General features: G+C 26.2%; 51 protein-coding genes and 2 rRNA genes (1 of these 53 only partly in view). 17 read left to right on the top strand and 36 right to left on the bottom strand.

What is annotated here, in order from left to right; all coding sequences use genetic code 4:
* From F801_RS0100525 to F801_RS0100495, 7 genes are all read right to left on the bottom strand, one after another.
* Positions 1–1,118 carry the 5' portion of a leucyl aminopeptidase family protein gene (locus F801_RS0100525; RefSeq protein ID WP_015083981.1) on the bottom strand. It extends 259 nt beyond the left edge of the window, so 1,118 of the gene's 1,377 nt are visible here — the first part of the coding sequence; the start codon lies at positions 1,116–1,118; its stop codon lies beyond the left edge, outside the window.
* A 62-nt stretch (positions 1,119–1,180) separates the two neighbouring features.
* Entirely contained in the window at positions 1,181–1,786 is a 606-nt protein-coding gene (gene trmB, locus F801_RS0100520) for a tRNA (guanosine(46)-N7)-methyltransferase TrmB (protein ID WP_013301868.1), read from the bottom strand.
* 66 nt (positions 1,787–1,852) lie between these two features.
* Entirely contained in the window at positions 1,853–2,401 is a 549-nt protein-coding gene (locus tag F801_RS0100515) for a hypothetical protein (RefSeq protein WP_020104476.1), read from the bottom strand.
* A gap of 51 nt (positions 2,402–2,452) precedes the next feature.
* Complete coding sequence (locus F801_RS0100510; RefSeq protein ID WP_013301866.1) at positions 2,453–3,385, bottom strand: aromatic motif membrane protein; 933 nt, start codon at positions 3,383–3,385, stop codon at positions 2,453–2,455.
* 54 nt (positions 3,386–3,439) lie between these two features.
* On the bottom strand, positions 3,440–4,624 hold the full coding sequence (locus F801_RS03985) for an aromatic motif membrane protein (RefSeq protein WP_020104475.1): 1,185 nt from the start codon (positions 4,622–4,624) through the stop codon (positions 3,440–3,442).
* On the bottom strand, positions 4,608–5,348 hold the full coding sequence (locus tag F801_RS0100500; protein ID WP_014335326.1) for an ABC transporter ATP-binding protein: 741 nt from the start codon (positions 5,346–5,348) through the stop codon (positions 4,608–4,610). The genes F801_RS03985 and F801_RS0100500 overlap by 17 nt, the downstream gene beginning before the upstream one ends.
* Positions 5,348–7,138: an ABC transporter permease gene (locus F801_RS0100495; protein ID WP_015083976.1), complete on the bottom strand. Its 1,791-nt coding sequence runs from the start codon at positions 7,136–7,138 to the stop codon at positions 5,348–5,350. The genes F801_RS0100500 and F801_RS0100495 overlap by 1 nt, the downstream gene beginning before the upstream one ends.
* Positions 7,139–7,267: 129 nt before the next feature.
* On the opposite strand from F801_RS0100495, the gene F801_RS0100490 reads away from it, so the two are divergent.
* Positions 7,268–8,173, top strand: coding sequence for a lactate/malate family dehydrogenase (locus tag F801_RS0100490; protein ID WP_020104474.1), 906 nt, complete (start codon positions 7,268–7,270; stop codon positions 8,171–8,173).
* A 38-nt stretch (positions 8,174–8,211) separates the two neighbouring features.
* Here the strand turns inward: F801_RS0100490 and F801_RS0100485 are convergent, their stop codons facing one another.
* From F801_RS0100485 to F801_RS0100440, 10 genes are all read right to left on the bottom strand, one after another.
* On the bottom strand, positions 8,212–9,162 hold the full coding sequence (locus F801_RS0100485) for an aromatic motif membrane protein (protein ID WP_013301861.1): 951 nt from the start codon (positions 9,160–9,162) through the stop codon (positions 8,212–8,214).
* On the bottom strand, positions 9,152–11,542 hold the full coding sequence (locus F801_RS0100480) for an aromatic motif membrane protein (protein WP_014582657.1): 2,391 nt from the start codon (positions 11,540–11,542) through the stop codon (positions 9,152–9,154). Before F801_RS0100480 ends, F801_RS0100485 begins: the two co-directional genes overlap by 11 nt.
* A gap of 1 nt (position 11,543) precedes the next feature.
* Complete coding sequence (locus F801_RS0100475; RefSeq protein ID WP_013301859.1) at positions 11,544–12,260, bottom strand: ABC transporter ATP-binding protein; 717 nt, start codon at positions 12,258–12,260, stop codon at positions 11,544–11,546.
* Positions 12,260–14,101 carry an ABC transporter permease gene (locus F801_RS0100470; RefSeq protein ID WP_020104473.1) on the bottom strand — a complete coding sequence of 614 codons (1,842 nt, stop codon included), beginning with the start codon at positions 14,099–14,101 and terminating at the stop codon, positions 12,260–12,262. The genes F801_RS0100475 and F801_RS0100470 overlap by 1 nt, the downstream gene beginning before the upstream one ends.
* A 155-nt stretch (positions 14,102–14,256) precedes the next feature.
* Positions 14,257–14,643: a DUF4231 domain-containing protein gene (locus F801_RS0100465; RefSeq protein ID WP_013301857.1), complete on the bottom strand. Its 387-nt coding sequence runs from the start codon at positions 14,641–14,643 to the stop codon at positions 14,257–14,259.
* Entirely contained in the window at positions 14,636–15,145 is a 510-nt protein-coding gene (locus F801_RS0100460; RefSeq protein ID WP_013301856.1) for a DUF4231 domain-containing protein, read from the bottom strand. Before F801_RS0100460 ends, F801_RS0100465 begins: the two co-directional genes overlap by 8 nt.
* Positions 15,145–15,636 carry a hypothetical protein gene (locus F801_RS0100455; protein WP_013301855.1) on the bottom strand — a complete coding sequence of 164 codons (492 nt, stop codon included), beginning with the start codon at positions 15,634–15,636 and terminating at the stop codon, positions 15,145–15,147. The genes F801_RS0100460 and F801_RS0100455 overlap by 1 nt, the downstream gene beginning before the upstream one ends.
* Before the next feature lie 120 nt (positions 15,637–15,756).
* Positions 15,757–16,731, bottom strand: a complete 975-nt coding sequence (locus tag F801_RS0100450) for a YwaF family protein (RefSeq protein ID WP_014335323.1) — start codon at positions 16,729–16,731, stop codon at positions 15,757–15,759.
* A gap of 169 nt (positions 16,732–16,900) precedes the next feature.
* Positions 16,901–19,792: ribosomal RNA gene (locus F801_RS0100445) — 23S ribosomal RNA — on the bottom strand.
* A 261-nt stretch (positions 19,793–20,053) separates the two neighbouring features.
* Positions 20,054–21,578 (bottom strand): 16S ribosomal RNA (locus F801_RS0100440).
* Together the 16S and 23S rRNA genes form the textbook arrangement of a ribosomal RNA operon.
* Positions 21,579–21,940: 362 nt before the next feature.
* Between F801_RS0100440 and F801_RS0100435 the strand changes: the two genes are divergently transcribed.
* From F801_RS0100435 to F801_RS04195, 7 genes are all read left to right on the top strand, one after another.
* Positions 21,941–22,597 carry a BC85_0335 family putative methyltransferase gene (locus F801_RS0100435; protein ID WP_013301853.1) on the top strand — a complete coding sequence of 219 codons (657 nt, stop codon included), beginning with the start codon at positions 21,941–21,943 and terminating at the stop codon, positions 22,595–22,597.
* Between the two features lie 53 nt (positions 22,598–22,650).
* A complete protein-coding gene (greA, locus tag F801_RS0100430; protein WP_013302494.1) occupies positions 22,651–23,145 on the top strand; it encodes a transcription elongation factor GreA in 495 nt (164 codons plus the stop codon).
* A gap of 2 nt (positions 23,146–23,147) precedes the next feature.
* Complete coding sequence (locus F801_RS0100425) at positions 23,148–24,743, top strand: MATE family efflux transporter (protein ID WP_020104472.1); 1,596 nt, start codon at positions 23,148–23,150, stop codon at positions 24,741–24,743.
* A gap of 118 nt (positions 24,744–24,861) precedes the next feature.
* Positions 24,862–25,797 (top strand): ECF transporter S component, encoded by a 936-nt coding sequence (locus F801_RS0100420; protein ID WP_020104471.1) that lies wholly within the window; start codon positions 24,862–24,864, stop codon positions 25,795–25,797.
* Positions 25,798–25,808: 11 nt separating this feature from the next.
* Positions 25,809–27,995, top strand: a complete 2,187-nt coding sequence (locus F801_RS0100415; RefSeq protein WP_027332457.1) for a hypothetical protein — start codon at positions 25,809–25,811, stop codon at positions 27,993–27,995.
* Positions 27,985–30,459 (top strand): valine--tRNA ligase, encoded by a 2,475-nt coding sequence (locus tag F801_RS0100410; protein WP_027332456.1) that lies wholly within the window; start codon positions 27,985–27,987, stop codon positions 30,457–30,459. The genes F801_RS0100415 and F801_RS0100410 overlap by 11 nt, the downstream gene beginning before the upstream one ends.
* A gap of 50 nt (positions 30,460–30,509) precedes the next feature.
* A complete protein-coding gene (locus F801_RS04195) occupies positions 30,510–30,683 on the top strand; it encodes a DUF2188 domain-containing protein (RefSeq protein WP_014335318.1) in 174 nt (57 codons plus the stop codon).
* A gap of 65 nt (positions 30,684–30,748) precedes the next feature.
* Here F801_RS04195 and F801_RS0100400 read toward each other — a convergent pair whose 3' ends face one another.
* Positions 30,749–32,125: a dihydrolipoyl dehydrogenase gene (locus F801_RS0100400; protein WP_020104470.1), complete on the bottom strand. Its 1,377-nt coding sequence runs from the start codon at positions 32,123–32,125 to the stop codon at positions 30,749–30,751.
* 89 nt (positions 32,126–32,214) lie between these two features.
* Between F801_RS0100400 and F801_RS0100395 the strand changes: the two genes are divergently transcribed.
* Entirely contained in the window at positions 32,215–32,787 is a 573-nt protein-coding gene (locus F801_RS0100395) for a hypothetical protein (RefSeq protein WP_015083970.1), read from the top strand.
* Between the two features lie 70 nt (positions 32,788–32,857).
* Here F801_RS0100395 and F801_RS0100390 read toward each other — a convergent pair whose 3' ends face one another.
* The 7 genes from F801_RS0100390 to dnaA form a co-directional block, all read right to left on the bottom strand.
* Entirely contained in the window at positions 32,858–33,823 is a 966-nt protein-coding gene (locus F801_RS0100390) for a bifunctional oligoribonuclease/PAP phosphatase NrnA (protein WP_013301847.1), read from the bottom strand.
* Positions 33,810–34,787, bottom strand: coding sequence for a bifunctional oligoribonuclease/PAP phosphatase NrnA (locus tag F801_RS0100385; protein ID WP_020104469.1), 978 nt, complete (start codon positions 34,785–34,787; stop codon positions 33,810–33,812). Before F801_RS0100385 ends, F801_RS0100390 begins: the two co-directional genes overlap by 14 nt.
* Positions 34,788–34,798: 11 nt before the next feature.
* Complete coding sequence (locus F801_RS0100380; RefSeq protein ID WP_014335313.1) at positions 34,799–35,251, bottom strand: 23S rRNA (pseudouridine(1915)-N(3))-methyltransferase RlmH; 453 nt, start codon at positions 35,249–35,251, stop codon at positions 34,799–34,801.
* Positions 35,252–35,253: 2 nt separating this feature from the next.
* The gene (mnmG, locus tag F801_RS0100375) at positions 35,254–37,113 is read right to left on the bottom strand and encodes a tRNA uridine-5-carboxymethylaminomethyl(34) synthesis enzyme MnmG (protein ID WP_014335312.1); all 1,860 of its coding nucleotides are present in this window, start codon (positions 37,111–37,113) and stop codon (positions 35,254–35,256) included.
* A gap of 6 nt (positions 37,114–37,119) precedes the next feature.
* Positions 37,120–37,335, bottom strand: coding sequence for an RNA-binding S4 domain-containing protein (locus tag F801_RS0100370; protein WP_013301843.1), 216 nt, complete (start codon positions 37,333–37,335; stop codon positions 37,120–37,122).
* A 12-nt stretch (positions 37,336–37,347) separates the two neighbouring features.
* A complete protein-coding gene (locus F801_RS0100365; RefSeq protein WP_014335311.1) occupies positions 37,348–38,472 on the bottom strand; it encodes a DNA polymerase III subunit beta in 1,125 nt (374 codons plus the stop codon).
* A gap of 151 nt (positions 38,473–38,623) precedes the next feature.
* The gene (gene dnaA, locus F801_RS0100360) at positions 38,624–40,048 is read right to left on the bottom strand and encodes a chromosomal replication initiator protein DnaA (RefSeq protein ID WP_020104468.1); all 1,425 of its coding nucleotides are present in this window, start codon (positions 40,046–40,048) and stop codon (positions 38,624–38,626) included.
* 147 nt (positions 40,049–40,195) lie between these two features.
* Here dnaA and rpmH point away from each other — a divergent pair, with 147 nt between their 5' ends.
* From rpmH to F801_RS0100310, 8 genes are all read left to right on the top strand, one after another.
* Positions 40,196–40,339: a 50S ribosomal protein L34 gene (rpmH, locus tag F801_RS0100355; RefSeq protein ID WP_013302498.1), complete on the top strand. Its 144-nt coding sequence runs from the start codon at positions 40,196–40,198 to the stop codon at positions 40,337–40,339.
* On the top strand, positions 40,339–40,689 hold the full coding sequence (gene rnpA / locus F801_RS0100350; RefSeq protein WP_020104467.1) for a ribonuclease P protein component: 351 nt from the start codon (positions 40,339–40,341) through the stop codon (positions 40,687–40,689). The genes rpmH and rnpA overlap by 1 nt, the downstream gene beginning before the upstream one ends.
* Positions 40,671–42,509 (top strand): membrane protein insertase YidC, encoded by a 1,839-nt coding sequence (gene yidC / locus F801_RS0100345; protein WP_014335785.1) that lies wholly within the window; start codon positions 40,671–40,673, stop codon positions 42,507–42,509. Before rnpA ends, yidC begins: the two co-directional genes overlap by 19 nt.
* Positions 42,510–43,068: 559 nt before the next feature.
* Entirely contained in the window at positions 43,069–43,920 is an 852-nt protein-coding gene (locus F801_RS0100335; protein WP_020104466.1) for an MAG4940 family membrane protein, read from the top strand.
* 14 nt (positions 43,921–43,934) lie between these two features.
* Positions 43,935–46,196, top strand: a complete 2,262-nt coding sequence (locus F801_RS0100330) for an MSC_0775 family lipoprotein (protein ID WP_020104465.1) — start codon at positions 43,935–43,937, stop codon at positions 46,194–46,196.
* A gap of 23 nt (positions 46,197–46,219) precedes the next feature.
* Positions 46,220–47,146 carry a hypothetical protein gene (locus tag F801_RS0100325; RefSeq protein WP_015084342.1) on the top strand — a complete coding sequence of 309 codons (927 nt, stop codon included), beginning with the start codon at positions 46,220–46,222 and terminating at the stop codon, positions 47,144–47,146.
* A 252-nt stretch (positions 47,147–47,398) separates the two neighbouring features.
* Positions 47,399–47,869 carry a hypothetical protein gene (locus F801_RS0100320; RefSeq protein ID WP_020104464.1) on the top strand — a complete coding sequence of 157 codons (471 nt, stop codon included), beginning with the start codon at positions 47,399–47,401 and terminating at the stop codon, positions 47,867–47,869.
* 225 nt (positions 47,870–48,094) lie between these two features.
* Entirely contained in the window at positions 48,095–48,361 is a 267-nt protein-coding gene (locus tag F801_RS0100310; RefSeq protein WP_020104462.1) for a hypothetical protein, read from the top strand.
* A 62-nt stretch (positions 48,362–48,423) separates the two neighbouring features.
* On the opposite strand, the gene F801_RS0100305 is transcribed toward F801_RS0100310, so the two are convergent.
* From F801_RS0100305 to F801_RS0100255, 11 genes are all read right to left on the bottom strand, one after another.
* On the bottom strand, positions 48,424–49,275 hold the full coding sequence (locus tag F801_RS0100305) for an AAA family ATPase (RefSeq protein WP_020104461.1): 852 nt from the start codon (positions 49,273–49,275) through the stop codon (positions 48,424–48,426).
* A 99-nt stretch (positions 49,276–49,374) separates the two neighbouring features.
* Complete coding sequence (locus F801_RS0100300; RefSeq protein ID WP_020104460.1) at positions 49,375–50,373, bottom strand: hypothetical protein; 999 nt, start codon at positions 50,371–50,373, stop codon at positions 49,375–49,377.
* A 3-nt stretch (positions 50,374–50,376) separates the two neighbouring features.
* Positions 50,377–50,538 (bottom strand): hypothetical protein, encoded by a 162-nt coding sequence (locus F801_RS04340; RefSeq protein ID WP_014335778.1) that lies wholly within the window; start codon positions 50,536–50,538, stop codon positions 50,377–50,379.
* A 171-nt stretch (positions 50,539–50,709) separates the two neighbouring features.
* Positions 50,710–51,339 carry a hypothetical protein gene (locus F801_RS0100290; RefSeq protein ID WP_020104459.1) on the bottom strand — a complete coding sequence of 210 codons (630 nt, stop codon included), beginning with the start codon at positions 51,337–51,339 and terminating at the stop codon, positions 50,710–50,712.
* 43 nt (positions 51,340–51,382) lie between these two features.
* The gene (locus F801_RS04190) at positions 51,383–51,844 is read right to left on the bottom strand and encodes a hypothetical protein (protein ID WP_151245172.1); all 462 of its coding nucleotides are present in this window, start codon (positions 51,842–51,844) and stop codon (positions 51,383–51,385) included.
* Positions 51,805–53,436 carry a hypothetical protein gene (locus tag F801_RS04405; protein ID WP_020104457.1) on the bottom strand — a complete coding sequence of 544 codons (1,632 nt, stop codon included), beginning with the start codon at positions 53,434–53,436 and terminating at the stop codon, positions 51,805–51,807. Before F801_RS04405 ends, F801_RS04190 begins: the two co-directional genes overlap by 40 nt.
* A complete protein-coding gene (locus F801_RS04335; protein WP_014335774.1) occupies positions 53,414–53,554 on the bottom strand; it encodes a hypothetical protein in 141 nt (46 codons plus the stop codon). The genes F801_RS04405 and F801_RS04335 overlap by 23 nt, the downstream gene beginning before the upstream one ends.
* Positions 53,541–53,753, bottom strand: a complete 213-nt coding sequence (locus tag F801_RS04520; protein ID WP_111144155.1) for an AAA domain-containing protein — start codon at positions 53,751–53,753, stop codon at positions 53,541–53,543. Before F801_RS04520 ends, F801_RS04335 begins: the two co-directional genes overlap by 14 nt.
* On the bottom strand, positions 53,746–55,776 hold the full coding sequence (locus F801_RS0100270) for an AAA domain-containing protein (RefSeq protein ID WP_020104456.1): 2,031 nt from the start codon (positions 55,774–55,776) through the stop codon (positions 53,746–53,748). Before F801_RS0100270 ends, F801_RS04520 begins: the two co-directional genes overlap by 8 nt.
* A 531-nt stretch (positions 55,777–56,307) precedes the next feature.
* On the bottom strand, positions 56,308–56,451 hold the full coding sequence (locus F801_RS0100260; RefSeq protein WP_014335773.1) for a hypothetical protein: 144 nt from the start codon (positions 56,449–56,451) through the stop codon (positions 56,308–56,310).
* Between the two features lie 261 nt (positions 56,452–56,712).
* A complete protein-coding gene (locus F801_RS0100255; RefSeq protein WP_014335772.1) occupies positions 56,713–57,561 on the bottom strand; it encodes a hypothetical protein in 849 nt (282 codons plus the stop codon).
* Positions 57,562–57,671: the final 110 nt, after the last annotated feature.

Below are 57,671 nucleotides of genomic sequence, written 5' to 3'. Positions count from 1 at the left end.
TCAGCAGCTTTTCTAAATTCTTTTCAGAATGAATCATCTGTAGCAAAAGTGCCTGTAAATGTTGATCCTAAAGCAATGGACATAGCACCTGTTAATGTTGCGATTGTGAATAATTTATTAGCTTTTAATTCTCTAATTGCATATGTTAAAGCATCACCTAAAATTAGTCTTCCCTCAGCATCAGTGTTTGTTATTTCTACTGATTTTCCATTCATAGATTTTCAAACATTATCTGGTAAATTAGCATCTCCATTTACTCTATTATCTGTTAAAGGTAAAACTGCAACTACATTTACTTTTGGTGAAAATTTAACGATTGTGTCAATAGCTGATGCAGCAATAATTGCACCTGACATATCGTATTTCATACCTCTCATAAACATACCTGTTTTAATGTTGTATCCACCTGAGTCAAAAGTGATTCCTTTACCTACGAGTGCAATTTTTTCTTCTGAATCAGGATTTCCATTATACTCAACAGTTACTAATCTTGGTTGATAAACTGAACCTTTGTTAACAGCTAATAATAAATTCATTCCTAAATTTTGAATTTGTGTTTTTCCTAAAACTCTAATTTTTAAATTTGCATTTGTACTTAATTTTTCTACAATTTTATCTGCTAAGAATTCTGAATTACAAATATTTGGAGGTGTATTTTGGAAAAGACGAGCAAAATTTACAGCATTTGCTATTGTTTCTGCTTTATTAATAAAATCTTGAAAATCTTCTAATCTTGAAGAAACTAATGTTAAATCTTTAATTTTTGCTCTTGTTTTTTCTTTATCACTTCTTTGTGAATAAACATCAGCATTTAAATAAATATATCTATCAACTAATTTTTCTACAAATTCTCTTTGTGCTTTTGCTGATAAAAATTCAAAAAATGCATCTAAATCTACTTCTAATTCTCTTGGATACTTAGCTAAAAGTGAAGCAATTTTTTTCATTTCTTCTAGAGAAAGTTCTTTAGCTTCATCTAAATAAAGTAATACTTCTCTTTCTGTTAAAAATTCTGTAGTTGCAAATTTTTCTTTTTGTAAAAATTCTCTTTCATTAGTATTAAAAGCCGGTCTTAATACTAATGAATTTTCTGAAAACATTTGTGAATATTTAATCATTTTCATCCTTCTTTTATGTTGTTAATATTAATTTTAGATAGATCTTTTAATTATAAAACATTTTAAAATTTTGCTTCTAAATAGTTTATATTTTTATCTTTTTGGCTTCATTTTATTTCATAATCAGTAAAGATATTATCTTCATTTTTTGCATCTGCATGAAGATTTGTGGTTTTGTATAAAATTTGTGCACCAAATTCAGTTAATGACTCAAGGGAATACTCAAAAAAACCATCATTATCTGTTTTTAGTTTTAAAATTCCTTCTTTTGAAAGTAAATTTTTATAAATTACTAAAAAATCTTTATATGTTAAACGTCGTTTTAGATGTCGTTTTTTAGGTCATGGATCAGAAAATGTTAATCAAATTAAATCTGTTGTTCCACTTATTTTTTCTAAAATGTCTTTAACATCTGAACAAATAATAAAAAAATTAGTTAAATTATATTTTTTAGCTTTTTTAATCGCTTTAACAGCTGCTGAATCAAATTTTTCAATTCCTAAAAATTTTTTATCAGGATTTAATCTCGCTAGTTCAACTAACATATCTCCTTTTCCCATTCCAATTTCAACTATTCAATTAGCATCTATTTGAAGTGGAAAATTTTCTATTAAAAAATTCGACTGTCTCAATTGTTCTAATGCATCAGGAATTTTTTTAAGTCTCATTTATATCCTCCTTAGTAAAAAAATAAAGCAAATTTTCATCTGCTTTATTTTAATTATTTATTATTTTTATTCCTCTCTTAAATGAGTTGGAGGAAAGTGAACTTTACATTTACTATTGTGAATACGAGTAATTCTATGAGGATCTGTATCTTCTAGTAAATGATCTTCTTCTATTAATAATGCAGGTTGGTCAAATGGTTGGTGAACTGTGTCCTCTGCTGTTTCTTCAACTAATTCTTGAGGTTCAATTTCTTCAACTACTTTTTTTCTAGAAGATCAGAACTTAATTGCTGTACCTTCTGCATCCTTCATAGTACCTCTTCATATTTGAACTAGTAAAAAAAGTCATCAAACTAGTAATAATCCCATGAATACAAGAGCTACTATAATAACAACTCAAAAACCATCAGTTCCTCTTGATAATGCACCACTTTCTTTTACTGCAACTGCAACAATTATCATTAATATTGAAATCCAGAAAAGACCTGCTCTTACAATTCCTAGAAAGAAATTTTTTAAATAAAAATGACTGGCTCCTCAAGTAAAACCAAAAAATAATTCTTGTAAAAAAGTTTTCCTTTGAGTTTTCCCGTCATATCTAATTTTGTTTAACATGTTTGTATAAGTATTTCCTTAGTTTTTATTGATAATAATTATAACAGTTTTTTATCTTTTTTCTTTATTTTTAAAGATTAAATCAGAAAAAACAAAAGCTATAATATCTGTTTTTAGATTGTAATAAAATTTTGCATTATTTTCAATTAATTTTTCATTTTTTCCTTGATTTTCTTCATTAGAAAAAATTTCTTTGGAAAAATTTTCTAAATTTAAATTTCTTTCTTGTCTGGTTCAGTTTTTGTTAGGAATTAAAATATAAGGTGATAAAAAAACAGAAGTATTTTTAATTTTATTTTTTAAATTATTATAAGTGTGTACAACATTAATAGTAAAAACAAAATTGTCTTGATTTTTGATTAAAATTTGATATTTTTTCGAATACTCATTTACTTCTGAAATTGGTTTGTCTAAATTATCTTCAATTTTTTTATAAACAATATCGAAAAAAACATTAGATTGTGGTCTATAAAAACTTGAATTTTCTGAATTTGATTTTCTAATAAAAGCAATTTGACTACTATCTTGATTATTGATATTTGGTATTTTCATAAAATAAATTTTGTTAACATAAAATAAAAATCAAAGTCAATTTTTGGAAAAAAGATTGGTTATTTTTTCCAAAGCAACTGAATAAGCATATGGAATGCCGTCAGAATCCATATTTGAATAATTATAATAATACAAATAACCTTTAATTAGTTTGGAGTACTCTTCTGAATCAAGAAATTTTTGTGAATTAATGTAACCTTCTTTTTCTGTTGTGTGAAGGAACACAAGATCTAACAAGTTTGAAATTACTTGATTATTTAAAAAAGTTTGTCATTCTTTTTCGTGTTGTTGTGCTGGTGTTAATTCTTCACTTTTATTGTGTTCAAGCGCAACCAAAGGTACATCAGATTTTGATTCTTGAGTAGAACAAGAAACTAAAATTAATGAAGGTAAAAATAATAATAAGAAACTTCATTTATTTTTTTTAATCATTGTATCCTCTGCGATTTACTAAAATTGTTCTACTAAAAAACTTCATTTTTGAAGCTAAATTTCTTTTTGAATTTGAAAATTATGATTTTCATATTTTAAAAAACTTTTGTCTTTTGCATCTAGAAAAGAATTAGATTTTGTAGGTAAAGACTTTAAATTTCTATTGGTTTGAAGAATTTCTGAAGAAATATTTCTAAAACTATATTTTTGAAAATCTCATTTGTTTTTTAAAAAATTTAAGCTCGAATTTAAAGAAATGTAATAATTATTTTTAAAAATATTATATTTAGATTCTTCATTAATAGATTGGATATTCAAATATTTATCATTGATTTGATCAACTGCTTGTTGAATTTTTTCTTTATAACTAGCTTGAATTTCTTTAATTTGTTTTTCAATTTCTTCTTCTGATTTTTGTTCTTTTTTTTCTAATTTATTGTTATTTTCTCTTAAAGCTTCAATTTCTTGTGCTTCACTAGCTTGAAAATTTGCATTAATTCTTTTTATTTCTTCTGACTTGCTTTTTAATGAGTAATTTAAAATTTTATTATGAATTTCATCTATAAAACTAACAATAAAATTTGGATTATCTTTATAAACTAAAAGATCAAAATCTAATCTGGCATAAATTTTTTGATCTTTTTCAAATGTTCAAAGTCTTAGAATTTTATTTTTATCAAAAATTAAATAATAAATATTTTGTGAATCTCAATAAGAATTTTCAGAAACAATTTGTTTTTTTATAAATAAAAATTTTTCACTTTCAATTTGTAAAAATGTTTGTGGTTGATTTTCAAAATCTTCTTTTTCTTCAGTATAAGGGGAATAAGAAAAAGAATATGGATTAAAAGCAAATTCAAATTCCTTAATATTGTTTAATATAAACAATCAATTATTTGTGAAATTGTTATAAATTGTATGTTTTGCATAACTTTTTAAATCTTGAGATTGGGTTGTATCAATTTTGAATAAACTTGGATTATAAAAAGAGAAAGAATATTTTAATTCTTCAAGTAGTTGGGTTGTATTTAAATTATTTTCTTGAAAAATATAAGCATCTTTTTGTTTGTCTCTTTCAATGTAAATATTGTTAAGAAGTTGAGTTATTGAACTATTTTCTTTTTTATAAACTTTATTTTCAGGTATATAAAAATTTGAAACCTCTGCACAAGAAATAAGCAAAAAACTAGAAGATAAAACTGGAAAAAACAATAAATAATTTTTAATTTTCTTCATCATTTGCAATTTCCTGCTCATATTTTAAAATATTTTTGTTTATAAAAAAGTGATCTAGTCTTTGTTCTTTCTTACCTGAATAAATGATTTTTCCTTCATTTATGAAGGTAACTGAGTCAACTAGTTCTTCCATTTCTTCTAAATTGTTTGTACTTATTAAAATTGTTTTACCTTGATGTTTTAACTGCTTTAGCATATAAACAACATCTAATTTACTTGTGTAATCCAAACGAGATAATGGTTCATCTAAAATCACAAAACTTGGATTGTGGATCAAAGCTTGAATTAATGAAATCTTTCTTTTTTGTCCTGGTGAAAAATAATAAGGTTTTTGCTGTTTTAAATGCTCTATTTTAAAAATTGCTAAAAACTTATCTATTCTTTTCTCTATAGTTTCTATAGGTAAATTTGAAATTTTTCCTAATAATAGTAAGTATTTATGCGTGCTCATTTCTCTAGGAAAATCAAGCACATCAGGAACATATCCAATGTGTTTTTTTGAGTTTGCAAGACGTGAATTTACATTATTAATAAAAATTTCTCCTGTGTAATTTGTATAAGAATCTACAATTGCTTTAATAATTGAGCTTTTTCCTGATCCATTATCACCAATTAGTGCATGAATTTCGTTATGAGCTACTAAAAAATTAATTTTATTTACTATAGCTTTTTTTAGTTTTAAATTAACTTTCAAATTCTTAACTTTTAACATTCATTTGGATTTCATTATCTATAATCCTTTTTATTGTGTAAAGAATATAAAGAAAATAACATTATCGCACTAATTAAAATTCATTCAAGCACAAATGTATTTTTCTTTACAACATGAGTTTTAACAGTTACTTGATACACTTCTTCAACTGGTTGGAATAAAAAGTTATTGGAATCACTTAAATGATATCTATAAATTGTTTTGTTGTTGATTTCTCTTTGTTCTGCCACATAAGAAGCATAACCACCAATGAAATAATCTTGATTATCTATACTAATTGAAAATTTCTCTGGTTTGTAACTTCCGTCTTCATTTTTTAATAATGTATTAAAAATTGGTGATTGATTATTGTTAAAAAATAGATAATAAATTAAAGCTGTTGCAATATAAATATTTTTTTCTAAATTACTTTTTATTTTAGAAGTGTCTAAAAAAGAATTTAAAACTACAGTGTTATTATCAGTTAAATTTTTAAATTGATTTTCTTCATTTTGCTTTATAAATGAAGATATTTTCTCTAAATATTGTTGTTTACTTAAATGAGTATTTAATGAACTATAAAACAATTTTGCTTGAATTAAAAAGGTCTTAGATTCTAAAATTTGCTTTAAATATTCTCATTTGATTTTACCCACTAAATTATTAGGAACACCAAAAATTTGATCATCTTCTTTAAATGGAAAATTGAAATTAGATGCGTTTTTATTTGCATAAATAATGTCTTTATTTTGTTGATTATCAAAAACAGTGTTATTTTTTAAAGAACCAGGAACTAAATAATATTTTTTAGTTGGATTATCTAATGTTAAATTATAAGTGGGTAATGACACAAAATGGTTGACTTCGTAGCTATTTTCTGCTGATTCTAAACCATGATAATAAATATAACTTCCTAAATCTGAAGTTTCTTTATTTGGTTTTTGTCGTAACAATCCTTGATTACTGTAATTAAAAACATTAATAAATTGATACGGTAGTGATAAATAAGAAATAGCTTGTCAAAGTTGTGAAGAAGATGATGATTTATTTCAAGCATCAGAAAGAAAATTTGCTTGTTTTTGGCTTATTTTTGTATTGGAAACATTTTTTGGAATTAAATAAAAAGTATCTTCATTGTTATTTAAATAAAACTTTTCTAAATCTAAAATTGTTTGTGAATCAGTTTTAGAATCTGGAAGATTTAAGTAATGAGCATAATTTAAATTACTTGGAGTTGCAAACACAGAAGTAGCTGTGCCCAAAAAAAGTAAAGGTGTAAAAAGTGCGATTGGTGTTGTTATTGATAATTTAAAATTAAATCTTGAAGCTAAAAGTCCTGAAATAGAACCAAAAATCAAAAAAGCAAAAAGGGGTGAAAAGAAATCTCAACCTGATCAAGCTTTAATTTGTTCAATATTTACTATATTAAAAACATAAAAAATTCAGTTGCAACCCATAAAAATTAAAGATCACGTGATTGCTAAAAGAATACAAAACAAAATCTTAGTTGCATTAATATGTTTTCTTGAGTATGGTTTTGTAAATAAAATAGTATCTAATCCATCTCTGTATAAATCATAAAAAACATTTAAAAACTTACAAGAACCAAAAACAACTGTAAAAAGAAGATTAATTAAAAAAAATACAAAACTAAAAATTAAAAAATTATCTTGAGTTGCAAAAGAAAACGAAATAAGTGAAAAAATAAAGCTTCACACTATCATTATGGCTGGTAGAATATAAGTTGTTTTTCTAGAAAAAACATATTGAATTAATGAGTTTAAGTATAAATTTTTAAATATTGATAAATTAAATGGAATTTTCATAAGAAAATGGTTAAATTTCGCTTTCTAATTAAACTTTTTTTATTTGTTTCTTTATTATAACAAATAAGAATTTAAAATAATATAGTTTTGATTATAATTATTAATTAATTTAATATAGAAAAGATGAATATGAAAATAGCAATTGTAGGGGCCGACAAGGTTTGTGTAGGTTTAGTAAATAATCTCATTCTTTCAAATGATCATTATGAGATTCTAATTATTGATAAATTTGAAGGGCCAAGAGATGGAAATGTACTTGATTTTGAAGACTTTTCTGGTTTTGCAAGCACTAAATTTAGTATAAAAGCAGCTAGTTATGCAGAGTTAAAAGATGTTGATTTATTAATTATTGGAGCAAAAGCTAGAGCTGTGCCAGGGCAACTAGAACATGAGTTTTATGAAGAAAATTCAAGGATAATTTATGAAATTGCTTATTTTGTAAAACAATCTGGTTTTCTTGGATTAACAATTTTATTAACTCAACCAAATGCTGCATTAGCAAAATTATATGCTGAAGCTACTGAATTTGAAGCTGAAAAAATTATTGGTTTTGGAACTATGCTTGAAAACTTGAGATTGCATAAACTCTTAAAGGATAAAATCGAACATTACGAATTTGATGCATCTGTTTTAGGTGATAAAAGTGATAATTTTGCTAATTTTGATGAAATAAAAGAAAAATACAAAATTTCTGATCAAGATTTTTTAGCTAATTGTTTAAATTCAACAAACAAAAAAGATTTAGATGTTTTTGTTAAAAAAGGGCGAGCACATTTTGCTGCTTCTTTTATTTTATTTAAGCTTATAAACAGTATTTATCATAAAAAAGAATTTTTCTTTACTGCTAATGTTTTTGTTAAAAAATACTATGAATTTGAAGATAATTTTCTTTCCGTACCTGCAGTGATTAATCTTCACGGAGTTAAGAAAGTAAAGAACTTAATTTTATCTAAAGAAGAACAACAACAACAATTAATTTCCTACCAACACAGACTTAATTATTTATATAATAAAATTAAGAAAATTCAGTTTTAAATAATTAAAAAACTCTTCAAAAAAGAAGAGTTTTTTAATTATTTGCTTTTGTCAAAATCAAAGTCGATCATAGAAAAGTCTATTGGATCACCACCTAAGGATTCTTCATAAACTGTTTTATCTAGTGGACCAATTTTAAATGGATTTTGTTCTCCAAAATGAAGCATTATAAAGAAATATTGTTTAAGGTTAAAGTTTGTTTTTTTACCATTTAAATAATCAGGCAAAATTTTCAATCAAGGAGATAAAGTTACCTTTGAATCTATAATTTTGGTTTTTGTTGAATCATATATGTGTTTAATATTTAAATCAAAAACAAAATTGTCTTCATTTGTGAATAAAACTTTATATTCTTTAAAATAAGTTACAGTATTTGTAGTAGTTGAAACTTGATCAAAATTATTATTAACAAGTTCATACAACATATTTGTGAACAAATTGTTTTTTGGTTTGTAAAATTGTGAACTAGATGTATTAGATGCTCTAATATCTTCAGTAAATTCTTCGCCTGTTTTTTGAAATAAATCCAAAGATTTTAAAGACTTAATGAAGTAAATATTGTTTATGTAATATAAAAATCAAAGTCAGTCATTTCTTATTGTTTCAAAAATATCGTTTCTTGATTTAATATAAAAAAGTGGTTTGCTTTCTTCATTATAAGCAGCTGTTTCTGTTCTTATATATGAATAATAAAAGAAGTCGTTTTTGAGTCTTTGGACTTGTTTTTGAGAATCAATTTGTTTTTCAAATTCTATATAACTATTTCTTGCATCTTCATTTGGATAAGCTAATTTTAAAATATTTTGTATCACTGAATTTTCTAGAAAAAGACTTCATGTTGCTTCTTTTTGTTGTTGTAAAGTAGGTTTTTTTTGCTCTTTTTGTATTTGTTTTAAATCAGTCGTTGTATTAAGTTGGGTTGAACAAGAAATCAACAATGATAAAGGAAAAAATGAAGAAAAAATACTTAATATTTTTTTAATTCTCATTTTTATCTCCTTTTAATTCTAGAAGCATTTGTGCCACAAAACCATATCTATGTTTATGAATAAAATCATTTTCAAAAGCATCATAAAATCTTTGGATTTGGTGATAAAGTGCTTGATGGAAAATTTCGGTTAAAATCTTAACTGATAATTTAGTTCTAGCTTTAGGAAAGTAATAAATTAATGGATTAAAAGTTACTGCAGATTTTCCATCATTTAAAACTACTTTAATGTTAATCAGTGCATTATTTTTAACTATATAAAAATCTTTATAAGTTGTTGATTGAACAGAAGCATCTCCAACATGAATACTTTCTAAATTATTATTCACAAAGTAATAATCTCCTGCATCGTCCAAAGAATTTAGTTCATCTAAAAATTTTTGAGAATGATGTACTTTTACTTTTTCTACAGTATTAAATTGTTCAGGAAAATAATATCAATTAGAAAACTTAATTTGGAATTTATCTAAATTTTGAAGAATGAATAATCAATTATCTGAATAAAATTTTTCTAGTTTGTCAAAAATATCTTTATGTTCTTTACTAAAATTTTTGATATTTTTAGGAAGTTGTTTTTGCAGTTCTTTGAGTTCTTTTAGAATTCTTTCTTCATTTTCTTTACCTTCTTGTGTTTTCAAGAAAGTTTCTCAAGCTAAGTTGTTTTGATTATAAGCAGCTTTTTTTATTACTTCATAAACATTTTGTGTTGTTTTTTCTTCAATTGTTTCATTTTTGTTTAGAACATCTTTGTTATGATTAATAAATTTATCAAAATCAGTAGTTTGTTGAATTTGTTCAGTAGTTGGATTTTGTGGTTGATTTACAACATTTCTTTTTAATTGAATTACTGAAGTTACAACATCTCGAAAAGCAAATCTTTTATAAGATCATTTTTGTTCTAAAGAGTCTAAACTTGAAAGTAATGTTAAATAATATGAATCTTTAAAAACATCATATTTAGCTTTTTCTCTTTGGGTTGCTTGTTTATTAAATTCAATTGTTTGTTGTTCTTTAATTTTTTCCAATTTTTCTTCTAAAGTTAATTTGGAATCAGGATTAAAAACGTCATCGTCGTCATCAGTGTTATTTTGATCACTTGAACTTGATTCTTCTTCATTTTCTGTAGAGTTTTGTGAATTATTAGACTTTGTGCTTGAATCAGCTTCACTAGAAATGTCAGTGTCTTGATTGTCTGAATTTGAACCATTTGGATGCTCTTTTTTTCACTTTTTATACAATTCTATTTTTTTCTTTTGCAAATCAGGTGAGTTTAAATTATCTTTATTTTTTGTAAATTCTTCTCATTCTTTACTATCAAAAAAAGCATCATCTATATCTTCATCTTTGATATCTTCTTCGTTGGAATCACTAGAATTTGTATCTTTTTTTGTTGTATCTTTTTGATTAGTTGATCCAGAATTATTATTAGAACTTGATCCAGTGCCTGAGCCGCTATCATTTCCATCGCCACCATCTGAGCCTTTGTTTGTGTTTATGTTATCTCTATCATCAAATAAAACTGGTTTATAAGTTGGATTACTTTCTGATGGGGTTAATAAAGCTTGTTCGGCTTTAATTTTTTTATTTAGATTATTTTGTTCAAAATTTTTAGATTCTTCTTCAAGTTCACTTAAAAATTGACCTAAAGAAGTAATTGGTTTATCAAATACTAAAACTTCAAAATCTAATCTTGCTAAAATAACATTATCTTTTTCAAATGTTCATAATTTAATAATTTTGTTGTTGTCATAAACTAAATAATAAACATATTCATTTGTATAATAATCAGATTTTGGGAATTGTTTAAATTTATAAAATTGAAAATTGTTACTATCAAAAGTTATAAATTTGTTTGTGGTATTATTAAAGTCTTTATCTTCATCTTTAAAAGAAATGTATTTACCTTTGTATGGATTGTAAGCAAAGTAAAATTTATCTATATTTTGAAGAATAAACACTCAATTTTTTGTAAAGTTTCTTAAAATATTATTTTTAGAAAAAACAATTGTTAACTTACTATCATAAAATCTATCATTGACAAAAACTGCGGGATTAACAAAGGAAAAAGAATATTTTAATTCTTCTAAAGTTTTGTTAGTATCTAAGTTTAATTGCTTTAAAATCAAGTCATTTTTTTCAAGAGTTCTTTGACTTTGTTTGGTTTTATAGCTTTGACTTGTTTTGAATTCATTTGCAGTTGGTTCTACTTCATAAACAGAGTCTAACAAGCGAGATAAACTAGGATTTAAGAACTGGCTTTCTGGGTTATTATTTTGAGTTTTTTCTTCATTTTTAAAGGAAACTAGATTAGGTGTAGCACAAGCTACAAATAAATGAGAAATTGCAAAAAAACTAAAAATTAACGGGAGTTTTTTGTTCATATTATTCCTTTATTTGTTCTTCTATGACTTGATTGTAGTAAAGATCATTTAGATTTTGGTTTTTTGCTCCAGTGTAGTAAATTTTTCCTTTATTTATTAAAGTAACTGAATCTACTATGTGATCAATTTCAGAAAGATTATGACTGCTTAAAAAAATAGTTTTTCCTTCTTTTTTAAGATTTTGAATGATTTGGATAAAATCAAATCTACTTGTGGGATCTAGATTAGCTAAGGGTTCATCTAAAATAATTAATTCTGGATCGTGAATTAGAGCTTGAATTAATGCAATTTTTCTTTTTTGACCTGAAGAAAAATCATATGGTTTTGCATTTGCAAGATCTTGAATATTTAATGAAGATAAAAATAAATCAATATCTTTGCTTGCTTTTTGTTTATCCAAATTTGAAAGTGTTGCTAATAAAATTAAATATTCTTTTGTTTTTAATTCTTTAGGAAATAAAGACTTTTCAGGAACATATCCTAAAAATTTTTTAGCATCAGGAGTCTTGTTAGAAAAGCCATTAATCAAAATTTCACCTTGATAGTCTCTATAAGCATCTACTATGGATTTGATAATTGTTGTTTTACCAGCACCGTTTTCACCTATAAAAGCGTGAATTTGCCCTTTGTGAACTTCAAAATTAATATCTTGAACTCCTCTATTAGAATTTTTATAAATTTTATTAAGATTTGATACTTTTAAAACTACTGTGTTCATTATTTATAATCTTTTCTACTATATAAAATATATATTCCTATTAATAAACCACTTGCAATTATGATTCATAAAACTAAAAATACTGGTTTTTGCAAAGCTTTGTTTATTGGGTGAACTTCAACAAGGTCAATAACTGGTTGGAATAAAAAGTTATCACTTGGTGTTAAATCGTAACGATAAACAATTTTTTCTTCTTTTGGACTATTAGTGGTGCTATCTGTAGGTCTTTGTACAATTTTGGATTGTGGAGTATAAGAAGCATATCCTCCTATGTTATAAATTTGATCATTTATCTTGATTTTGAAGGTTTCTGGATCATAATTTTGAAGTTCATTTTTTAATAAAGTATCTAAAATTTGGGATCTTGGATCGTTAAAAAATAAGTAATAAATTAGCGAAGTAGCTATATAAATTTTCTTTTCTGTTATTGATTGAACTTCTTCAATATTGATTTTATTTTTTAAAACTGCTGTTTTCTCATCATGGATTTGAGAATAATTAAAACTTGAACTTTCTTTTAAAAATGAAGATATTTCATTCAAAATTTCTGCTTTAGTTGCATTTGATTTTATCTTAGTGAAGAAAAGTTTAGCTGTTTTTAAAAAAGCTGGTGATTCTAAAACTTCTTTAATATATTTTCATTTTAATCTACCAACTAGAGATGAATTTATTGGTGAAGATTCTTCATCTTCTGGGAATACCACATCTGAATTACTTGCATTTTCATTTGCATAAATAATTTCTCGATTATCTAATTTTCCTTCAAATTGTGTATTGTTTTTTAAAGAACCTGGAATTAAATAAGCTTGTTTGTAAAGTTTATTATTTACAAAAACATCGTATTTTTTAAGTTCTTGTGTTGAATTTTGAATAGAATAATTATTTTCAGCTGTTTGCAAATTAGAGTAATAAATGTAGTTACTTAAAGCATTTTCATTTGTTTGTCCTAGACTTTTAATAGCATCTTCATCTTTGATATTAAAAATGTTGATAAATTGATAAGGAACTAAAATGTAAGAAAAAGCTTGTCATAGTGTTGCAGAGTTTTGTGATTTGTTTTTTGCTTCATTTAAGAAGTTAATTTGTTGTTGATCTAAGAAGAGATTGTCTACTTGTTTTGGAATTAAATAGTAGTTATCTTTATTGTTATTTAAGTAAAATTTTTCTGTTCTTAAAATTGTATTTGAATCAGTATTTGGGTATTTGAGATTAAAATATTGAGCTAATTTTTCGTTAGTTGGTGTTGAATAAAAAGCAGGAACACTACCTAAAAAAAGTAAAGGTGTAAAAACTAAAATTGGTAAACTTAAAGAAACTTTTGAACTAAATTTTAAAACTAACAATCCTGAAAGTGAACCAAAAATTAAAAAAGTAAAAAGTGGTGAAAAGAAAGCTCAAATATAAAACATATTGACTTGATCTATATATTTGATATTAATAAGAAAAAAAATGGTGAAATTTATGTAAAAAAGTAAAGATCATATGCTAGCTAAAAAAATCAAAAATAAAATTTTGGTTACAATGATATATTTTCTAGTATATGGTTTTGTAAAAGTTATAAGATCTATTCCTTGATTATTTAAATCTTTGAAAATATTTAAAAATTTATATGAACTATAAACTACTGTAAAAAGTAGATTAATAAATAAAGTTATATAAGTAAAAATTAAGAATGTCTTACTGGAAGTAGAAGTAAAAAAAGCTACAAGAGCTAAAATTAAAGTTAAAAAGGAAGATACAATTGGCAAAGCAAAAGTACTGTATTTTTTGAAAATTATTTTAAATAAAAATTTAAAATAATTATTATTTTTAAATGGTGAAGAAGAAATAGTTTTATTCATCACTCTTTCTACTAAAAATATAAATATTTTTAAAAAATGTGTCTAATTTAAATAAAAAATAATATGCTAATTATATACAAAAAAATTAAATTATTTTTTTATTGCAACAAAAATATCAAAGATAAAGAAAAAAGAAGGAACTTTTCCTTCTTTTTTTATTCTGAATCAACTTTAATGTTAGAAATTTGTATAACTAAATCATCTAAATTAATATTTGCATTTTTCTCTAATTCTTTTCTTTTTTCAATTAAAAATTCAATTTTTTTAGAGTTTTTGTTGTATATATTATCAAAAACAAAAAAACTTGTAATACTTGCTAAAAAAGCAATAATAGCGTTTAAAAAAGCTATGGCCACAAATAAACGAACTGCTGTTAAATTAGGATTTTTAGCTATAGAGTAAGCAGATAAAATTCCATTAAAAGCTGCCATTAAAATCAAAATAATGCTAGTGATAATAAAAATAGATTTTGAAATTCTGGCTTTTTTTGAAAGAAAAGAAATTTGTTCTTTTATTCTATTAATTTCACTTTCTCTACTCATGTTTTTCCTCTCTAGCTTTTAATCGACTAATGTTACCAAAATAGTCATTGACCTTTTCTAATAAAGTAAGTTCAGGATTTGGATTGTTTTTGTATTTTCCTTCTTTAGCGTGGAATAAAATTAATTCTAATCCTAAAAAATTGTTGAGTTCTTTGTTTCTAATTCATTTATTTTTGACTAAAAACAGAGCAATTAATCCATTTACAATACTTAAAATAATGTTGATTCATAAAGTAAAAATAGGTCATTGGTCAACAACAACTGGTTTATCTCCACTAGTATCTGTAATTTGAAAAATAGTAGCAAAGGGCTTAAATTCTTCAAGTCGAGAAGAAGCTAGTTTAAACACACCCATAATAGCTGCAAAAAATGCAAAAAAGATCGCAAATAAAGAACAACTTCAAAAAATGATTTGGTAAATTTTGGCTTTTTTTGAAGTTTTGGAATAAAGATAATTTGCAAATTCCAAACCACTACTTGTTAGCTTAACTGATTTTAACATTACTTTTTCACTCCTAAAATTGCTTTTTTCAGCAACTTAAGTTTAGAAACATCTTTTTTTGCTAAATAAAAATCATTAATTTCTTTAAAATCTAGTTCAAAAGTTTCGTATGAATAATTAGGATCTGATTCAATTTTTAAGTAAATATAATTTAGCTCGCGCTGTGCTTTTTTGAAATCATGATACTTCATTATTTCTTTATAAACACCTAAAAAAATGTTTAAAATGAAGGTTAAAACTATAAATGTTGCTAAAACAATGGTAAGACCTAGTTCTTGAAAAAAAGGTTTTCTTGTAGCAACAGGGATCTTATTGTATCTGAGTATTTCTAAATAAATAACAACTGCAGCTAGAATTACAATGGATAAACTTGCAACTAAAGAAATATATTTAATTAATCTTGAGAATTGAAAAGCAAGAATTTTGTTTCTTGTTAATCTAGCTAATTTTTTATCTATGTAGTCTAATAGCTGTTGTTTTATAAGGTTCATAGTTATAGTATTTTACCACATTTGTGTATTGAAAAAACCTAAAGAAGAAGCAAAAAGAAGCTTTTTCTTTAGGTTTTTTAATAAAATATTTTTTTGTAAATTTATTAAAAATAACTTTAATTAATCAATTTCGTGTAAACAACCTTGTTTGAAATTGAAGAAATTATCAAATCTTTCTCAATTGTCTTTAAAAGTGGTTTTGAAATTATGTAATCTAATTTTTTTGTCTTCAAATTCAAAGCTTTTGATAAAAATAGTGATTATTCAAATTATTCAAAAGGCTAAAAAGAAAATAATGCTAAGACTAAAGAGTTGATATGGTCATTGTGAAATAACTCCTAGTACTGCTAAACCTTTTTTTCCAAAGTAGAATCAGTTTGCATTGTAAGCAATTTGATATTTTATGTTGTGAGTAGATTCACTAACTGCGCTAAAGGTTCAATTAAGTGTAAACATTAAAATTACACAAACAAAGATAATAAATGCAGATTGTAATACTACTTTGCTTGTAATTCTAAATTTATTAGATTGCATCATTTGTAGTAAAAATGGAAAAATTAAAACGATTAAGTGTGTAATTAAATATTCTCAAAATAAATAAGAATCATAACCTCAATCTATCCCTTGACGTGATCAAGTTATTGTTGAGCCTTTGTTATATGCTAGATCATCTAAAATAGTATCGTTAGTTCTTGAAATATCAGCAAATAATAGAGCTAAAAATGCACCTAAAAATGAAGGAATAACAAAAAAGCGAATATACTCAATTTTATTAAAGAATAAAACCACAACTACAACCACCATCATCAACCTACACAAATGCAGCGGTAAGTATTCTCATTTGTAAATATAATCATAACTTTCTAAAACTACAACTCTACTTACTCAAGAAAATAAGAAAATCGCAATTGCTACAAATTTAAATAAATATTTAATTATGATTGGGTGATCATTGTAAAAATTTCTAATTTTAAATCTTAAAATATAAATTAAAAATAAAACCAAAAATGCAATTGCTACTATTAGAAAAAATACAACCTTACTATCTGCAAAATCAATTTGATTTCCTCTTCAATTAAAAGCATTTGTATTCATAATTTCCTTCTTTTTTTGTTTTATTATAAAACAAATTTAATTTTTATTAACAACAATTTGTTTTCTATACTTCAACAATAAAAAAAGGACAATTTCTTGCCCTTAAGATAGTTCTCTGAAAACTGAATAGCAATAATATTTAGTATTAAAATATCTTAAGAATACTAACATTTTAAATTTTTGAATATATTAGTATTGGTCAGCTGAATGTATTACTACACTTACACTTCCAACCTATCAACCTCGTAGTCTACAAGGAATTTCATAAGGAATACTCATCTTTGAGGAAGCTTCCCGCTTAGATGCTTTCAGCGGTTATCTTTTCCGTACTTAGCTACCCAGCTGTGCCTTTGGCAAGACAACTGGAACACCAGCGGTACGTCCACTCCGGTCCTCTCGTACTAAGAGCAGCTCTCATCAATATTCCAACGCCCACATCAGATAGGGACCGAACTGTCTCACGACGTTCTGAACCCAGCTCACGTACCGCTTTAATTGGCGAACAGCCAAACCCTTGGAACCGACTCCAGCTCCAGGATGCGATGAGCCGACATCGAGGTGCCAAACCTTCCCGTCGATGTGATCTCTTGGGGAAGATTAGCCTGTTATCCCCGGGGTAGCTTTTATCCGTTGAGCGACGGCCATTCCACAATGTACCGCCGGATCACTAAGTCCTGCTTTCGCACCTGCTCGACTTGTAAGTCTTGCAGTCAACCACACTTTTACCTTTGTGCTCTGCATATGGTTTCTGACCATATTGAGTGTAGCTTTGAACGCCTCCGTTACTCTTTAGGAGGCGACCGCCCCAGTCAAACTACCCACCACGCACTGTCTCCTTCCCAGATAAGGGGAACGGGTTAGAAAATCAATTTAGCAAGGGTGGTATTTCAAGGTTGACTCCACTAGAACTAGCGTCCCAGCTTCAAAGTCTCCCACCTATCCTACACATGCTAAACCAATTTTCAATACGAAGTTATAGTAAAGCTCCACGGGGTCTTTTCGTCTTGATGCGGGTAACCAGCGTTTTCACTGGTACCATAATTTCACCGAGTCCAATGTTGAGACAGTAGGGAGATCATTGCGCCTTTCGTGCAGGTCAATAATTAGTTGACAAGGAATTTCGCTACCTTAGGACCGTTATAGTTACGGCCGCCGTTCACCCGGACTTCACTTTAATGCTTTGCGTAAGCTAACATCTCCGTTTAACCTTCGGGCACTGGGCAGGCTTCACCCTCTATACGTCGTTTTACAACTTAGCAGAGAGCTGTGTTTTTGATAAACAGTTGCCCCCCCTATTTTCTGTGGCCTATTAAAAATAGGCGCCCCTTCTCGCGAACTTACGGGGTTATTTTGCAGAGTTCCTTAACATTGGTTTTCTCGCTCGCCTTAGAATACTCATCTTGGGAACGTGTGTTCGTTCTCGGTACAGGTTGATAAAAAATTAACACTAGAAGCTTTTCTTGGAAACATGAAATCATTCAATTCGTTACTCGACCGAAGTCTTCACTATGCATCACAACTCAAGATTATGCTATACGGATTTGCCTATATAACTCTCTTGTTGCTTACCCCACAATCCAGTAAGTGGTAGAACTATCCTTTTTCGTCACTCCATCATTCTTTTACCAAGTACAGGAATATTAACCTGTTGTCCATCGACTATGCATTTCTGCCTCATCTTAGGCCCTGACTAACCCTGGGTGGACGAACCTTGCCCAGGAAACCTTTCCCAATAGGCGTCGAAGATTCTCACTTCGAATCGTTACTCATGCCGGCATTCTCACTTTTAATCTCTCCACCAGTCCTCACGGTCTGACTTCAACGAAATTAAAACGCTCTCCTAACGCACATAATGTGCCCGTAGCTTCGGTATTGTGTTTGAGTCCCGTTACATTATTGGCGCAAGATCTCTTGACTAGTGAGCAATTACGCACTCTTTAAAAGGTGGCTGCTTCTAAGCCAACTTCCTAGTTGTTTATGAAATCTCACAACCTTTCTCACTTAACACAATTTTGGGACCTTAGCTGACGATCTGGGTTGTTTCCCTCGCGAGCGTGGACGTTATCACCCACGTTCCGACTGCATAGCTTAATTTTAATGGTATTCGGAGTTTGATTATAGTCAGTACAGCTAGATGCCGCCATTCCACATTCAGTGCTCTACCCCCATTAAACAATACTATACGCTAGCCCTAAAGCTATTTCGAAGAGAACCAGCTATCTCCAGGTTCGATTGGAATTTCACCGCTATCCACAAGTCATCCGGGCACTTTTTAGCGTACTACGGTTCGGTCCTCCACTTAGTTTTACCTAAGCTTCAACCTGCTCATGGATAGATCACCTGGTTTCGGGTATATGCCAATATACTAAAGTCGCCCTATTCAGACTCGGTTTCCCTACGGCTCCGCTTTTTTCTGCTTAACCTTGCATATTAACATAACTCGCCGGCCCATACTGCAAGATGTACGCCATCACACTTTAACGTGCTCTGACTACTTGTAAGTAAATGGTTTCAGAATCTATTTCACTCCCCTCTCGGGGTTCTTTTCACCTTTCCCTCACGGTACTAGTTCACTATCGGTGTCTGATTAGTATTTAGCCTTACCGGGTGGTCCCGGCAGATTCAGACAGGGTTTCACGTGCCCCGCCCTACTCAGGATACATCTATGAGATTTTATGATTTCGTATACAGGAATATCACCTTCTATGTTGAAGCTTTCCAACTTCTTCTACTATCATAAAATTTTGTAACTCAATGTAAGATGTCCTACAACCCCTTTTTACAGGTTTGGGCTCTTTCGCTTTCGCTCGCCACTACTGACGAAATCATTATTTATTTTCTTTTCCTGTTGCTACTAAGATGTTTCAATTCGCAACGTGTCTCGCTAATTTGACTATGGATTCATCAAAATGCAACTGAGGTTTGCTCAGTTAGGTTACCCCATTCGGAAATCTCCGTATCATAGTTTATTTCCAACTCCACGAAGCTTATCGCAGGTAATCGCGTCCTTCATCGACTTTCAGACCCAAGGCATCCACCAAATACTCTTACTTAATTTAAAAGTTAATACAACTTTAATATTGCCTATTATTGCTAAAGATAAATATCTTAAGGTATTTTAATATTGGTAATCTATTTTAGAAATTTAATTTAAAAATTAAACTCGGTTATAAAAAAGATCGTTGAAATAATAAATATGAAGTTAATCATATTGTTATTTGCTATTCAGTTTTCAAAGAACTATAATTGAGAACTTAAAGCTCTCAAAACTAGACACGAATCGATTATGTAATAAGTCAATTAAGACTAATGTACTCCGTAGAAAGGAGGTGTTCCATCCCCACGTTCTCGTAGGGATACCTTGTTACGACTTCACCCCTGTCATCAGTCCTGCCTTAGGCAATGGTCTCCGAAGTTAACTCACCGACTTTGGGCATTACCAACTCCCATGGTGTGACGGGCGGTGTGTACAAAACCCGAGAACGTATTCACCGTAGCGTAGCTGATCTACGATTACTAGCGATTCCGACTTCATGAAGTCGAGTTGCAGACTTCAATCCGAACTGAGATCGGTTTTTTGAGATTTGCTCCATGTCACCATATTGCTTCTCTTTGTACCGACCATTGTAGCACGTGTGTTGCCCCACTCGTAAGAGGCATGATGATTTGACGTCGTCCCCACCTTCCTCCTGGTTACCCAGGCAGTATCTCTAGAGTCCTTAACTTAATATTAGTAACTAAAGAAAAGGGTTGCGCTCGTTGCAGGACTTAACCTAACATCTCACGACACGAGCTGACGACAACCATGCACCATCTGTCATTCTGTTAACCTCCACTATATCTCTATAGCTTTGCAGAAGATGTCAAGAGTGGGTAAGGTTCTACGCGTATCTTCAAATTAAACCACATGCTCCACCGCTTGTGCGGGTTCCCGTCAATTCCTTTAAGTTTCACTCTTGCGAGCATACTACTCAGGCGGATCATTTAACGCGTTAGCTGCGTTAGTGAAATTATTCCACCAACTAATGATCATCGTTTACGGCGTGGACTACCAGGGTATCTAATCCTGTTTGCTCCCCACGCTTTCGTCCCTTAGTGTCAATATATAACCAGTTAGCTGCCTTCGCCTATTGGTGTTCTTCCTAATATCTACGCATTCCACCGCTTCACTAGGAATTCCGCTAACCTCTTTATAATTCTATTTTGCCAGTATCCAAAGCGGACTGAAGTTGAGCTTCAGCATTTAACTCCAGACTTAGCAAAAAACCTACGGACGCTTTACGCCCAATAATTCCGGATAACGCTTGCGACCTATGTATTACCGCGGCTGCTGGCACATAGTTTGCCGTCGCTTTCTAATAAGGTACCGTCAAGATAAAATCATTTCCTATTCTATTTTTTCTTCCCTTATAACAGCAGTTTACATTCCGAAGAACTTCATCCTGCACGCTGTGTCGCTCCATCAAGCTTTCGCTCATTGTGGAAAATTCCTTACTGCTGCCTCCCGTAGGAGTCTGGGCCGTATCTCAGTCCCAGTGTGGCCGTACAGCCTCTCGGCCCGGCTAAACATCATCGTCTTGGTAGGCCATTACCCTACCAACTAACTAATGTTCCGCACCCCCATTTTTAAGTGAAGCTGTGAAGCTCCTTTCTATTACTCATCATGCGATAAATAACTATATCCGGTATTAGCTATTGTTTCCAATAGTTATCCCAGTCTTAAAGGTAGGTTAGGTACGTGTTACTCACCCATTCGCTACTGAATGTATTGCTACATCCCGTTCAACATGCATGTATTAGGCACACAGCGAGCGTTCATCCTGAGCTAGGATCAAACTCTCAAAAAATTGCGTGTTTAATAAATTGGTTTTGTTTTAATTTTAGATTCGTATCTAGTTTTGAAAGATCTAAGTTTCGTTTCTCTTGCTTCGGTTTTAACGAGCAACTATAAGTATACACTAAAAAAAATTATTTCAAAATATTTTTTTTTTTTTTTTTAGTTCAACTTTTGGAAAAATCCTACAGTTTTTTATATTTTTTCCTCTGTAAAAAGTAGGTAAACAATATTTTAACTAAAAAATAAAAATCTCCAAATATTTTTTTCATTTTTTTTAATTGTGTTTTTTCTTTATATTTATAATATAGAAAAACGATAAAAATTAGAAAAAAAGTTTAAAATTTACTCTACTTTACAAATTGAAAGGAAAAAATGCAAATTCCTTCTTGGCTAAGAATACTTTTAATTGCTTCAATTTTTGTTTCATTAGCTATTGGTGCTGCTGCTTTAGTTTGATCTCAAAAGAAAAAAAATAAAATAGTTAAACAAGTAATGGAAGAAAATAGAAAAAACATAAACAAGAGTTTAGTCATCCCTGAAGCTAAAATCGAAGCTGATTATATTGATAAATTGTTTAATGTCAACAACAATTGAGTCATTGAAGAATTAGAATTTATCATTAATACAATTTCGTTAAATAAATTAAATAATAATGTTTTTTTTGAAAAAGCTGGTGTTTGTTTTTTTCTTTCTTCAATTATTAATAAAACTAATAACTTCATTTTTAAAAACCACATCGATAATCAGGATTTTAAAAAACAAGAACAACTTTTGGAATTTCAAACCCCAGAAACTGCTTTTGTTGAAAAAATTGGTCAAGAAAAAGATTTTTACTTAATCGATGGTATTGAAGATAAAGAAATAGTTGAAACATTCGATTTGTGTTTTAAATATTTGAAAAAAGATGGATTAATGATTGTTAGAAATATTAGCAAAAAATCACAAACTAAATTAATCAAAATCTTAAAATCTGCTTTTATTAAGTATGAGGTGGATTTAAATTTTTATTCTTTAATAATTAAAAAATAGTAAAATTGTAATTTGCAAAAAAATACACAATTATTTAAAGAGAAAGGACTAATATGAATCTAAAAGATAAAAAAGAAGAAATTTTTTTAACCAAAGAGAGTTTAGAATCCTATAAAAAAGAACTAAACCAACTCATTAATGTTGAAAGAAACAAAGTAATTGATGAAATTAAATCTGCTAGAGAACAAGGTGATCTTTCAGAAAACGCTGAATATGATGCAGCTAGAGAAAAACAAGGAATTATTGAGGCTAGAATTTTAGAAATTGAATCTATTTTATCCAAAGCAAAACTTATTGAAAATACAGGATTAAAATCAGATGAAATTACTATAGGTTCAAAAGTTTCTATCCTTAATTTAAAGACCCAAACAAGTCATAATGTACAAATTGTTGGTTCTTTAGATGCTAATCCTTTTCAAAATAAAATCTCTAACCTTTCTCCTTTAGCTTCAGCTTTAATTGGAAGAAAAGCAGGCGAAGAAGTTGAGATTGATGTTTCAGAAAAATACTCAGTACAAATTTTAAGCATCAACAATGACTTTAGTTAACAATGAGTTTTTTACGTAGTATAAGAGCTTTTTTTCCTACAGATAAACATCAATTAATTCAGTTATCAAAAGTTACAATTCCTATTGTTTTAGCTTCATTTTTAATTTCAATAAACAATTTTGTTGACAACTTTATGGTTACTGGAGTTAAAAATGGAATTACAGCACTTGGACTTGCTAATGCTTGAACAGGAATAAGTTTTTCTTTTATTTTAGGAGTTAACTTTGTTTCTGCTATTTTATTTGGTCAATATTTTGGTAGTAGAAACGTAGAAAAATGTAGAGAAATCAACAATTTACGATATATTTTAACGATTAGTTTTGTACTATTTTTTTGTATTGCAGCTTGGTCAAATCCCGTAGCAATGATTAAGGTTGTCTCTGGTAATCAGTCAGCTGATAATAATCCCAATTATCAAGATACACTTAACCAGGCTTCTTTATATTTAAGAGTTATTGCTATATCTTGATTAATTATTTCTTTTAACTTTTCAACTAACTTAATTTTAAGAGAAATGAAACAACTAAAAAGTGCTCTGTTTTTCACATTTTTATCTTTAGTAATCAACATTACTTTTAACTTAATTTTAATTCCTAAATTAGGATCAGTTGGTTCTGCAATCGCTACTGTTATAGCAAGAGCAGTTGTTTTTATCACTGTATATGTCTTCATTTTCTTCAAAAATAGAGACTTTATTTTTATCCCTTGAAAAGCTTTTGTGATTTCAAAAATTATTTGAGTTCAGTTTTCAAAAAGAATAACTGGAGCTCTACTCACAACAGGAGGGACAATTGCAACTTCTGTTCGTATTTTCATCTGACCGCAAGGCTTTCCACAAGGTTCTATTGGAGTTGGTGAATGAAAAGCAGCTTGAGGCATTGGAGTTATTACAATATTAGGGATAACAAACACAATTATCCAAGCTCTAACTTCTTCATTTTCTTCAATTCAAGCAAATATTTCTATCTTTGTAAGTAGATTATTAGGTCAAAATAAAATTGATGAAGCAACAAGAAATGCCAAGGTTTTAAAAGGGTATTTATTTTTATTTGCCGTCATTTTATCTGCTTTATTAGCTATTTATAATATTTCTATTTTACATATTGATTCCTTTGCCCGTGGAATAGAACACGGAATCCAAGAAACACTACAACCTGATGTTACAAAAGATCAGGTTGTTGGTGAATGAGCTCAAAAATTTGCAAAAGCTTATCCTGATGCAACTCAATTAAAAAATAAACTAATTAATCAACAATTTTTAGCTGCAAATTTCTTCAAACACCAAGTCTTTTACAGTGGATGAGTAATTATTGTATTTAATCCAATGTGAATGTGAATGCTAACTTCAATTAGAATAATTCCAGCAGGTGGAAAATCTAATATTTCTTCAACTTGAGAATTTGCTTTTGGTGTAATGCAAACTATTTGATTAGTTATTGTTGTATTTTTAATTACTCCTAACATCAACATAAGTCCAGAAGCTAACTTCCCAATTTCCTTCTTAATTTTCTACTTGTCTGATGTAGTAAAATTCGCAGTTTATGAGATTTTATATAATAAAATAGACTGAGCTAAAAACATTACTAAAACAGCTTAAAAACACTAAAAAATCTTGAAAAATGAAACAAAAAGACAATTAATGATAAAAAAACTCTTTTTGTATTCTTTGAGATAACTTTTTTTAGTAAAATTTAAAAATACTAAGGAGGGAAAACATGAAAAAGTGAAGTAATAAATCAATTGCTTTTATTTCAATTTTTGTTTCTATTACTGTCATAATGCTAATTATTAGTGTTAGAATTTTTCCTCCTTCCATTTTACCAACATTTAAATACTCTGTTGTTGGTTTGCCTGTTAAACTGACTGGCTTCATTTTTGGACCAATTGTTGGGTTTTTAACTGGAGTTTTATCAGATTTAATTACCTTTATGTTTGTTCCTTCTCTTTATTCAATTTTTTATACTTTTTATTTAGGGGTTACTGGATTTATACCAGGAATCTTCTTTTGAATTTTTATCAAGCAAGGGAAAAAATTTTTTGCTAATGCAAGTATTATTAAAAGACACGAAGATAAAATTGAAGTTTTACAAGCTCAGTTAATTTCTGAAAATGATGAAACTAAAAGAAAAATGATTGAACAAAAAATCTCACTTTTACAAACAAAAATCAAGAAAACTGAAGCTCTTAAATACAATAAACATTGACTTAATTTTTCTTGAATCACAAACTCAATCATTATTTTTATTGTTGTAGTTTGTATTGCAACTACTATCTATTTTATTCCAGATGAAATAATCAAAAAAAATAAATTCATCAACAAGAAACTTTATGGAATTTTACTTGTTGTTTTTGGTTCTACTTCAATGATTATCTTTTTATTGTTTGCTAGGTTTTTTAAATTTTTTATTAGAAATGAAATGTATTTAAGAATGGCTCCAATTGTAGCTTTTTCTGCTTTACATGAACCTTTAGGAAATATTATTATTGCTTTTGGTGATGTTCAATCAGGAGTTTTAGACAGCTTTGAAACGTCATTAATAAGCCATTTTTTAACTTCTCCAATTAAAATATGAATAAACTTAAGTGTAATCTATCTAACTTCTAGTATTATTATTCCAATGGTTAACAATAAAAGTTTTTATTCATATTAAATTAGGTGTTTATGAAATCAAATGATGACTTGCAAAAACTTGGCTTATTTTTCTTTCAAATAAACAATAAAAATTTTGATCATTTTACTTTCAACTTTTTAAAAGGTGAAGATACTTTAATTTATTCATCTGATGAACAATTATGAAATAAATTTAAACAAATTCTAACTAAAAGTGTTAACTATAACGGAATCATTTTCAACGACGGAGAAATTCTTGATAATCTCAAAAATAAAAATAAATTTTACTTCAATTTCCTTTCTAAAAATGACTTTGAAAAGTATAAAGATTACTCTATTTTTAATTTTCTAAGACAAAGATTTGCAGCAGAAACTAACTCTGAATGTTTAAAACAAAAATACATTCTAGAAAAAAAATACTTACAAGAAAAGCACATTAATTTTGAACTAGCATTTTTTGAACAACAAAATTATTCCAAACTTTTAAATTTAATAATAGAAAAATTGGATAAAGAAATTGATGAAAGTTCTTTTTCTGAATCTAATTTCTTATACGTTCTTAAAAAAATCTGAATTCTTATTTGACAATTTAAATCGAGTTATTTTCAATATTATCAAGAAAAAATTGATGATTTAATCAAATTTGAAAAACCTTATTTAAATTTTATTTCTAAATTAGACAAAAATTTAGTATCTCTTAATTCTGTTGTTGATATTTATTATTTAGAACATTATAAACACAATAATATCCTCAAAAATCCTAATAATAATGAATTAGATAATGAACTTGAATCAAAAGCTTTAAAATACAGATTCATTAGTAAATGAATAAAGAAAAAGAAGGTTTTAAAGAAAAAAAATACTATTTATTATTTCTTAAAAAAACTAATAATTAGTGACATAAAAGAAGCATCTCAAGATGCAAGATTTGATAAAAATAAATTAATTAAAGTTTATTTTATTTTAAATAAAAAGTTTTTAAAACTATGAAAATATAAGTTTATTTTTAATTCAAAAAATAGTTTTGATTTAATAACTTTTTATGATTATTGATATAGTTGACTTCATACTAATTTTGCAAAAATTGTTGACAATCCAAAATCCGATAAAACTCGATGAGTTAAAAGTTGTTTTAATGTTAATTTCAAAACAAGTTATTGAAGTTATAAAACTTTTTTAGCTAATTTACTTGATAAATTTTCGCAATGAAAAATCAAAAATAAAGAAAAACGCGAACTTGAAAATCAAATCGCAAAGCAAAAAGAAGAAATTCGTGAAAAATTTCAAAATTCACACACTTATTGAACTTACTTAAATTCTTTATACGAACAAAAATCTACACAAAACTGAATTAAAGATTCAATAATTAAAAATTTCAAACTTCATTCTAGTATTAGAGAAGAAAATGAAGACAAATTAAAAAGAATTAAAAAAATTCTTTTTGAACTTGTAAAAAAACATACTGATACTTTTGCTGACTTAGAATTCATTAACTCTTTTTGTAAAGAAACTTTCGAAAATATTCAAAACAGGGAAATTAAATCAAGTCATAAAAACAACATTTTAAATAATAAATATTTTTATAATTTCATTTTAGAAAAAGAAATAATTAGTTTTTGTGAAAAAAATAATTTCAATCATGGTGTTTTATTTAAAAAATACAAAGAACTAAACGAAGAACAAAAAATTAATCTTGAATGCTCAATTTCTCAATGATTTCATTATGAATTTTACTTCCTAAATACTTCAAATTTCTACTTTGAACCCAATTCATTTATTGATCATTTTTTAAGATTTAAAAAACAAAATCAATCTCTAATAATTTTTTCTAACAAATTTTTAAAACCACAATTTCTCAATTTCTTGTTTATAGAAAAAAATAAAATTATTGAATCTTTTGTAAACAATGATTACAAACCTGAATTTGAAACCACTTTTGCTAATTACTTTTTTAATCATCATGATTTTGATCTTGATTTATTAAAAGATTTACCGACTAAAAAATATGATGAGTTTTATTATCAAAACGTTGAATTCAGTGGATTTAATAAAATAAAAAATATTTGAGAAGAGTGATCTGATAAAATTCAAGAAGAAAAATCTCAAACAATTTTAAATCTACAAAAGACTTTAGAAAAAGGCGATTATCCTATTGCAGAAGATGATATTTTTATCAGTGACATTAAAATTCAAAAACCAAAATTAGATATAAATTTAAAGGAAAAAAATGGAAAATAAATACAATCATTCATTTGTCGAAAAGAACATTAACCAAAAATGGATTGATAAAAAATATTTTGTTGCAAATAGAAATCCAAAAAAACCTTTTTCAATAATTTTACCTCCTCCAAATGTAACAGGAAAATTACATCTTGGTCATGCTTGAGATAGTTATTTACAGGACACAATCATCAGATTTAAAAAATTAAAAGGTTATGATGTTTTATTTCTTCCAGCAGTAGATCATGCAGGAATTGCAACTCAAGCAAAAGTAGAAGAAAAACTTCTTAAACAAAACATCAAAAAAGAAGATTTGGGTAGACAAAAATTTTTAGAAAAAGTGTTCGAATGAAAAGATGAATATTATCAAAATATCAAAGAACAATGATTTAAATTAGGTCTTGGTTTTGATTACACAAAAGAAAGATTTACTTTAGATCCACAAGCACAAGAAGCTGTTAGTGATGTATTTGTTACTTTGTACAAAAAAGGCTTCATTTATAAAGCAAATCGTGCAATTAATTGAGATGTTAAACTAAAAACAGCTCTTTCAAATATTGAAGTAATAAACAAACCAGTTGAACAAAAAATGTACTATTTAAAGTACTTTATCCAAAATTCCGATGAGTTCTTAACTGTTGCTACCACTAGAATTGAAACTATTTCTTGTGATGTTGCTTTAGCTATAAATCCAAAGGATAAAAGGTACTTAAAATATGCAAACAAAAAAGTTATTCATCCTTTTACCAACAAGCTAATTCCAATTATTTTAGATGAATATGTAGATATCAATTTTGGTTCTGGAGTTATGAAAGTTTCTTCACATAGTATGGCTGATTTTGATATTATGCAAAAACATAATTTAAATGCTGTTGAATGTATCGATATCAACGGAAAACTAACAAGTCAAGTTGAAGGATTTAAAAACAAAGATAGAATTGAAGCTAGAGATTTAATTGCTAATTATCTAAAAGAAAAAGATCTACTTTTAAAAACAGAAAACATTATTTCTAATGTAGGATTTTCACAAAGAAGTGATGAAGTTGTTGAGATTCTTGTTCAACCACAATGATTTATTTCAATGAAAAAACTTGCACAAAATCTTTTAGAGCATTTAAATTCAAAAGATAAAGTTTTATTTTATCCTTCTAAATTTAGAAAAACAATGATTTCTTGAATGGAAAATGTTCACGATTGAACAATTTCCCGTCAACTTTGATGAGGACACAGAATTCCTGTTTGATATAAAAATGAAGAAATTAAAGTTCAAAAACAAAACCCTGGTGCAGGTTGAATTCAAGACGAAGATGTTTTAGATACTTGATTTTCTTCAGGTTTAACACCTTTTGTATTTTTAGGTTGGCCACAAAAATTAGATATTGTTAAAAAATATTATCCAACAAATTTATTAGTAACAGGTTGGGATATTATCTTCTTTTGAGTAGCTAGAATGTATTTTTTAGCACTTGAAATCACAAAGAAAAAACCTTTCAATGCTGTTCTTTTACATGGTTTAATTCGTGATATGAATGGTAAAAAAATGTCCAAATCCTTAGGTAATGGAATTGATCCAATGGAAGTGATTGAAGAATATGGCTCCGATGTTTTAAGAGCTACTTTAATTTTTAATTCAACTCCAGGACAAGACATTAAATTCAATATTGAAAAATTAAATGCTGCTTGAAGTTTGAATAACAAATTATGAAATATTGCAAAATATATTAAATCTTTAGAATCTAAAAAAACAAAACAAAATTTTGTGGATTTATGAATCTTAAATAAATTAACTGTTTTAAACAAAACAATTTCCAAATATATGAATAAATATAATTTTTCATTAATTTCTAAATCTATAAACGAGTTTGTTTTTGAAGATTTTTCATCTTGATATATTGAATTAAATAAATTACATCAAAATGGATATCATTTAAGAAAGGTTCTTAAAAAAGTTTTAATTGTTCTACATCCTTTTATTCCATTTTTAACTGATTATTTATTTAAAGAAATCTTTAACGAAGAGCTACTTGAGCAAAAAAGATTAATGTTTAGAAATTATAAAAACACAGAAAAAATTGATAAAGTTATTGAAATTGTTTCTGAACTTAGAAAATATCGTGAAAAACATAATATTTCTAAAAAAGAAAAATTACAATATTGAATTAAAAATAATTCTTTAGATTCTGATTCATTGAACTTAATCAATAAATTAGCAATTGCTGAAATCTTTGAAAATAATGTTTCTATTTTAAAAACCAATAATTTCGAAATTTTCTTAAATCTTTCAGAATCCAAACAAAATGAAGAACAATTAAGAATAGAAAAAGAAATTAAATATTTAGAATCCGAAGTTCAAAGATCTTCTACAATCTTGTCAAATCCTAATTTCTTAGCAAAAGCACCTAAAGAAAAAATTGAATTAGAAAAATCTAAATTAGAAGATTATAAAAACAAATTAAATTATTATTTATCAAAGAAAAAATAAAAAAAATAAATTTTTGTTTTAAAATTTATAGCATAAAAAAGGAAAAAAATATGACAAAATACGTAGTAAGACACAATAATGCATGAGCTGTTAAAAACCCACAAGCAGAAAAAGTTACAAAAACTTTTGCAACACAAAAAGAAGCAATTGAATATGCAAAAAGCTTAAAAAAAACAACAAGTGTTATGGTGGAACAAGTTAACGGACAGTACAGAAAGGCATAAAAAAATGGCATAAAGCCATTTTTTTTTTTTTTTAGATTTAATTATTAAAAAATAATTTTATTTTTTTAAAAAACAAAACTTCTTGAAAGATAATAAATTGCTTCTGATAATGTTGGATGTGTATAAGTTGATTTTTGTAAATCAAAGATTGTTAAATTATTTTTAACTGCCAAAGCAATAGTATTAATTAAATTAGAAGCATCTTCTAAAAACATAAAGCAACCTAGAATTCTTCCTGTTGATTTTTCTACATTCATTTTTAAAAATGAAAATTGTTTTTCTAAGTTATCTGCATGAGCTCTTGGAAGTGAAGAAGCAGGAATTTCAACTGAAACAAAATCAACTCCTTCTCTTTCTAATTGTTTATCACTTAAACCAACACCAGCAACATCTTGATTTAAGTAAATTGCTCATGGAGTTGTTGAAACATCTAAAGTTTCTTCATTTTCGAATTCTAAAATCTCTTTTGCAACTATATCACCTTGTTTATATGCGATTGAAGAAAGCATCATTGAACCAGTTACATCACCAATTGCATAAACATTTTCTAATGAAGTTTTATTTCTGTGATCAACTTTAACTGATTGATTTGGATTTAATTCTAAGTTTAGATTTTTAAAGGATTCTGTATTAGCAACTCTTCCAACTGCAATTAAAACTCTACAAAATCCTAAAGTCATTTGTTCTTCATTTTCTATTAAAACTGTGTTTGCATCTGTGAATTTAACAACTTTTGAATTTTCATAAATTTTAATATTTCTTTGTTGTAAATATTCTTTAACATTTGATTGTAATTTTGTATCAAAGTTACCTAAAAATTCTCTTGATTCAACAATTGAAACTTCAGACCCTAAAGCAGAGAAAAGATAAGCAAATTCTAATGAAATAGGACCTGCACCAATTATCACTAGTTTTTTAGGAGCTTTATTAATATTTAAAAGATCTGTTGAATATAATAATCTTCCTTCATTTTCTACTAGTTCTTGTCCTTCTATGTTGATTTTTCTTGAAGAAGAACCACTAGATAGAATAAGTTTGTCAAAAGTATAATCTTCTTTGTTAACTCTTGCATTGTTTTGATCTAAAATTGTAGCTTCACCAAAAACAACTTCAACACCTGCATTAGTTAAACCATTTAGTATTGCGTTGTTTAATTTTTCTTTATTTTTCTTTCTTCTTGCTTGAATTTCAAAAAAATTAAAGTGCACTTTATGAGTATGAACTCCAAATTGTGAACTTCTTTTTACTTCTTCAAATACTCTAGCTGATTTTATAAGGGTTTTAGTTGGAATGCAACCTTCATTTACACAAGTCCCACCTAAATCTTGTCTTTCAAAAAGTACTACTTTTTTGTTGTTTTTAACCAATAAAAGTGCTAATGAATATCCACCTGGACCAGCTCCTAAAACAGCAATATCAAATTTTTTAATCTCTTTATTCATAATATAGCTATTATACTCTTTTCGTTGCTTTATCGAAAAAAATGCTAATTTTAATTTTTATTCAAAAAAAAAAAAAAAAATAGAACATTATGAATGATAACTTTAAAGTAATTACACAAGATTACTCTTCTTATTTATCTACTATTAAAGAAGCGATTAAAAAATTTAAAACTGTCGATAAGGTTTTGTTTGTTTGGATTGGAACAGTTGTTTCTTCTGTACTTTTTTGAATTTTATTTTTTGTTGGTTTATTTAAAGGATGGGGAAACGTAAATTATGCCTTAATTATAATTGCATTAATTTTAGATATTTTTGCTTTTATTGTTTATATTAGAGTAAAAATAAATCAAGAACGTATAAAGAAATTTTTAAATTCTTTACATTATATGCATGAAGAAAAAACTTCAGAACTAGTTGAGACATTAAATTTAATTAATACAAGTATTGGAATAAATGACTTAGCGATGTTTCAAACAATAAGACAAGAAACTACTGTATTAAATAATTTAAAAGAAGATTTTTGATGTTTTTTAAAAGGAGTTCCCTTATTTTTTAGAAAAAAACATAAAGAAGTTGTTATTAATTTTGTCGAATCAGTAGAATCTACACTTTCCAATATCAACCAACTTAATTATAGACAGTGAGAACGTAATAAACAATAGGGTGTAAGTTTAATTTCATTCTTTAGTTTATTTTATTTCCCGAACAAATTTTCTTTTTTGTTTGGGTTTTTTATTTTTTAATTCAATTTTCGTATTCTTTTTGACAATCTTCAACTACTTTTTCTATGTCAGCTTCATTAAAAATAATAGCACCAGAAGCTAATTCGTGACCACCACCATTTCATTTGATTGCCACATTTCTAACTACTGGTCCATTAGATCTAAATTCCACTCTTCAGTTTAAAGTTTCTTCTTGAACAAAGGAAAGTCAAATTCTAAATTCATCTATATTTCCAATAATATTTGGTCTAGAAGCACTATTAGATGTTTTGTTTAATTTTTGTAATTCCTTTTGATTTAAAACAAAATAAATTACATTTTTTGTCTTTTGAATTTTTGAATAAATATAAGTTTCAAACTCAATTTCTTTTAATGATTTTGCAGTTAAATGTGAATGAATTAATTTTGTATCAGTTCCGTTTTTTCAAAGTAATGAGGCTAAATTAAGTGTTCTGGCAGAAGTATTTGAATATAAAAATCTTCCTGAATCTGTATAGATTCCAAGATAAATTAAATTTGCTGCTCTTTGATTTATTTTTCATTTTGCATATTTTGCTAAATCAGCAATTTGTTCAGCGCTTGCTATATAAGAAGAATCAACTCATTTATATGTTGAATTCAAATCATCATCGTTTGGATGGTGATCAATTCTTAAAATAGCTTTAAATTTGTTTTCATTAAATAAATTTGCAAACTCAATTCTTTCTTTAAAATTAGCATCAACAACTATTGCTAGCGAATCTTCTAAAACATCTTTTGAAGGTATTGTATCATGCTCTAAATGAAGAAAATTGAAGGATTTTTTAGCATCTCCAACAGCGAAAACCTTTTTATTAGGAAAGTTAATTTTGATTAATTCCTTTAAACCAAATTGTGAACCTAAACAATCTCCATCAGGTCTAATATGGTGAAAAATCACAATAGAATCGAATTGTTGAATTAGTTCAAGTGTCTTCTTTTTATTACCTATTTTCATTTTTTTCGTACTCTTCCGCTATCTCTACTGCTTCTTGAACTAATTTTTTAATTTCTTTTTTGTTTCTTATATTTGCGCCAGCTGCTAATGCATGCCCTCCACCTTGATATTTGCTTGCTAAAGTATTAATAACAGGACCATTTGAACGAAGTCTTACTCTAATTAATTTTTCTTCATCTACAAAGAAAATCCAAACTCTGTTGTCCCCGATATTTGCTAGCATATTAACAGATGTTGCTTGCTCTTTTGTTAAATTAAATTTTTCTCGAATCTTTTGTGTCACATGGAAATAAATAACTTTTCCTTCTTTTTTATAGTTAGAAAGAACATAAGCTAAAAAAGCTACTTCATTTTCTTCTCTTTTTGAAAGTGCTAAGTGGATTTTGTTAAAATCAAAACCAGAATTAAACAAAAATGAAGCTACTGAAAAAGTTCTTGCTGTTGTAGAAGGAAAGAAAAATCTGTTTGAATCTGTGTAAAGCCCTAAATATACATATGAAGCTATCTCTTCATCAATTTCTCATTTATTTTTCAGCAAGAAATAACCTATCATTTCAGCAGCTGCAACAAAAGAAGAATCAACTCAAATATGGTTGAATTCAAAAGAAGAAACAACAGGATGATGATCAATTCTTGCAGTACATTTAAATTTATTTTCAGCTAATAAATAACTTTTTTCGACTCTTTCAGGACCTGCTGTATCAACAATGATGGCTAGTGAATTCTCAAAGTATTTTTCTTCAATTTCTTCTTCATCAATGAATGTAAAATTCATAAATTCTAATACTCCTGATGCATTTCCGATGAAGAATACTTTCTTATCCTTGAATCTTTTTCTAATAGCCAAACCTAAACCAAATTGTGAACCTAAACAATCTCCATCAGGCCTGATATGATGAAAAATGAAGATATTTTCATGTTCTATAATAGCGTTTTCAATTTTTTTATGTGTTCCTAATTTCATTTTTGTCTCTTTTATTTATGGTATTTTATGTTTTTTTGAATACAAAAAGCTCGATAAATTTGTTCTAGTACCAATAATTTAAATATTTTATGTGGGAAAGTTAGTTTTGAAAAACTTATTTTTTCTAAATTATTAATTTCTTGTTCTAATTTTTGTTCATCCACTCCATTAGAACCGCCAATTATTAAAGTAATATTTGCTTCATTTGTGATTGTTTTAGAAAATTCTATAGAATCTGGTTGTCTTGAATTTATAGTAAAAAGAAAAACTTTTGAATTTTTTGGAATATTTTTAATAATTTCTAAAGTTTCTAAATGCTTCTTTTTATCTATATTTACTTCTTTTTTCTCTTTTAAAATAATGAAATTAACACTACTAAAGAATTCAATTCTTTTTACAAATTTAGAATAAATTTTCTTCAAATCTTCTTCATCATTATTAAAATCAATAATCGTAATTTTCATAGCTAGTTTGTGTTTTTAGCTTGTAATTCTTTTTCCTTTTCAACTTTTAAATAAAACAATAACATTTGAATATCAGCAGGATTAACCCCTGAAATTCTTGAAGCTTGCCCTATTGTATTTGGTCTTATTTTCATCAATTTATCAACTGATTCGGAAGAAAGATTATTTACTTTTTTATAATCAATATTTGCAGGAATTTTTAGTTTTTCAAGTCTAATCATTTTTTGAGCATCATTATTTTGTTTTCTAATATATCCTTCTAATCTAGCTATAACCATGAGTTCATATGCGTATTCAAAATCTGGTAAAACATCTTTGTAATCAACAGTTGGACGAGAAATTAATTTAAGTTTTGAAGTTCCATCACTTACTTCATATTTCTTTCCTAATTTGTCTTTTGGAGAAACAAATTCTTTAGATAATTTATCTATCATTTTGTCGATTTTTCGATATTTTTCAATAATTTTTTCATATTCTTTTAAAGAAATCATACCTGTTTTTTTAGCATATTTAGCCATTCTAATGTCAGCATTATCATTTCTTAAAATAAGTCTGTATTCAGCACGAGAAGTCAACATTCTATATGGTTCTTTTGTACCTTTTGTAACTAAGTCATCAATTAAGACTCCGATGTATCCATCGTTTCGTAAAATCTCAATTGGTCTTTTTTTTAGAAGCTTTTCTTTTGCATTTATACCAGCTACTAAACCTTGAGCTGCTGCTTCTTCGTATCCGCTTGTTCCATTCATTTGTCCAGCAAAAAATAGATTTTTAACTTTTTTAGACTCAAGACTTCTTTTGAGCTCTAAAGGATTTAAAGCATCGTATTCAATTGCATAACCTCATTTAGCTACCCTAGCGTTTTTAAGTCCTGGAATAGTTCTAATTAACTTATCTTGAACATCAACAGGCATCGAAGTTGACATTCCATTAATATACATAATATCTTGTCTTTTTGTTTCAGGTTCGAAAAAAATTTGGTGTCTTTCTTTTGTGCTAAATCTAACAATTTTATCTTCAATTGAAGGACAATATCTTGGACCAACTCCATTAATAGCACCTGAATACATTGAAGATCTATTTAGATTTTCATTAATAATTTTGTGAGTTTCTTCGTTTGTATAAGTTAAAAAACAAGAAATCTGTTTTTTAATATTTTGCTTTGTTTTTGAAGAAAAACTAATATTAACTAAAGGCAAAACTTCTCTTTCCACTTGCGAAAAATCAATTGAATCGGAATAAATTCGTGGCGGGGTTCCTGTTTTTAATCTTTGTAATTCAAATCCTAATTCCTTTAAATTATCAGAAAGTAAATTCGAAGTTCTTTCATTATCAGGTCCAGATTTGTATTGTTCTTCACCTCTTAAAATTTTAGAATCTAAATAAGTCCCTGTTGTAATAATCAAAGATTTAGTTTTAATCAATCCAAGTTTTTCTAAATAAATTCCACTAATGGCTTTGTTTTTAACTTCTAATTTAGTTACCAAATCTTCTATTAAAGTAATGTTTTTGCGTTGCTTAATGTCTTTGAGAATTAATTTTGAATATTTTTCTTTATCTATTTGTGCTCTAATCGCTTTAACTGCTGGACCTTTTGATTCATTTAAATATTTAACTTGAATCATTGCTAAATCTGAAAAATAACCTTGAACACCACCAAGAGCATCAATTTCACGAGTTATTATACCTTTTGCAGGTCCACCAATTGATGGATTACATGGCATAGAAGCTAATTTATGTTTGTTTAAAGTAACTAATGCTACTTTTAAATTTTCAGCTTTAGAAAGGGCATAAATAGCTTCAATTCCAGCATGCCCTCCACCTACTACTATAGCATTAAAAAATAGTTGTTTTTTATTCATAAATCATTATCTCTCTTCTTTTTCTATCTTGAAAAGTTTATTTGTTAATTCAATGATATCTCCGGGATAAAGATTTTTACCTCTAGCTTTTGTAACTGTACCGTTGATTTTTACTTCATTTTTTAATAAAAAATATTTACTTTGTCCACCTGAATCAACGATGTCGATTTTTTTTAAAAATTGACTCAATTTTATACTTTCACCTTTAATTCTGATTATCATTATTTCCTTATTTTAAAATGTGATTAAACCAATAAGTTGTTTATTTTTCTTATTTGATTGTGAATTAATCAAAAGTTTTGTTTTATTAGCTGTTATGAAAAAATTAATCTTGTCTTCAAAAACATTGATTGCATCCTTTAAAAACTTGTAGTTTACTTTAAATGTTAAAGTTGGACCACTAAAAACGTGATTTTTTGTTTTGATTATTGAGTTACCTTTTTCATCTTCATTAAATTGTACTGATAATTCATCTTCTGTGATGTTAAAAATTAAAGTATTGTGTTTTTCAGATGAAGAAATTATTGTTGCTTTCGAAGTGATTTCTATTAATTCTTTTTTTTCTATTTGAAAATAATATTGAATATCATCTTTTTTTGGAAACACTGATCTTATATCTTTGTATGTTTCTTTAAAAAGAACGCTTTGAACTGTTGTGTTTTCAAAAGTATAGCTAATTTTTCAATCATCAATAAAGAGTTTGATATCTTCTTTTGCCTCTTCTAAAACAAAATCTTTTAAATTCTTGTTTTTAATAGCGATATCTAGTTCAATTGGATTTTCTATATTAATTGTTTCCATCGCAATTCTTATACGATCTGAAGCTGAAATTTCTAGATAGTTGTCTCTTGTTTTTAAACTTAAACAAGTAAATAATAAATAATTATTTTTTTCTTTTGTATTTTCTTTACTTGTGTAACAAGCAAAAATAGTGTTTTTTATAGCTTCTCTTAATTTGCTTGCGTTGATTATTAATTTTTCTCCTCTGTTTTTGAAATCTAATTCTGGAAACTCATCTACATCATTTAATTTAATAGAAAATTGGTCAAGTCCTGATCTTAAAATCACTGTATTGTCAACTTGCTCTAAAGAAATCTTGTTTTTTAATTTCTTTAGGATGTTTTTAAACATATTTGCATTTACTAACAAACGCCCTAGACTATTAATTTCTATAAATTCAAAATTAGGAATAAAACTTTGAATAGATAATTCTCTATCTGTTGAAGTAATTACTAATCCATCTCTTCTTAATTCTAATAATAATCCTCCTAAAGCAGAATATCCGTTTGAATTTGAAATAGCAATTAAATTTCTTTCAACATATTTTTCAAGTTTTTCTTTTTCGATTATAAATTTCATTTTTAAATTCCCTTTTAATTAATTATTTATTTTATATTACTTTATTAAAAAACAATAACAATAAAGATGTTAAAATGTTAAAAACTCTAAAAAACAACGAAAAAAGAAGGATTTTCAGTTAAAAAGTTTTTAACAATGAAAAAGCTAAAAGTTATAAAAATTTACCTATTTTTTCATTAATCTTTTCTATTGCATACTTAATCGCAGGTTCTTTCTCTTTCCTAACATTAATTTTGTTGATAACTGAAATAATTGTGGAATGATCCTTGCCTCCAAAAATCTGGCCAATGCTTTTCAAAGTTAAATCTAACAAGTTTTTAACAAACCAAATTGATATATCTCTAGCCATAACAATTTCTGTTTTTCTTGAAGTCCCAATGATTTCTTCTTTGTTTATTTGGAAATAATTAGCAACTTCTTCTATTATTTTGTTATGTGTTAAGTTTTCTTTATTTTTAACAATACCTTTGAAGATCCTCTCTATAAGTTCTAATGAATAAATTTGAATGGCTTCTCCTTCTGAAAAAAATTTAATTCTATTAACTACACCTTCGATTTCTCTAACTGATTTTTTGTTATAAACTAAAAAATCTAAAGCATCTTTTTCAAATTTTTCAGGATTTATATTTTGAAATTCAAGTTTATATTTTAAAACCTTTAAAAAATCTTCTTTTGTAGGTTTAGAAAACTCTAAAATTAATCCAGAATTAAAACGAGTAATAAACCTTTCTTCAAAACCACCTAAGACTTCTGGAGATTTATCCGAAGTAATGATGATTTGTTTATCATTTTCAATGAAATTGTTCACAATTTGAAGTAAAACAGACATTGTTGAAGTCTTATTAGCTAAAAGTTGAATTTCATCAAATAATAAAACATCTGCATAGCAAACTGCTTCCAAAAAATGATTAATATCTATATTTTCTTTTTTAATCATTCAATTAGTAATTAATGTTGTAAAAGCGCTTGAATGAATGTAATAAACTGTCTTCTTCCTTTTGATAAACTCATTTCCAATTGCATGTAAAAAGTGAGTCTTTCCAATACCTGAAGAACCATATAAAAATAAAGGAGAATAAATTATAGTTTCTGCTTCGATAATATTTTCATAAGCTTTGATTATGTTTTTATTAAAATTAGCAAGTACAAAATTTCCAAAATTATATTTGTTAGTTAAAATGTTGTTAAACTTAACATTTTCTTTATGTTCTGAAGCTTTTTGTGTTGAATTTGAAGAATAATCTTCAATTTTTGAAACTTTTCCAGTTTCATTTTGCTTTTGGAAATTAACTTCATCTGAAGTAGTTAAAGAAATTATTTTTTTAATTCCAGTAACTTCGAAAACTGCTCTTTCTAATAAATGCATTCATTTATCTTCGATTTCTTTTTTAGTAAAATTATTTTCAACTTTTAAAATTATTTCAACACTGGATTCAAATAAGACTTTAATTTTTCTAAAAAAACTATTGAAAATTATTTGATCATCAACAGAAGTTTCAAAATAATTCACTAACAAAAGAGTTGTATTTTTATTATCAATCGTTTCTAAAAAAATTTCATTATCATTTTTCTTCATAATATTTAAATTATAATTATAAAGCAAAGAGAATCTATAATTTCAAATTAAAATTTGGTAAAATTTTCTCTTATCTAATAATAAATACCATTATTTTGTGGTATTATTTAAATTCATCATATTAAGAAACTATTAAAAGGAACTAAAATGAAAAGAACATACCAACCAAATAAATTAAAACACGTTAAAACTCATGGTTTTAGAGCTAGAATGGAAACAGCAGATGGTAGAAAAGTTTTAGCAGCAAGAAGAGCAAAAGGTAGAAAAAGATTAACAGTATCAGATAAATAATGTTAAATTTTAAAAAAGTTCGAAAAAACTGACAATTCCAAAATGTAATCAATTTTAAACAACAAATAGTTAATAAAGAACTTATTTTATACTACAAAGAATTCTTTCAATTTGAATTAGGAATCTCGATTCCGAAAAAATTTGTCAATGCTGTAAAAAGAAATTATTACAAGAGACAAATTAAAATTATTATTCAAAATTATCTAAAAAATAAAAAAGAATTTAATGTTAAATTCCAAATAATACTTATAACAAGAAAAAGTTTTTTAAACTTGGATTTTAAAACAAAAGAAATAAAAATAAAAAATATTTTGAATGAATTAGAAAACATATGAAACAAAAGAAAGTAAGAGCTAGTGCCTACGATTATTTCAAAGGAAATACTCAAGGCGAAGATAAAAATAAACAAATCTTTAAAAGAGCACTAAAAATTTTAAAGATAATTTTTTATTTCTGTATTTTTGGAATTACTCTTACAGGGTGTATTCAGTCTTTTGTTATTAAAACTTCAACATCTTCAGGTTCTGGAACAGAATTTTATAAAAATAAAGAAGACATTATTCCAAATTACACAATTTTTGAAGCTACAAATAAAGCAGGTAAAAACGAAATTACCAAAGCAACAAAAAGTAATAATTATTTAATTTCTGAAAAAGATGCTCCAGTTTTAAAACAATTAAGAGTACAAACAGAAGCAAATGGAAATACTTCAAACAATTACGGTCAATATAGTTCCTTGATTATGTTTCATAATGCAGATAATACTTTTGAGTATGCTAAAGGAGATAAAACCCACGAATTTTTATTTTTAAATTCAGCAGAATCTAAGTATGATCCTAAATTTAATTGAACAGATATTAAATTACCATCTCCTAAGTTTTTTGCCCTAGTTGGTGATAAATACGCAGAAGAATTTCAAAAAACACAATTAGCAGTAAACCCTATCTTACAAAATCAAGGAAATTTCTTCTATACAGTCTCTAATCAAGCTGATCCAACAAATGAAAAATACTTTAATTTTTCAAGAGATATTATTCAATATCTTTATAATAAAACTATGAATATTGAAGGGTTTAAAACTAAACTTATACCTTCAATAAATGTATTAGAATCCTATAAAAATGAAGCAGATTTTGAAAAAATCAAAAAAGAATTACAAGCAAGTAATGATCCTGTCAAAAAAGAAGCATTACAAGTTTTACAAGATTATTCAACTCTAGCTAAAACAGTTTTAATCCCAACTAGATTTACACAAATTGATCCAGTTAATAACACTTATTCCTTTGCTTACAATCTAAATGATAATGATTATTACAACTATGAAGGAATTGCGTTTAGATCTGATTATCCAAACAATCCAATTGTTACTTGATCAGATTCTTGAAAACTAGGTCCTTTTTATTCTTTGATTGTTTTCCCATTATCTAAAATAATTTTAGGAGTGTCTGAATCACAATCGATTTGGGAATTAAATGGTTGAACAACAATATTTGCTATTATCGTAGTTGTTTTATTGACAAAAATTATTTCCTTTATTTTTAGATTTAAAACAATATTTGGTCAATCAAAACAAATTGAAATGCAGGCTAAAAAAGCAAAAATTGATGCCAAATACGAACCATATAAGAAAAACAAAATGATGCAGCAAAGACATAGACAAGAGGTTGCTGATCTTTATAAAAAGAACAATTTCTCACCTTTTGCTCCGTTCTCTCAAGTTTTAGTAACTATGCCTATCTTCATAGCTGTTTGACGGGTAATTCAAGGTATTCCAAGTTTAAAAGTTACTTACTGAGTTGGTTTAGAATTAGCTTCAATTTCCTATCAGAAGTTATTCGAAGGTTTATGACAATACCTACCGATTTTGATTATTGTTGTTTTAGTTCAAGCTGTACAACAGCTACTTCCTAAATATTTAAATAAGAAAAATACTAATCGAATTATGAATCAAAATGAATCAGAAACGATGAAAAAACAACAAAAAACGCAAAGAATTATTTCTATTGTTTTTATCTTCTTTGGAGTTCTATTCCAAGCTTCGCTACAAATTTATTGAATCATTGGTGGTCTATGAGAAATAGGTCAAACTTTAGGAGTTCATTATCTTCAAAGATCAACCTTCTTTAAAGAAAAAATGAGACCTTGACTGATTCAAAAAAAACTTTTATAAGTTTAAAAAATCCGTTTAAAAGTAGTAAAATATAATTAGGGCGAAGACGGAAGTTGAGGCGTCTTCTTTTCTTGAAAAAGGCGGGGTTTTCAAGTTATATGTTAATAGATAAAATGGCGCTCTTAATAAAATTATTTCTGTTTTTTTAATTATTTCATTTAAATTACTTTTTTAACAGAATTATTGTTTATTAATCATCTTGATCATCTATAAACTATAATTATTTAATTAAAAATTGTTAAATAATTCCTCCTATTTTATTTTTATTTTTTACATTATTTTTTAAATTGTTTTTTTTATTATTTTTTTTAAAACTCAAGATGTATTTTTGCTGCCAGCAATGGCAAACATTACAAATAATAATATAACTGGTCTTAATACAGTTATGTGACCTCCTAACCCATTTTGTTTATAATTTTATTAATTTATTATATTTGCCATTTATCTAAGTCGTATTGATATCAGGTCAGTACGATTTTTTATTCTTTTTTTTCTTTTTTTAATATGTTAATTTATAATATTTAGAAACACTATTTAGAACTATTTAAAAAGAGATAATATGAGCAAAATTGATTCATTAAAAACAAGTTTTGACACTAAGACTTTTGTTTTTGAAATCTTAGCTAGTTTTTTACTAATTTTGTTTGTTTTACTTTCTTATTATTCTTTTTTTAAAAGCAAGAAAAATAAAAATCTTTATCTTTTTTCAATTATTTTAACCTTTTCATTTTTCTTAACTATATTTTTAACTTTAGGAATTGCAGGTTTTGCAGCAAATCGGCCAATTAATACTTTTTTATTGCCCCAATTAGTTATTTCTGATGCTTTTATTTTGGGCATACAAAAGGATTTTCGAGGAGCAATTTTATCAAAAGGAATTGCTTATTTATTAACTGCGCAATTACTAGGTGTTTTATTAGCTATTTTAGTATTTTATGCTTTATTTAAAGCTCTAGAAAAAATGCAAACCACAGAAGAAGATCGAAAATTTTCTTTTCAAGAATTTTTGTTTATAAAAGAAGAAAAAATACTTGTTTTTACCTTTAAAGAACTCTTTTTCATCACAACTATGACTTTAGGCCTTATTACTATCCCAAGGATAAGTGGTGCAGCCAATTTTACATTTTTTAATATACTAATTATTGAAATTATTTTCATCTTCTTTTTACTTCTTCTTTCAGCTAGATTTGGCTTTTTTACTTTTACTTTTTTTAAATATTGATTAGATTTAGTTATTTTTTCAATCATAAGTTGAAAAAATAAAACTTTAGTACAAAATAAATCTTTAATCATTAATGTTTTAATTCAAAATACAATTAGAACATTGATTAGCGTTGTAGCACCGATTGTAATTTCGCTAATTTTATTAAGCATTTCTGCAAGTTCTAATCTCACTTTTAAATTTACATAAGATAGGAATTATTTATGAACAAACAAAAATTATTTAAGTCTTTTGCTTTGATTCTTACTCCAGCAGTTACACTTTCTTCTTTTATTTCCTGTTTTTCAACAGATTCAACAAATGTAACAAACAACTTTTTAGACTCTACACAAAAAGGAAATTCTATTTATATCCCACAATACCAGTTAGGTACTTTTTTAGAACAAAAACTAGATCAATTTGTTAATGTTAGTTATATTCAAAACAATGTGTTAGACCAATCTGAGGTTTTAATTTCTAATTTCAAAAAAAACTTATTACCTCATAAATATTTACAAATTAATGTAGATCAATTTAAATTAATTAATGCAGTAAATAAATTAAATGACACATTAGCACAAAATAAAAAAATAAACATTAACAATTTTTCATACGAAATTGAATACTCTCAAGTAAAAGAAAATGATCGGGACACATCTGTTTTAGATGTTCCGGTTAATATTAGATATTTTGATCCTTCAGAAAATAACAAATGAAAACGTGAGCAAGATTTTGTTGTTATCAAACAAGTACCAGGATTTAAAATAGATGAAGAAAAACAAAAACTTATAAATAAAGTTTTAAAATTAGATATGCAAAGCAACAAAGAAAATGCACAAAAATTTGATTTTAATGACAAATCAAAATATTCAACACTTTCTTTTGTTAAATTACTAAGATCCAAAGAAAAAATTTCATACAAAGAATCTTTGGTTCCTGAAGAACAAACAAAAGATAAAACTTTAGAAAAAACCAAATTCCTAGATAAAAATATTCAAGATATTTTCTTAGTTGATCAAAATGGTAAAAAAAATTTGATTTTTAATTTACCAACAATTGATGAAGGGGTAAATTATTATCTAAAAGATGTCAAAGTAGCAGATGACGATTTTTCTAAAATAGAAATTACATTAAGAGGTGTAGCTGTTGGTGAAAAAAATAATTTTGCTTCTTTAGATCTTCATTTCACTATTGCTTCAGATAACAATAACAAATTTAAAAACTTAACAGATGAAGAATTTTTAGAACTAAGTAAAGAAAAATTAAATGTTAGATTAAAAAATCATCTTTCATTTATTAATTATCCTTGAGATAAAGCAAATGTAAATGATTTTGAAATAACAAGCAAAAATTCAAAATACAATGCTTCAATTGTGCAAGTGTTAGAAAAATCTCAAGAAACAAGAAGTGCTAAATTAGCAATTAAATTTACTAATAAACAAAATCCATCACAAGAGCCAATTTACTTTGCAAAAACTGTTGGTTTACCAAAACATCTTGAACTTTTTAATAGAGAAGATTCAGCAACAGCTGAAAAACTAAACAAACCAGAAAGAGTTCACTTGACAATTCCTGAATTACCAAGAGAAAATCTATTACAAATCACAAATTCAGTAAATGAATTAGCAAATTCCTTTGCAACTCCAGGTGGTTATCAAGAATTTAGAACCTTTTACACAAATACTAATTTTACAGCTGCTTTACACATAGGTGAAGATGTTTTAGTGGATGCAGGAATGATTTTAAAAACCTTTGCCAAATCCAAAATTATTAGTGCTTATGCTTTAGAAACAAATGTTCCAGGATCAGGAATTGGAGCACAAGTAGCGATGGAAGTACAAGTAAAAGATCTTGATATTGACCAAAGCATAAAAGACAATCAACTAAGAAATGTTGATTCATTAATATTCTTCTTTATCCACTTAGATCCTTCATTTTTAAGCCAATTAGGAACTGTTACTACAGAAACCATATCTAATAGAAAATATCAAATAGTTAAAAATATTACTCCTCAAACACCAAAATACTTAGCAAAAGGTCAACCATTTGCAAAAATTGGTACAACAGAGGTAAATGGTGGTTGAACACCTCACACACATATTGAGGTCTATCCAGTTTATTACGAAGTAAAAGATGGTAAAAAACAAGAAGTAGATACATTTTTAAATTGAGATTACATTCCAGTTAAATTTAGTTCTTTAAGAGTATCATCTCAAAGATTTAAAGATTATGATAAAAATCCAAGCAGTGTAAAAGTAGTTGGAGTAAAAACATCAACAGCAAGACGTGTTGCAACTGAATTCAACAAAGACGGAACAGCAAAATCGAAACCAAGTTCAACAATTTTAGATAGAGATTATATAAACAACATACGTGAAGAATTTAATAAACTTCAAGCTTTAAATCCAAACTGAATCTTCCAATTTAGAACTAATAATCAATCCACAGTAAGATTAGAATCTTTATATTCAGAAGCAAATAAATAAAACAAACTAATTAAAGAGATATTATGAAATCAATATTTAGTAAAAAACTTCTTTTTCTATCAGTAAGTACAATAACTTTAGTCTCAAGTGTTTTAATTTCTTGTCAAGAAAATAGCCAAACTACAACCAAAAATCAGCAAACTACTTCTTCTCAAAAACCTTCTCAAAACAGTTCTAAATCTTCACAAGCAAACATTATTAAAGAGTTAACAACTTTAAATAAAAATGTTGTTGATAATGAACTAAAACCAATTCTTAACGAAAACCTTGGTATCATCACGCAATTAGCTATTCCTTCTTTATCCTATATACTAAAAGATTCTCTGCAACTAAAAGATAATAATTCAGATTCTGAAAACAATAATGAATCTGATTTGAACAAAACTTTAGCAGAGTTTGTAGTTAATCCAAAAATATTGAGTTTGTTGCCTAAAATATTACAAATTCAAAATGATTATTCTTCAAAATTAAAGGATTTAGAAAAAGAAGCAGCTTTAACTAATGAAAATTTCCAACAGATTTTAAAAGAACAAACTCAAAAGAAAATTGAAGTAATTATTACAAAACTTTCAAACTCTGACTTTAAAGCTCAAGATTTGCCAAATAATGCTTCAACTATAAATTCACAACAAGATTTTGAATTAGCAATTGAAAATTATGTTACTTATTCTTTAGTAACACTTTTAAACAAAAATAAACAAAATATTGAAGAAGAAGTGGGTAACAGCCAAGGTACAAATATAATTGATTCATCAATTTTAAAAATTTATAAAGATCTAGCTTATCAATTAACTTCGCAATTAAAAAATCCTTTACCATTTATTATTTCTTATTTTAAAAAGTTATATCCTAATCCAACAGCTACTGATGTCGATAAATTCACAAAAGAAGTTTTAGCAAAAACTTTCGAAAACACAGTAAACAAATTCTTAGTTTTACTAGATGTTTAAAAAACAATAAATTTTTTACAAAATCCTATAAATTTATAGGATTTTTTATTTTTTTTACAAAATTAGCCAATTTTTTCAAAAAAAAAAAAAAAAAAGTACAATTTAAAAACAAAGAATTTTTTGTTGTCAAAAAAACACAGATTTTTAAAAATTTTTACATACAAAAAATCAACTCAACTATAACTAATTTTTAAACAAATTTATAAAGGAAATTATAAAAATTAAAAGATTTTATTTTCTTCACTCTCTTTTGTGTCTCTTTTTTCAGGAATATTAGCAATTTCTTGTGGTCAAACCACAACTACTGTTCAACAATCTCGAACTCCAAAAACAGAAACCACACAATCTCGAAAGCAACAAACTCCAAGTACAACTACTGCACCACAAACTAACAACAATACTACAAATAATGAAGATGATTCAACAAACAACAAAGTAGAAGAACAAGAAGCTCAAACTCCAGATGAAGAATCACAAGATGAAAAAGCTTTAGTACAACAATCATTTTCTAGTCAAGAAGAAGAAATAGAAAAAGAAATAATACAAGCATATAAAACACAATTTATTCCAAATATATCTGCTATGACTCAAAATTATTGAATAATTATTAAAGCTTATATAGAAAAAACAAAAGAAAAATTTAAAAACAATAATAAAGATATTTCTGATTCCGTTCAAGATTCCGATCTACATAATAATGGATATACAGAAGCAAAAAAATAAATTAAGTGAATTTAAAACTAAATTAGAAGAATTACAAGCCAAAGCTATAAAAGAAAGCGTAGATTTCTTACCAATTTTAAAAAAGTTTTAATTTCAAATTTATTAAAATTATCAACTGAATTTAATAAAGAAAGAGATAAATTTGAAAAAAATTTACCTGATAAAAAAGATATTAAAACAAAAGAAAATTTAAATACACACTTATCTTCATATACTAAATACACAATGTTTAATTTAGAAATTGAATTGATAAATAAAGCAAGACAAAAAATTACAAAAATTAAATCTTTAGATGAACTCAGATCTTTTTCACTAGAAATATTAAAAACAGTAGCTAAAAGCTTCACAAAGCCATTGATTTTAATTGGAACAAGACTAAACCAACTTAAAAAAACAATTGATTTTAATGTTCAAGAAGTAATTGTAAATAATGTTAAAGAAGCTTCAACATATGTTGGTACTAAAACAAAAGAAATAGTATCCAGTAAATAAATTAAATAATAATTTATTAATATAAATCATATACATATAAAAAAATAGATAAATTGCTTTATCTATTTTTTTATAAAACTTATTTTATCATCATCAAAAACAGTATCAATTATTAAATAGTCTTGATTTTCTGAAGGATTGTTCAAGTGGTTTTGAATATCATTATGAATACAAAATAAATAATTACTTAAAATATCTACAAAAATACTTTGAAAACAAGCAATTAAACCTCTAGCTCCCAAGGATTTATCATAAATTTGATTGATTTTAAAAATTAAAGTTTTTCATTGTTCATCATTTAGTTCGCTTAATTTGATGTTTTTTACACGTTTAAGTCAATTATTTAGTTGATTAAATTTAGAAGTAATAATATCTTTTTTAATTTGATTATCACTTATAAAATTAAAAGGAACAATATTTTTAACACCAATTCTGTTTAGGATTTCAGGTCTTTTTAGTTCTTTATTAAAGTGATTTTCAACAGCTTTGGTAAAAGTTCTTCTTGTTTCTTCATCAGATGAATCACTACCTTGTTTTCCTACTTCGCTAACCCCTAAATTGGAAGTAAAAATAATAAAGGTTTCTGAAAAATCAACTAATTCTCCTTTTGATGAAGTAAGACGCCCGTCTTCTAAAATTTGTAAAAATTTATCCAAAATTCTTCCATGTGCTTTTTCGATTTCGTCAAACAAAACTATAGAAAAAGGCTTCTCTTTTATAGCATTTGTAAGTTGACCACCTGCTTCGTGACCCTCATAACCAGGAGGAGCACCAATTAATTTTTGATCACTATGTTCTAAGTTATATTCTGACATATCAAAACGAATTAAATGATTTTCACTACCAAAAATAAATTCAGCAAGTGCTTTAGAAATTTCAGTTTTACCTGTACCTGTTGGACCAGTAAAAAACAAAATTCCTTTAGGTTTTTTCTTTGTATCTAAAGAATTTAAATCTGATAAACCAACAAAAGATCTTATTAAAGTTTCTTTAATTTTCTTGATAGCAAATTCTTACCCTTTTACCCTTTTACTAATTGTTGTTTCAAAATTTTCTAATTGTGAAGGAGAAATCTTTTCTCATTCAGATTGTTTTTTATTGAAAAATATAGTAGTGTATAAAGACTTGAAATTTTCAAATTTAGAAATCTGAGAAACTTTTAAAAGTTGAATAAGTTCCCTAAAAGATAAATCATTTGTAAGAGAAATAACTTCATCAAATTGAGAAGTTTTTACTTTTATAGGTTCAGTTAAATTTTTATTAAATTCATCTTTTAAAATAATTTCAAAAATTTTCTTTCTTTCTTCGCTGTCCGGTTTTGCTATAGAAATGAAGTTAATTTCAGGATTTTTGTTGTAAATGACATTGTTTAAATCATCTTTGTTTTTGCAAATAAAAATCAGTTTAAAGTTTGACTTTTTAACACCAGCAACATTGTGTTCTAAATTATCAATAAAAGTTTTGATTAAACCAGCTAAAACACTACTTGTAACGCTTTGATCACCGTTTTGAGTTAGTAAGTCTCCACAATCGATTATATAAACTCTTTTCTTCTCTTTTTCATTTACTAAATCATTTTTGTAAGCATTTACTTCTTCAATTATAGAGTTAATAAATACAGCGATTGGTGGTATTTCATTGCCAGGATTTTCTAATTCTTCGGATAAAAGATCATCCTCATTTTCATAACTTTGCTCTTCCACAGGTTCGTTTTCTTCTTTGTTGTTAATTAATTCCTCGAGGTTTCTGTTTAAATTTGTAATTCCTGTACTAGGTGAAAAGTATTTAATAGTTTTGTAATTTAATTCTCTGAAAACTAAAGACAAAAACTTAGGTAAATCTATAAAAAAACTAGTTGGTACTTCATTTAAATCTCTTAAAACTTCTTCTTTTTTAAAGAAATTTTTAATATCACTGATAAAAATATAATCAAAAATATTTTCAGAAAGAAGCAAAATATTTTTTTGAGCAGATTTTACAAAAATAGATTCGAATGCTTTATAAAAACTCATTTTTTACCTTGTTCTTGATTTAACAACAGAAACTCTTGTTGCTGGTTTATCAGTTTTTAAATCTCTTTTTACTTTCATATCTTGTATGCTATAACCGTTTTTCTTGATATCTTCGACAATTTTGTTTGCTGATTTTTCACAAGCGTGACCAATGTAATTTCCCATTTTGTATGAAATTTCTAGATTACCATCAACAACTACATCTACATAATTGTTGTTTTTGTTTACAAACCTAAATACTTTTCTAATAATTCCTTTATCAGAAAGACTTGTTTTTAATACTTTATTTAAAACGAAACCTTCAGATTCTTTTAAAGACTTAGCAACTACTTTTACTTAAGAATTAATTTTTTGGATTTCTTCTTTTCTTGTGTTTATTAGATAAACTAAATCTGAAATATCTTCAAAATTATTGTATTGTTTAATGAAATTTTTTAATTCATATCTAATTTCTGAAGATTCGTTTTCAAGATTTTTATCAATTCACTCAAACCTTTGTTTTCTAAAAGAATTTAATTTTTCTTGATCTACTTCTCTTTTTAAAAATTCTGTGATTGTACTTTCTATTAATTCATTGGTAAGTTCCGAATTAGTAGTTTCTAAGTATTCAATTGCTTCATAATCAACGATTCCGTATTGAGTATAAAACTGGAACACATTTACTTTTGCGTTTTTTGAAACTCTATCTAAATAGGCATTAATTTCCTTGTTTCAATCTAAATTAGAAATTCTTTTAGATAAGTTATGGAGTTGTTTTAATCAATTTAATCTAATATAATTTCTAATTCCTTCTCCTTTTTGAAAGGTATTTCTTAATTCTTTTAATTCGTTGTAATAATTTTCTAAATTTTCTTGAAAATTTTTGTCAAATGCATTTACTTCTTTTAAATTTTCAATTTCTCTTAGTAAAGAATCACATTTTTTAATTTCTGGTTCATTTAAAGTTAAAAATGTAGTTTGTGACATTTTGTCTCCTTTGATTGTTAGTTTTAAAGTTTATTTTTTTCTTTTACTTTTCTTCAAGTTTTCTTCTTTTTTCTTCTTCAATTCGAAATGTATTTATTTTATTAGTAATATGCTTCAAATCTCTAAATAATAATAAATATTTTCTATATTCTTCTATGGTAAATTTTTTGTTTTCCACAGATTTATGAGATATTTCATTTCTCCATCTCCTCAAATCTTTTAAAATTCTACCTTCTTCATTAGTAATGGCTTTTTGTTTAACTAAAGCATCGATTTCAATATTAATATTTTCGATTTTACTATCACTCAAACAAATTTCCATTTCTGTGTTAATTTTATTTGCTAAAAATGCATATTCTTTTCCTAAATCTTGTTGATAAACATCAGAAATATGTAATATTTCATTGCTAAACTCTTTGATTTCTGAAACATCTACAAAAGCTTTATTTTTAGTACAGAAAGTTTCTACTTCGTTAATAAAATTATTGAATTTAATAATTTCCATTTCGCAATTTTTTTTGAAAGAAAAATCTGTTCTTGTTGAAGTTTAGAAATATCTTTATTTTTAAAAGTGTAAACAATTTCATTAAGTGAATTTTTAAGTTCTTTATATTTGTCTTTTAAATCTTCAACATGTTTTGTTAAACTTCAATATTCTAAAAAAGGTAAATTATTGAAAGTGATTTTTTCAAAAATAAAGTTCTCAAAACAAAATTCAAAAATCTTATTATTTTTATAAGATAAGGCATTAGTTTTTTCATCTTCTATTAAACGTTGTTTAATATTTATTCCCTTGTTATCTAAAAGTTTTAAAAAATCTTTAGCAATATTTTCGTTTTTACTTCATAAATCAAAAACATTTCAATCTTTAAAAATATCTTCAATTTTAAACAAAGATGAACCAACAACTCAATTAAACCATTTTTCAAAAAGTTTTGGATTTTTAGTAGCTTGAGAATAAAAAAACTCTCTTACAAAATCAGGAATTTGTGTAGATTGATTTAAATCAAACGCTTCGATACTGTTAATCTTATTTTTTAAAAAATCTAGTACAATCTCTTTTAAAATCAATTGATTTTCTTCATTTTGTTCTTCAAAATTAACGTTTACAAAATGAGGAGAAATTTCAAATTTTATATTTCTATTTTCTTCTTGATTATTAATGATAATTAAATCTTTTTTATTAGATTCGAAAATAAAATTTAATTCTTTCTTTTCATTTCAGTAAACATTATTTCAACCGAGACGAGACAAAACGTTCATTTTGCTTTTTAATTTTTCAATTTGAGAAGGATTTAATAATTGTTTTTTAAATTTGTCTAGTATATACGTCTCTATTTTTGCGCAAGTATCAATATTTTTTATAGATTTGAAAAACCCATCAATTTGTTTTTGAAAATAATTTGAAGAATCAATTTCTGGTTGAGAAAGATAATTCACAATAATTTCGCTCAATTCATTTGTAGGTTCTCAAGTATATATATCAGAACTATGATAAGCGAAGGAAATATTTTGCATTATAAAATTTATATTTTCGTTATCTAATTCTTTTTCAATAGAAGGTAAAACAGTCTTATTATTTTTTCTATATGTTTCAATAATTTCTGAAATTGCAATAGCTCTTTTTCTTCTTTTTTCTTTGTGTTCTTCTATATTTACAACGTTTTTAACACATTTTCTTAGTTCTTCAAGCAACTCTTTATTGTATTCAATAGCTTGGATATTTCTTCCTTCTCTATATTCTACTGTGTTATCTAATTCAGGAATGACATTAATGTATGCATATGTTTTACCTCTTTGATTTCTTGCTTCAAAAGATTTAAAAACATTTTTATCAAACAACTTTTTTAGATCTTTGTTTAAAGATAGATCACCTACTAAAATATCATTTAATTCAGTGTAATCAAAACTAGGATTTTGTAGTATTTTTTCATTTAATTCTTTTTCTCTTAAGTTAACAATTTGTCTTTGTATTAGCTTTACAAGTAAAATTTGAAAATAAACAAACAACTTTTCTTTTATATTGTATTTTTCTTTAAATTCTTCTTTTAATGTTTTATCTAAATTAATGCTTTTATCTTTGATTTGCGCACCCATAAATAATGGATAAAATAAAAAATTCTAACTTTTCTAATTCAACATGTTGTCTATAAGTAAAATCAATTTGATATTCTGCTATTGGTATTAAAAAGTGTTCAAAACTAATTTTGCTCATATCGTTCCTCGGTGTTAATAATAGTAAATTTATTTTGTTCAAAAACATTTACGATTTTTCTTAAAATTTCAGAATTTATGCTTTGGTAATATCTAAATGCACCCACTAAAATGAGTTTATTTCTTGCTCTTGAAATAGCAACATTTATTCTTTCATTACTATTTAAAAAACTTGTATTTCTTTTTTTATCGCTAACAATTCTTTTTTTCTCCTATTGAAGAATTTGAAACATCTTCTAATCTATTTTTCGCTCTTATAAAATCAACGATGATAATTTCTTTCTCACGACCTTGAAAGTTATCGATTGTGTCAACTTTTATTCCTTTGAAAATTTCATCCTGAGCAAAAATTTGTTTAATTAAATAACTTTGATTTCTAGTTAAACAAATTACACCAATTTCTTTTTGAATGTTTTTATAAATTTGTTTTTTGTTATTACTTTCGATTATTTTTTTAACAATCTTTTTAATAACTTCAGCATTATACTCATTTACTGTACCAGTATTTTCTGCTTGGAAATTTTCTCTAAAAATAAAACTTCTTTGATCAAAACTTTCAGTTGCTGATTTAGAAGATCGATGCAAGTTCAAGATAAAATAAGAAGACATTTTTGGAATAGGAGCTTTTGCAGGAATATTTACATTTTTTTCTCTTAATTTTTGAACATAAGAATCATTTAGATAAGAAGTGTCAAAAATTATAGGATTTATAGCATCTAAATTATTGTGTGCTCACTCAAAAGACATACCTTGAAAGCCCCTAGGTTTTGCTGGTAATTCTAATTTTTCCATATAATCGTAACTAACATTAACTACATCCATAATTTCTTGTGAAAATCTATGTGATGTTTTTAAAAACTCATATGTACTATTATTAAAATTCAAATTTTTTAACTGATTAGCTTGTGTTTTAAAGAAAGAATTTTTATAAAGTTGGTCAATTTTTTCTCTAAATTTCTTTTTATCAGGGTCTTTTATAAGACTACTTTCTTCATCTTCTTCCTCTTCATCATCATATTGATTACTTTGTGAATAGGTTTGAATTGGTTGTTCAGGTAGCCCATCGTAAATTTGATCAATAATATTTGGTTCAAATTCACTAGAAGGAGGAAGTTGATTGTAATCTCCTGAAAAAATAACTTTTTCAGCCAAAATAATTCTTGCAAAAATTTCTGGAGTAGAAGATTTTGAAATCTCATCAATAATAACAACACCAATTGGGTATTCAGTAAATAAATCTTTAGGTTCTACGTCAGCAACACCAACACCATTTTTATCAGATAAATTAATTTTTGTACTTGTAGTTGTAGTGATACCAATAACGTTTATTAAGTTATATTCAAAAACAAATTTATTAAAATCACTTTCTAAATAATTGTTTTGTTCATTGGTATTTTCATTATAAGTTTTGTATAAATCCTTCAAAAATGAAGCGTTTTTTGTTGAATCTTTGTTCAAGATTTTATTTTTTAGTTCTTTAAAATTTTTAACACCTCAAACATTAATGTTGTTATCTTGCGCAAGTTTAAATAAAGCATCTATCAAATTTAAAACTTGATTATTTTTAACTTTATTTTTGTGTGTTTCTATGTAATATTTGTTTATAGAATTTATGTTATTGATATCGAAATCTTCTTTTATTAAATGCTCTTTTTCAAATTCAAAAACAGTATTTTTTTCTATTCTTTCAATTAATGTGTCTAGATAAGCGCTAAATCCAAAATATTCTTCAACATTCAAGTTTGTTTTTACGATTCATGCTTCAATTTCTAAAATTTTTTCTTGTAAAACAGAATTTTCTTCTTGTGGATTTTCTAATCAATGTTCAATTTTAGAAATAAAATTAGGATAAATTTTTGAAGTTTGAAAATCATTGTTTCTTTTTGAATTATAATCAAATTTAAAGATTATATAGTTTGGATTATTTAAATTATTTTCATTTAAACGATCCATAAAGTTTTCTATAGCTTCATGTGTAGAAGAGGTAATTAAAATATTTTCACCACGTTTAATAAATTCTTCAGCCATTGCACAAATTGTTTGTGTCTTTCCCGTTCCTGGAGGTCCTTGTAAATAAAATACATCTCTAGAAGCTATTGCTTTTTTAACACTATGTTCTTGTTTTTCGTTTAAGTGATATTTTCGTTTTGTACTTTCTTCTAACTGTGTATTTCTTAAAAGATCTGAGTTAATAGTTTGTGGATTAAAAATCGAATGAACCATATATGGATTCTTGTAAAATCCTTTGTATATGTTTGCAAATGCACCCAAATATCTTCTAATTTTAGTAATAAATCCTGTTTGATTGTCATTAAGAGTAAAAATAATGTTACTTATTTTATCTTTTACAAAATCAGAAATTGGATAATAATTTAAAATAAAATCATCGTTATCTTCATCTTTTTTAGTACTTCATTTTATAGTAACGTTTTTGTAAACACTTTTTATACCTTTGAGTTTTTTTAAACTTTGTAATCTTATATTTTTTGAATTAAAAATGTTTTCATTAAATTCAATACAATTATTAATGCTTGAAATTTCAGATTTTAATTGATTTTGAATACTTAATAATTTATTTAATTCTATTTTAAAATCGTTTTTAGTTTTCTGATTTTTCTCTTCAATTTCTTTTTTCTTTTGATTATTATTTACTATAAATGTGTTTACTTCATTTAAAAAATTCTGTGTGTTAAAATTAGAAAAAACACTAATATCTTGGTCTTCAAAAGTATCAATTATTGTATTATAAGTATTTTATAACTCTAGAAGTCTTTGTTGTCTTTGTCTGTTTTTTTGTTCAATTTTATATTGATATTGAATGTCTGCATCTCTTTGTCTTTGTTCAAACTCTAAATCTTCTTCCTCTTGAAATCTTGTAATAGTTGTTTGAATAATCACCCCTTTTTCTATATTTTCTTTTTCTTCGTTGATTTTTAAATACTTATTTAGTAGTTGATTATTATTAATGATTTTGTCAATTAAAGATTTATATTGAATTTGAGTCTCTTCAAATTCCTTATTAATTTTTCTTCTTTTTTCTTCATTTTCTCTATATTTTTCGCTTAATTCTGACTTTTGTGCTTTGTAAGATGCAATAGTATTTTCTAAGGTGTCAATATCTTTTTGTCTATGAGTTAAATATTCATCTATAGTTAGTTTTTAATTTAAGTTATGAAGTTTAATAGGAAATGATTTTCCTGTTCTTTCATCATTTAAAAATAAATTTCTTTTTGTAGCTATATCTGAAGAATAAGAAAAAATAGTGAATTTCTCTTTATCAATTTCAGAAATATTAAAGATTTTAGATTTATTTTCTTCCATAAAAATAAAGTCTTTATCATTATCTTTTATTTTGTCTAAAAAAAGCTTTTGAGTTAAATCTAAAAGTTCATTTCAACACAATTTGCTACTATCTTTTGGACAAGCAAACAAAAAACGATCAATTAAATCAGATTTATAAATATCTAAAATTTTAGGAATTTTTTCACTAAAAAAATTAACAAATTCACTATAGTTGCTTGGACTAAAACTAGAAATATTTTCCTGTGTCCTTAGTAAAAACTCAGGTTTGAAATAAGAATTGTGCACAGGATTATTTAAATGAGTAAAATTTAGTAATGAAATTCTGTTTATAGATATAACAGGAAATTGGATAACAAAATGTAAGTTTGATACTTCAATACACTCTATATCAAAAAATAAAGCAGCTGTATTTTTACCCCACTCTTTAATAACTTCTTTGTTTTTACCAATAATTACAAAACCATCAAATTCAAGTTTTTTATTTTTTTCTTTTTTATCTTTTAATTCATTAGCGAATTTTCTTGCTTTTAAATTAAGTCTGATCACTTGATATTCTTCTAAATTAGAAAAATCCTTCAAAAATTGGTGCAGTTTATCTTTTATATTTTTAATTTTTGGATAAACATTATCAAATTCACCACTCTTTTTAAGAGCGCTTAAAAGTGTTATGTCCTTTTCGAAAGCACCTCAACTTCTTTTTGCCACTCCTGATCTAATAGGTTTATCTCAGTGCTTTTCATCATAAAAAAATTTTAATGTAGTTGCCTTGTTTTCCTTAAACGAAAAAAACGCAAAAAGTAAAACTTTTTGTGCTA

It is taken from the genome of Mesomycoplasma hyorhinis ATCC 17981, assembly GCF_000383515.1.
Classification (GTDB): Bacteria; Bacillota_I; Bacilli_A; order Mycoplasmatales; family Metamycoplasmataceae; genus Mesomycoplasma; species Mesomycoplasma hyorhinis.
Note: the sequence above shows the minus strand (reverse complement) of the source record. Positions and strands in the feature narration are given on the sequence as shown.